The 52,096-nt window shown below is 67.6% G+C and carries 48 protein-coding genes (1 of these 48 running past the window's edge); 23 read left to right on the top strand and 25 right to left on the bottom strand.

The features are described 5' to 3' along the window. Positions 1–337 precede the first annotated feature (337 nt). Positions 338–3,364, top strand: coding sequence for an autotransporter family protein (locus AC5P9I_RS17165; protein ID WP_049466431.1), 3,027 nt, complete (start codon positions 338–340; stop codon positions 3,362–3,364). Between the two features lie 88 nt (positions 3,365–3,452). On the opposite strand, the gene AC5P9I_RS17160 is transcribed toward AC5P9I_RS17165, so the two are convergent. After that, on the bottom strand, positions 3,453–3,887 hold the full coding sequence (locus AC5P9I_RS17160) for a hypothetical protein (protein WP_049466433.1): 435 nt from the start codon (positions 3,885–3,887) through the stop codon (positions 3,453–3,455). Positions 3,888–4,260: 373 nt separating this feature from the next. Between AC5P9I_RS17160 and AC5P9I_RS17155 the strand changes: the two genes are divergently transcribed. The 5 genes from AC5P9I_RS17155 to AC5P9I_RS17135 all read left to right on the top strand — a co-directional run bounded on the left by AC5P9I_RS17155 (position 4,261) and on the right by AC5P9I_RS17135 (position 6,863). Then, on the top strand, positions 4,261–5,301 hold the full coding sequence (locus tag AC5P9I_RS17155) for a S41 family peptidase (RefSeq protein ID WP_049466436.1): 1,041 nt from the start codon (positions 4,261–4,263) through the stop codon (positions 5,299–5,301). After that, positions 5,298–5,636 carry a hypothetical protein gene (locus AC5P9I_RS17150; protein ID WP_049466438.1) on the top strand — a complete coding sequence of 113 codons (339 nt, stop codon included), beginning with the start codon at positions 5,298–5,300 and terminating at the stop codon, positions 5,634–5,636. The genes AC5P9I_RS17155 and AC5P9I_RS17150 overlap by 4 nt, the downstream gene beginning before the upstream one ends. 49 nt (positions 5,637–5,685) lie before the next feature. Then, the gene (locus tag AC5P9I_RS17145; RefSeq protein ID WP_049466440.1) at positions 5,686–5,988 is read left to right on the top strand and encodes a type II toxin-antitoxin system HigB family toxin; all 303 of its coding nucleotides are present in this window, start codon (positions 5,686–5,688) and stop codon (positions 5,986–5,988) included. Next, entirely contained in the window at positions 5,985–6,344 is a 360-nt protein-coding gene (locus AC5P9I_RS17140; protein WP_235645368.1) for a helix-turn-helix domain-containing protein, read from the top strand. Before AC5P9I_RS17145 ends, AC5P9I_RS17140 begins: the two co-directional genes overlap by 4 nt. 84 nt (positions 6,345–6,428) lie before the next feature. Further along, complete coding sequence (locus tag AC5P9I_RS17135) at positions 6,429–6,863, top strand: SseB family protein (RefSeq protein WP_005419309.1); 435 nt, start codon at positions 6,429–6,431, stop codon at positions 6,861–6,863. Between the two features lie 79 nt (positions 6,864–6,942). Here AC5P9I_RS17135 and AC5P9I_RS17130 read toward each other — a convergent pair whose 3' ends face one another. Next, positions 6,943–8,163, bottom strand: a complete 1,221-nt coding sequence (locus AC5P9I_RS17130) for a multifunctional CCA addition/repair protein (protein WP_049466442.1) — start codon at positions 8,161–8,163, stop codon at positions 6,943–6,945. A 206-nt stretch (positions 8,164–8,369) separates the two neighbouring features. After that, a complete protein-coding gene (locus tag AC5P9I_RS17125) occupies positions 8,370–10,355 on the bottom strand; it encodes a transglycosylase SLT domain-containing protein (RefSeq protein WP_074726591.1) in 1,986 nt (661 codons plus the stop codon). A 151-nt stretch (positions 10,356–10,506) separates the two neighbouring features. On the opposite strand from AC5P9I_RS17125, the gene AC5P9I_RS17120 reads away from it, so the two are divergent. Continuing rightward, positions 10,507–10,914: an ExbD/TolR family protein gene (locus AC5P9I_RS17120; RefSeq protein WP_049466446.1), complete on the top strand. Its 408-nt coding sequence runs from the start codon at positions 10,507–10,509 to the stop codon at positions 10,912–10,914. A 54-nt stretch (positions 10,915–10,968) separates the two neighbouring features. Here AC5P9I_RS17120 and AC5P9I_RS17115 read toward each other — a convergent pair whose 3' ends face one another. Further along, positions 10,969–11,856 (bottom strand): hypothetical protein, encoded by an 888-nt coding sequence (locus AC5P9I_RS17115; protein ID WP_130768659.1) that lies wholly within the window; start codon positions 11,854–11,856, stop codon positions 10,969–10,971. 311 nt (positions 11,857–12,167) lie between these two features. On the opposite strand from AC5P9I_RS17115, the gene AC5P9I_RS17110 reads away from it, so the two are divergent. Next, on the top strand, positions 12,168–14,978 hold the full coding sequence (locus AC5P9I_RS17110) for a TonB-dependent receptor (RefSeq protein WP_401738489.1): 2,811 nt from the start codon (positions 12,168–12,170) through the stop codon (positions 14,976–14,978). A gap of 103 nt (positions 14,979–15,081) precedes the next feature. Here the strand turns inward: AC5P9I_RS17110 and fhuE are convergent, their stop codons facing one another. The 3 genes from fhuE to AC5P9I_RS17095 all read right to left on the bottom strand — a co-directional run bounded on the left by fhuE (position 15,082) and on the right by AC5P9I_RS17095 (position 18,453). Next, positions 15,082–17,241 carry a ferric-rhodotorulic acid/ferric-coprogen receptor FhuE gene (gene fhuE, locus AC5P9I_RS17105; protein ID WP_495217375.1) on the bottom strand — a complete coding sequence of 720 codons (2,160 nt, stop codon included), beginning with the start codon at positions 17,239–17,241 and terminating at the stop codon, positions 15,082–15,084. Positions 17,242–17,425: 184 nt separating this feature from the next. Beyond that, positions 17,426–17,983 carry a M23 family metallopeptidase gene (locus AC5P9I_RS17100; RefSeq protein WP_057495001.1) on the bottom strand — a complete coding sequence of 186 codons (558 nt, stop codon included), beginning with the start codon at positions 17,981–17,983 and terminating at the stop codon, positions 17,426–17,428. Next, positions 17,980–18,453 (bottom strand): Lrp/AsnC family transcriptional regulator, encoded by a 474-nt coding sequence (locus AC5P9I_RS17095; RefSeq protein ID WP_053461375.1) that lies wholly within the window; start codon positions 18,451–18,453, stop codon positions 17,980–17,982. Before AC5P9I_RS17095 ends, AC5P9I_RS17100 begins: the two co-directional genes overlap by 4 nt. 72 nt (positions 18,454–18,525) lie before the next feature. Between AC5P9I_RS17095 and AC5P9I_RS17090 the strand changes: the two genes are divergently transcribed. After that, a complete protein-coding gene (locus tag AC5P9I_RS17090) occupies positions 18,526–19,395 on the top strand; it encodes an EamA family transporter (protein WP_235645355.1) in 870 nt (289 codons plus the stop codon). 110 nt (positions 19,396–19,505) lie between these two features. Here the strand turns inward: AC5P9I_RS17090 and AC5P9I_RS17085 are convergent, their stop codons facing one another. The 4 genes from AC5P9I_RS17085 to AC5P9I_RS17070 form a co-directional block, all read right to left on the bottom strand. After that, on the bottom strand, positions 19,506–20,243 hold the full coding sequence (locus AC5P9I_RS17085; protein ID WP_180995892.1) for an endonuclease/exonuclease/phosphatase family protein: 738 nt from the start codon (positions 20,241–20,243) through the stop codon (positions 19,506–19,508). 53 nt (positions 20,244–20,296) lie between these two features. Next, positions 20,297–21,130, bottom strand: coding sequence for a thiol:disulfide interchange protein DsbA/DsbL (locus tag AC5P9I_RS17080; protein WP_057495004.1), 834 nt, complete (start codon positions 21,128–21,130; stop codon positions 20,297–20,299). 106 nt (positions 21,131–21,236) lie between these two features. Beyond that, complete coding sequence (locus tag AC5P9I_RS17075) at positions 21,237–21,887, bottom strand: thiol:disulfide interchange protein DsbA/DsbL (RefSeq protein ID WP_049466462.1); 651 nt, start codon at positions 21,885–21,887, stop codon at positions 21,237–21,239. 106 nt (positions 21,888–21,993) lie between these two features. Further along, positions 21,994–22,794, bottom strand: a complete 801-nt coding sequence (locus AC5P9I_RS17070) for a c-type cytochrome (RefSeq protein WP_057495005.1) — start codon at positions 22,792–22,794, stop codon at positions 21,994–21,996. Positions 22,795–22,951: 157 nt separating this feature from the next. On the opposite strand from AC5P9I_RS17070, the gene yihA reads away from it, so the two are divergent. After that, positions 22,952–23,554 carry a ribosome biogenesis GTP-binding protein YihA/YsxC gene (gene yihA, locus AC5P9I_RS17065; protein WP_049466467.1) on the top strand — a complete coding sequence of 201 codons (603 nt, stop codon included), beginning with the start codon at positions 22,952–22,954 and terminating at the stop codon, positions 23,552–23,554. 72 nt (positions 23,555–23,626) lie between these two features. Here yihA and AC5P9I_RS17060 read toward each other — a convergent pair whose 3' ends face one another. From AC5P9I_RS17060 to AC5P9I_RS17050, 3 genes are all read right to left on the bottom strand, one after another. Then, a complete protein-coding gene (locus AC5P9I_RS17060) occupies positions 23,627–24,598 on the bottom strand; it encodes an MBL fold metallo-hydrolase (protein WP_057495006.1) in 972 nt (323 codons plus the stop codon). Positions 24,599–24,985: 387 nt separating this feature from the next. Further along, the gene (locus AC5P9I_RS17055) at positions 24,986–25,810 is read right to left on the bottom strand and encodes a helix-turn-helix transcriptional regulator (RefSeq protein WP_130768661.1); all 825 of its coding nucleotides are present in this window, start codon (positions 25,808–25,810) and stop codon (positions 24,986–24,988) included. Continuing rightward, positions 25,807–26,511: a VIT1/CCC1 transporter family protein gene (locus AC5P9I_RS17050; protein WP_130768662.1), complete on the bottom strand. Its 705-nt coding sequence runs from the start codon at positions 26,509–26,511 to the stop codon at positions 25,807–25,809. Before AC5P9I_RS17050 ends, AC5P9I_RS17055 begins: the two co-directional genes overlap by 4 nt. Positions 26,512–26,662: 151 nt before the next feature. Here AC5P9I_RS17050 and AC5P9I_RS17045 point away from each other — a divergent pair, with 151 nt between their 5' ends. Continuing rightward, on the top strand, positions 26,663–28,027 hold the full coding sequence (locus tag AC5P9I_RS17045) for a glutamate--cysteine ligase (protein WP_049470395.1): 1,365 nt from the start codon (positions 26,663–26,665) through the stop codon (positions 28,025–28,027). Between the two features lie 91 nt (positions 28,028–28,118). Here the strand turns inward: AC5P9I_RS17045 and AC5P9I_RS17040 are convergent, their stop codons facing one another. Next, on the bottom strand, positions 28,119–29,177 hold the full coding sequence (locus AC5P9I_RS17040) for an NAD(P)-dependent alcohol dehydrogenase (RefSeq protein WP_049470398.1): 1,059 nt from the start codon (positions 29,175–29,177) through the stop codon (positions 28,119–28,121). 104 nt (positions 29,178–29,281) lie between these two features. Between AC5P9I_RS17040 and AC5P9I_RS17035 the strand changes: the two genes are divergently transcribed. Beyond that, complete coding sequence (locus AC5P9I_RS17035; RefSeq protein ID WP_049470402.1) at positions 29,282–30,166, top strand: LysR family transcriptional regulator; 885 nt, start codon at positions 29,282–29,284, stop codon at positions 30,164–30,166. Positions 30,167–30,217: 51 nt separating this feature from the next. On the opposite strand, the gene AC5P9I_RS17030 is transcribed toward AC5P9I_RS17035, so the two are convergent. Then, a complete protein-coding gene (locus tag AC5P9I_RS17030) occupies positions 30,218–30,634 on the bottom strand; it encodes a VOC family protein (RefSeq protein WP_130768663.1) in 417 nt (138 codons plus the stop codon). Between the two features lie 114 nt (positions 30,635–30,748). Here AC5P9I_RS17030 and AC5P9I_RS17025 point away from each other — a divergent pair, with 114 nt between their 5' ends. Beyond that, positions 30,749–31,426 (top strand): SMI1/KNR4 family protein, encoded by a 678-nt coding sequence (locus tag AC5P9I_RS17025; protein ID WP_130768664.1) that lies wholly within the window; start codon positions 30,749–30,751, stop codon positions 31,424–31,426. 49 nt (positions 31,427–31,475) lie between these two features. On the opposite strand, the gene AC5P9I_RS17020 is transcribed toward AC5P9I_RS17025, so the two are convergent. Continuing rightward, positions 31,476–32,579 carry an alkene reductase gene (locus AC5P9I_RS17020; RefSeq protein WP_130768665.1) on the bottom strand — a complete coding sequence of 368 codons (1,104 nt, stop codon included), beginning with the start codon at positions 32,577–32,579 and terminating at the stop codon, positions 31,476–31,478. Positions 32,580–32,709: 130 nt separating this feature from the next. On the opposite strand from AC5P9I_RS17020, the gene AC5P9I_RS17015 reads away from it, so the two are divergent. Continuing rightward, positions 32,710–33,615 carry a LysR family transcriptional regulator gene (locus AC5P9I_RS17015; protein ID WP_130768666.1) on the top strand — a complete coding sequence of 302 codons (906 nt, stop codon included), beginning with the start codon at positions 32,710–32,712 and terminating at the stop codon, positions 33,613–33,615. On the opposite strand, the gene AC5P9I_RS17010 is transcribed toward AC5P9I_RS17015, so the two are convergent. Continuing rightward, positions 33,597–34,637: a hypothetical protein gene (locus AC5P9I_RS17010; RefSeq protein WP_130768667.1), complete on the bottom strand. Its 1,041-nt coding sequence runs from the start codon at positions 34,635–34,637 to the stop codon at positions 33,597–33,599. The genes AC5P9I_RS17015 and AC5P9I_RS17010 overlap by 19 nt on opposite strands. Before the next feature lie 177 nt (positions 34,638–34,814). Between AC5P9I_RS17010 and frmR the strand changes: the two genes are divergently transcribed. The 5 genes from frmR to AC5P9I_RS16985 all read left to right on the top strand — a co-directional run bounded on the left by frmR (position 34,815) and on the right by AC5P9I_RS16985 (position 39,607). Then, on the top strand, positions 34,815–35,090 hold the full coding sequence (gene frmR / locus AC5P9I_RS17005; RefSeq protein ID WP_005411009.1) for a formaldehyde-responsive transcriptional repressor FrmR: 276 nt from the start codon (positions 34,815–34,817) through the stop codon (positions 35,088–35,090). A 58-nt stretch (positions 35,091–35,148) separates the two neighbouring features. Beyond that, the gene (locus AC5P9I_RS17000; RefSeq protein ID WP_053461366.1) at positions 35,149–36,258 is read left to right on the top strand and encodes an S-(hydroxymethyl)glutathione dehydrogenase/class III alcohol dehydrogenase; all 1,110 of its coding nucleotides are present in this window, start codon (positions 35,149–35,151) and stop codon (positions 36,256–36,258) included. Positions 36,259–36,266: 8 nt separating this feature from the next. Continuing rightward, a complete protein-coding gene (locus tag AC5P9I_RS16995; RefSeq protein WP_103282412.1) occupies positions 36,267–36,647 on the top strand; it encodes a YqcC family protein in 381 nt (126 codons plus the stop codon). After that, positions 36,634–37,464 carry an S-formylglutathione hydrolase gene (gene fghA / locus AC5P9I_RS16990; RefSeq protein ID WP_130768668.1) on the top strand — a complete coding sequence of 277 codons (831 nt, stop codon included), beginning with the start codon at positions 36,634–36,636 and terminating at the stop codon, positions 37,462–37,464. The genes AC5P9I_RS16995 and fghA overlap by 14 nt, the downstream gene beginning before the upstream one ends. Positions 37,465–38,161: 697 nt before the next feature. Then, on the top strand, positions 38,162–39,607 hold the full coding sequence (locus AC5P9I_RS16985) for a GGDEF domain-containing protein (RefSeq protein ID WP_235645352.1): 1,446 nt from the start codon (positions 38,162–38,164) through the stop codon (positions 39,605–39,607). Positions 39,608–39,696: 89 nt separating this feature from the next. Here the strand turns inward: AC5P9I_RS16985 and AC5P9I_RS16980 are convergent, their stop codons facing one another. The 5 genes from AC5P9I_RS16980 to AC5P9I_RS16960 all read right to left on the bottom strand — a co-directional run bounded on the left by AC5P9I_RS16980 (position 39,697) and on the right by AC5P9I_RS16960 (position 44,495). Beyond that, on the bottom strand, positions 39,697–40,035 hold the full coding sequence (locus AC5P9I_RS16980; RefSeq protein WP_049469108.1) for a hypothetical protein: 339 nt from the start codon (positions 40,033–40,035) through the stop codon (positions 39,697–39,699). 77 nt (positions 40,036–40,112) lie between these two features. Further along, the gene (locus tag AC5P9I_RS16975; RefSeq protein WP_049469102.1) at positions 40,113–41,054 is read right to left on the bottom strand and encodes a DegV family protein; all 942 of its coding nucleotides are present in this window, start codon (positions 41,052–41,054) and stop codon (positions 40,113–40,115) included. Between the two features lie 95 nt (positions 41,055–41,149). Beyond that, entirely contained in the window at positions 41,150–41,782 is a 633-nt protein-coding gene (locus AC5P9I_RS16970; protein ID WP_049469098.1) for a 2-hydroxychromene-2-carboxylate isomerase, read from the bottom strand. A gap of 20 nt (positions 41,783–41,802) precedes the next feature. After that, positions 41,803–43,086, bottom strand: a complete 1,284-nt coding sequence (locus AC5P9I_RS16965) for an amidohydrolase family protein (protein WP_049469095.1) — start codon at positions 43,084–43,086, stop codon at positions 41,803–41,805. Next, the gene (locus AC5P9I_RS16960; RefSeq protein ID WP_049469092.1) at positions 43,086–44,495 is read right to left on the bottom strand and encodes an amidohydrolase; all 1,410 of its coding nucleotides are present in this window, start codon (positions 44,493–44,495) and stop codon (positions 43,086–43,088) included. The genes AC5P9I_RS16965 and AC5P9I_RS16960 overlap by 1 nt, the downstream gene beginning before the upstream one ends. A 253-nt stretch (positions 44,496–44,748) precedes the next feature. Between AC5P9I_RS16960 and AC5P9I_RS16955 the strand changes: the two genes are divergently transcribed. From AC5P9I_RS16955 to AC5P9I_RS16945, 3 genes are all read left to right on the top strand, one after another. Then, positions 44,749–48,135, top strand: coding sequence for an autotransporter domain-containing protein (locus tag AC5P9I_RS16955; RefSeq protein WP_088476227.1), 3,387 nt, complete (start codon positions 44,749–44,751; stop codon positions 48,133–48,135). Between the two features lie 117 nt (positions 48,136–48,252). Further along, complete coding sequence (locus AC5P9I_RS16950; protein WP_005419211.1) at positions 48,253–49,029, top strand: AMP nucleosidase; 777 nt, start codon at positions 48,253–48,255, stop codon at positions 49,027–49,029. 43 nt (positions 49,030–49,072) lie between these two features. Beyond that, positions 49,073–49,612 carry a DUF924 family protein gene (locus tag AC5P9I_RS16945; RefSeq protein WP_049469087.1) on the top strand — a complete coding sequence of 180 codons (540 nt, stop codon included), beginning with the start codon at positions 49,073–49,075 and terminating at the stop codon, positions 49,610–49,612. Positions 49,613–49,730: 118 nt separating this feature from the next. Here the strand turns inward: AC5P9I_RS16945 and grxD are convergent, their stop codons facing one another. Beyond that, on the bottom strand, positions 49,731–50,657 hold the full coding sequence (gene grxD, locus AC5P9I_RS16940) for a Grx4 family monothiol glutaredoxin (protein WP_049469085.1): 927 nt from the start codon (positions 50,655–50,657) through the stop codon (positions 49,731–49,733). A gap of 59 nt (positions 50,658–50,716) precedes the next feature. Between grxD and AC5P9I_RS16935 the strand changes: the two genes are divergently transcribed. Next, a complete protein-coding gene (locus AC5P9I_RS16935; RefSeq protein ID WP_049469082.1) occupies positions 50,717–51,496 on the top strand; it encodes a polysaccharide deacetylase family protein in 780 nt (259 codons plus the stop codon). A gap of 106 nt (positions 51,497–51,602) precedes the next feature. On the opposite strand, the gene AC5P9I_RS16930 is transcribed toward AC5P9I_RS16935, so the two are convergent. Next, positions 51,603–52,096, bottom strand: partial view of a class I SAM-dependent methyltransferase gene (locus AC5P9I_RS16930; RefSeq protein WP_049469081.1) — the 3' portion only. The gene runs 226 nt beyond the window's last position; only the last 494 of its 720 coding nucleotides appear in the window; the start codon falls outside the window, past its right edge — the gene reads right to left on this strand; it ends in the stop codon at positions 51,603–51,605.

Genomic DNA, 52,096 nt, shown 5'->3' with positions numbered 1-52,096 from the left:
GGCGGTTCAGGGAGAATCCGGCGTGGGGACCCAAGCTACTTCTCGGTCGCAAGACCTGGATCCACACGGTCGCCCACGCCGGGCTCTCGGCACACAAGGTGCCAGATCGGCAAGAGATAAGATCCACGCCATGCGTGGATGCTCTCCGCGTGGCGTGTGATTGCCGCAAAAATGAACGATTTCAGGCACGTAGAGGCCAGGTGATGCCCGATCAAGTTCGCATCTGAACTGTGATGAGCGGCACGCAAATTCACCTGACGAAACCATTCACCACGGCGCAGACTGCGCTCGCAGTGCCGCATATCCGCAGTTCCTGATCCCTTGCCAGGAGTGCTGTATGTCCCATGCCGTGCCGCGCGCAGTGCGTATGCGCCGCCTCGCTGCTTCCGTATTGCAGGCCTTGGCTGTTCCGTCCGTCATGTTGCTGACCGCCAGCGCCGCCTGGGCCGGCTGTGACAGCGTCGCCCCCGTCGCCGGCCAGGCGGTCACCTGCGATGCCAACGCGCCGAACCCGCAGACCGTGCCCGTCACCGCCAATGGCGCCGCCGGCATCACCGTCACTGTCGCCAACACGGCACAACTGCAGCAGAGCGGTGGCAGCAGCGCGATTTCGCTTGTCGGGGCCGGTGGGCACCTGCTGTCCAACCTGGGCACGATCAGTTCGGTGGGCGGCGTGGCGGTCCAGCTCGGTGGTGGCAGCCGCGTCGAAAATGCGGGCAGCATCAGTACCGGTAACAACACCGCGCTGCAGTTCGTCGGCGCGGGCGACAGCGCGCTGGTCAACCGCGGAACGATCAGCGGGCGCACCGGCGTGCAGTTCGGTGCCGGCAATGACCGCCTGGACATGCAGGCCGGCAGCATCAGCGGCGGCGTCCTGCAGGGCGATGGCAACGACGTGCTGGTGCTGGGCAACGGTACGATCGACAGCGTCGACCAGGGCAGTGGCGATGACCAGATGACCGTCACCGGTGGCACCGTCACCGGCGTGGTGGCGCAGGGCAGTGGCCGCGATGATTTCGTCATGAGTGGCGGCACGATCGGTGCGCTGCAGCAGGGCGACAACATCGATACCTTCCGCATGAGCGGTGGCCGCATCATCGGTGCGTTCGAGGATGGCGACCAGGCCTGGATGACCGCAGGCCGCATCGGCCGCGTCAACATGAAGCTGGACAAGAACCTGTGGGATCAGTCCGGCGGTACCGTGGATGGCAACGTGGTGACCGGCTTCGACACCGACACCATCATCATTTCTGGCACGGCCTATATCGGCGGCAACATCAGCGTCAGCGGCGGCAACGACAGCGTGACCATCACCGACGGCACCGTGCGCGGGCAGGTGCTGCTCAGTACCGGCGATGACACCTTCAACTGGAATGGCGGTGGCATCGTCTACGGTGCGATCGACATGGGGCCGGACAACGACGTCGCCACCCTCGGCAACCTCAACCAGGGCAACCTGGGGGCGGTGCCGCTGTTCGACGGTGGCAGCGGCATCGACCAGCTCAACCTCAGCAACGTCAAGACCGCCGGCGTGGGCCGTTTCCAGAACTGGGAGACGGTGCGCCTGGCCAACAGCACCGAGCTGACCTTCGATGGCGATCTGGTGCTGGGCGACAGCAGTACCGGCACCGGCACGCTCACGGTGGATGACACGAGCACTGTCTATGCAGGCAGTGGCGGCCATGCCATCCGTCCGTTCAACAGTGGTGCACTGGTGGAGATGGTCAATGCCGGGCGCATCGACCTGACCGGCACCGGCGCAGGCGACGTGTTCACCGTGCGCGGCAATTATCGCGGCGACGGCGGTGGCCTGTACCTGCGCACCGTGCTGGGCGCAGACAATTCCACCAGCGACCGCCTGGTGATCGATGGCGGTTCCGCCACCGGCACCACCGGCATCGGCGTGCTCAATGCGGGCGGCAGCGGTGCCGCCACGCTGGCCGATGGCATCCTGGTGGTGCAGGCCTTGAATGGTGGCCGCACCGCGCCGGGCGCGTTCTCGCTGTTTGCGCCGGTCGCGGCCGGTGCCTACGAGTACTTCCTGTTCAAGGGCGGTGTCAGCGCCGGCACCAGCGAGAACTGGTACCTGCGATCGACGCTGGTGACCGGGCCAACGCCGGCACCCAACGGTGATGGCAGCGCAGCGCCACCGCCGCTGACGCCGCCGGTCGCACCGCCGCCGGCGATCACCCCGGCACCGCCGCCGCCACCGGAAGGCGCCACCGATCCTGACCTGACCGCCGGCGAGACCGCGCCGCCACCGCCGCCACCGGAACCGGCGCCGGTGGCACCGCCCAGCGATCCGGCGGTGCCGGATGTGCCCGTGGCCGGCGGTGCGCTGCCCGGTACCGGCGCCCCGCCAACGCCGGGTGCACGCCCGGCCGAAGGCGCGGTGGTGCCGCTGTACCGCGTGGAGGCCGCCGCCTACGCGGTGGTGCCACCGCTGCTGCGCGAGACCTCGCTGGCCAGTCTCGGCACGTTCCACGAGCGGCAGGGCGAGCAGCGCCTGCTGTACAACCAGGGCGCATTCCGCACCGCCTGGGGCCGGTTGGTGGGGCAGAGCAGCGAGATCCACTGGAAGGGGGATGCGCAGCCGGGCTTCGATGGCGATGTGATGGGCCTGCAGGCCGGCCTCGACGTGTGGGCTGCGGCGTCTGACAACCACCGCAACCAGATCGGCGTATTCGTTGGCCGCACCCGCGCGCAGGGCAAGACCACCGGCCTGGCCCTGGGCTGGGAGAACGTGCAGGTAGGCCAGAACCGCCTGGATGACAAGCACGTGGGCCTGTACTGGACGTTCACCGACAGCAGTGGCGGCTACATCGACGCCGTGGCGATGCAGAGCCGCTACGACGGCCGCGTGCGTTCCTCGCGTGGGCTCGGCTTCGGCCTGAGCGGCGACGGTACCAGCGTGTCGGTGGAGGCGGGCAAGCCGCTGCTGCACTTCGGGCAGTCCGCATGGTGGCTGGAACCGCAGGTGCAGGTGATCTGGCAGCGCACTTCGCTGGATGACCGTCGCGATGAAGTATCGAGTGTGCGCTTCGACAACGACAACGCCTGGACCGGCCGCATCGGCCTGCGCCTGGTCGGCGACTACCAGCTGGCAGACAACGGCTGGCAGCCGTACTTCAAGCTCAACTACTGGCACGGTGGTTCCGGTGAAGACCGTATCCGCTTCGACGACGACGTGATCGTCAATTCGCAGCGCTCACGCGCGCTGGAAGCTGGTGTGGGTGTGGTCGGGCGCTTCAACCGCACCATCAGTGCGTACGCCGTCGCCGACTACACGCGCGAGCTGGGCGGCGACCGCAACGAGAAGCGCCGCATCATCGAAGGCAACATCGGCCTGCGCGCGGACTGGTGACAACCGCAACCTTGGGTAGGTGCCGACCTTGGTCGGCACGAATCCCACCCACGCCATGACCTCTGCGCAGCCGGGCATAGGCGCAGCTCTATAGCAGCGGTGCGCACGCATCCGGTTCCACCAACGCTCCGGCATGATCGGCCAATACCACCACTGCGTGCAGCAAGCCTTCCTCCACCTGCGGCGGACACTGCGCCTGCGCATCATCCATCTCGCGTGCCGACTGCGCCGCCAGCAACACGCCCCCACACGCAGACACTGCCGCCAGGCAGCGCGTTGCCTCCGCCAGGTCCCGGCCGCGCGCCTCGCTGAGTTGCCGCTCGCGCCACGCCTGGCCGTCGGCTGCGTGGCTGTGCGCGATGCCGCGCAACCGGGCGAAGAACGCCGACGGCGGCGCCTGTTCGTTGGCTTCGGCGAGAGCATCTTCCAACGCTTCGGCGACGGCAGTGGACAGCTGCAGGCCGGGCAGTGCAGCGCCGAGCAATGCCTGCAGGCGTGGATAGGTGGGGTGGGGCGTGTTCATGGCGGCAACCTCACGAGGCAAAGCCACCTGCAAAGCGCAAGGTGGCGGGCGGTGCGGGTTGGCGTGCCGGTCAAAATCAAAGCGAAAAAGCCGACGGATCACGAGGATCCCCACGCACCGCCCACCATGGGCAAGCCGGTGCATTGTCGCGATTGCCGCTGATGCGGCAAATCGATCGCTTCGATGTTTGATTCGGGACGCCAATCCCGGCCAGCGCAACGTACGTTGGCACAGCCAACTTCGCGCTTTCACTCGAACAACGACATGAGCAAAGTTGTAAATCAGGCCCCGTATGGGGAGTGCCAAAGCCGACACGCAACGGCGGCGGCAAGCGCGTATGCTGCGGTACTTGCTCACGACGAAGGAACGTCGAATGTCTATTGATCTCCGCGTGATGGCCACTGCACTGGGCGCCCTGTTCTGCACCACCGCACAGGCCGTGGCACCAGACGCCATCGACCTGCCGACAGCACAGGCACAGGTCCAGTTGCTGGACATGCTGGAGAAGGAATCGCTGTACCGCGACCGGGTGGACTGGCGGACCATCCGCACGCGCCTGAAGGCGGCGCAGAACGACCCGGCTGAGGTCCGCGCAGTGCTCCGGCAGGCCATCGGTCGCAGTTCCGGCGGGCACGGCGCTTGGATCAGCGCAAAGCAGCTGCAGGCGAAGGCAGAACGCCTGGAGCGCGCCAATGGCGCAGCGGCAGCGGCTCCGAAAGCAACGACGTCCCTGGCCGGAGCACCGGACCCGCGCATCGGCTGGGTGGAGATCGAGGGCTACGGTGTCATGCAGGGCCCGACGGCGCACCAGCAGATGAAGGAGCGTGCCAAGCGCTGGCAGGCGATCATCGATGACCAGGACAACGGCAGCCGCTGCGGCTGGATTGTCGATCTGCGCGACAACACCGGTGGCAACATGTGGTCGATGCTGCTAGGCGTGGCGCCGCTGTTGCGCGTCACGCCCAGCGCCGACGAGAACGTGGGTTCCTTCGCTGCCGCAGATGGTCCGTCGCTCTGGCAGCTGACCTCATCCAGTGTGCGTCTTGGCGATCGCGTGCGGATCGATCTTGGTGGGCCCGGCTATCTGCTCAAGCATCCGGGCGCGCCGGTCGCCGTGCTGACCGGCCCGCGCACTGCCAGCTCCGGAGAGGCCACCGTACTTTCCTTCCGCGGCCGGCCGCAGACGCGCAGTTTCGGCCAGCCCACCTCGGGGCTGTCCACCGCTAACGTGATGCGGCCGCTGGCTGATGGCAGCGCGCTGCTGCTGACCACCAGCGTGATGCGGGACCGCAATGATCGTGGCGATGGCTTGAAGATCGAGCCCGACCAGCGCGTGGAGGGTGACGCGGCCACCGTCGCCGCCGCCCAGGCTTGGCTGCTGGCCCAGCCCACCTGCCGGGGCAACCGGACATGATCCTGATCGGCCAACAGGAACGGGTGCTGATCGTCGGCCCCACCGAAGCGCACCACTGCCTGCGCTGCCAGACGGAAACCGAGTTCGCTCCGCAGCTGCGCTACAAGATGGCGCGCATCGACCTGCTGTTCGGGTTCACCTACCAGCGCCGCTACGAGCTGGCCTGTACCCGGTGCGAGCACGGCTGGGTGCTGGATACCGAGACCATGGACCAGCAGCTGGGCGGGGTGCCGATCCCGTGGCAGCACCGCTTCGGCCTGCCGTTGATGCTGGTGGGCGTGGCCGGGTTGGCCGCGCTGGGCTGGCTATGGCGGCACGGCTATATCGGCCGCTGATGAAGATGAAACGGTTGCTTATGTCCCATATTGGGACTAGGATGTGCGGATGAAGGTGGTTGCTTTGGCGACGCCGAAACGATTATGGGAACGTCACCCTGATTCGGAGGCAGTGCTCAGGTCCTGGTACGACGAAGTCAGGCACGCCGTATGGGACACGCCGCACGACGTACGCCAACGTTATGCAAGCGCAAGTTTCGTGGCGAACAGTCGTGTGGTGTTCAACATGAAGGGCAACAGCTACCGGCTCATCGTCGCTGTGAGTTACAGGTTTCAGGTGGTCTACATCAAGTTCATTGGCACCCACGCCGAGTACGACCGGATCGACGCCGACACTGTGGAGCTTCTATGAACATCCAGCCCATCCGTACGGAAAACGACTACGAAAATGCGCTGCGCGAGATTTCGGCCTACGTGGACAACGAGCCGGAGCCGGGCAGCGAGGAGCGCGATCGATTCGAAATTCTCGTAACGCTGGTTGAAGCCTACGAAGCGAAGCACTTCCCGATCGAACCGCCAGATCCCATCGACGCAATCCGCTTCCGCATGGAGCAGGGCGGTCTGACCGTGAAGGATCTGGTGCCGTCCATCGGCCAGCTCAACCGTGTCTATGAGGTGTTGAATCGCAAGCGCGGTCTGACTCTGGAAATGATCCGGAAGCTTCACCGCAACCTGGGCATTCCCGCGGAAAGCCTCATCGGCCGCTGAAGCCGGTGTCCCTGCCGAGGCGCTGCCGTGCCTCGTGCCCGGCCTGCTAAAGTTGCAGCCTGCAACCACGTACCGGAACCGACCATGGACCACGACACCCCGTTCGAACCCCTCAACGACCTCGAGGTGCGCCTGCTGCAGGCCCAGGACGGCACGCTGACCGCAGCGCAGTTCCTCGATGGCCTGCTGACCTCGACGGCGTTCGTGCTGCTGGACAAGGCCATTGGTGAGGATGGCGCCTGGGACGAAAGCATCTCGCCGCTGGTGCTGACCAGCGAGAGCGGCGAGCCGATGTTCGCGGTGTTCACCGCGCCCGAGCGTGCCGGCCTGTGGCACGAGCAGCTGCCGCAGTTTGCGCATGCCATGCCGATCGCAGTGCATGCGCTGCTGGCCGGTATCGGCGACGGCGTCGGCCTGGTGCTGAACCCGGGCCTGGACGTGGGCATGGAGATGATTCCCGATGCCGTGGCCCAGCTGAAGCAGCGTGCGGCGGCGATCACCCGTGGGATGGCGCACTGAAGCCAGTGATATAGGGGTGCCGGCCAGCGGCCGGCACTACCCGTGGGAGTCGGTGCGCGGCCGCCACGGCGGTTGCGGATCAGCGGGCGGCGGCGATGGCTTTTACGCGCGCCTTGGCCAGCGCTTCGCCGATGGCCGGGCCCTTCAGGTGCGTGGTATCCAGATCCCGCGCCTGCACTGACAGCGCCGCCTGGTGCAGTCGCTTGAGCGTTTCGCCCTGGGGGTAGTCGGCATCCTCGAAGCCGAGCCGGCCGCGCTTGTCGGCCTCGCAGCACAGTGCGATGCGGGCCACGCGTTCCGGCCGGCGCAGCGCATCGCAGCGGCCCAGCAGTTCCAGCACGGTGGCATCGCGCAGTTCGTCGATGCGGTGCACGTTCAAGTGCTCGCGACACACCGCTTCAGCCAGCTGCTGGTGTTCGGCGGGAATCTTCAACCGCGCGCATAGTGCCTTCAGCGGCTTGATGCCGCGCTGCTCGTGCATGATGTGGCGCGGCCATTCCTCCGGCGGGGTCAGGCCCTTGCCGAGGTCGTGGGTGAGGGCCGCGAAGCCGACCAGGTCATCGCCCGGCGCCAGCCTGGCAGCCATGTCGCTGACCATTTCCTGGTGGATGCCGGTATCGACCTCGGGGTGGAATTCGGCACGTTGTGGCACGCCATACAGCGCTTCCAGCTCGGGCAGGATCGGGCCCAGTGCATGCGCATCGTGCAATGTGCGCAGGAACGCGGAGGGCCGCTCACTGACCAGCGCCTTGCGCAGCTCCTGCCAGACGCGCTCGGACACCAGCGCGTCCAGCTCGCCACTGGCGGCGACCTCGCGCATCAGTGCCATGGTCTCTTCGGCGACGGTGAAGCCCAGTGGCGCGAAGCGCGCCATGAAGCGCGCCGCGCGCAGCACGCGCAGCGGATCTTCCACGAACGCAGGGCCGACATGGCGCAGCACGCGTTGCTCGATATCGCGCACACCGCCGTAGGGATCGACCAGCGTGCCGGTGTCTTCGTCGCAGGCAATCGCGTTGATGGTGAAGTCGCGGCGCTGCAGGTCCTCTTCCAGCGTCACTGCTGGGTCGGCATCGACCACGAAGCCGCGGTAGCCACGGCCGGACTTGCGCTCGGTGCGCGCCAGCGCGTATTCCTCGCCGGTCTTCGGGTGCAGGAACACCGGGAAATCGCGGCCGACGGCGGTGTAGCCCTGCGCTTCCATCTGCGCGGGCGTGGCACCGACCACCACCCAGTCATGGTCGCCGGCAGGTCGCTGCAGCAGGCGGTCACGCACGGCGCCGCCGACAAGATAGATCTTCATGGCGGGAATCATCGCATGCCCGGTGCAGATGCACCGGTAGTGCCGGCCGCTGGCCGGCAACCGCAGTCACCCCGAAGCTGCCGGCCAGCGGCCGGCACTACGGATACAGCGGCCAGCCTGACCCAGGCCAGCAGGCTCATCGTTTCACTCTCCAGGGCGTGGACACGGGGGAATGCCGGCCAGCGGTCGGCAGTACCGTGTTGCGATCAATCGCCGCCCTGCTCGGCGTCGGCCGCGCAGCTGAAGCGCTTGCGCTTGTCCACCAGGCGGCCCATCAGGCGGTCGCTCAGCGGCAGTGCATCACCGTTGAGGCGCCAGTCGTAGATCACGCTGAAGGCCAGCACGCGGGCGACGTACTCGCGGGTTTCCTTGTAGCTGATGGTCTCGATCCACAGATCCGGATCGAAGCCCGGGCGTTGGCCCTGCCAGCGTGCCGTCGGCGTCGGCCCCGCGTTGTACGCGGCGATGGTCACGTACGGCAGGCCGTCGTACTTGTTCATCAGCTGGCGCAGGTAGGCGGTGCCGATCGCGATGTTGGTGTCCGGGTCGTACAGGCTGTCGGCGCCGCCGTAGCCGGTCAGGCCGATCGACTTGGCCACGCTGGCACCGGTGGCCGGCAGCACCTGCATCAGGCCCATGGCGTTGGCAGGCGAGCGCGCGCGCGGGGTGAACGTGCTCTCGGCGCGGATCTCCGCCGCCACCCAGGCCGGATCGATCGCGTTGCGTGCCGACTCGCGGCGGATGGTGGCGTCGTGGTGCAGCGGGAAGCGCAGGTCGTACAGGCGCTGTTCCTGCGGCTGCTTGCCGAGCGCGAACACGGCACGGTCGAACCAGCCGTTGTCCTGCGCCACGCGCACGGCGAGGCGGCGCTGGGTGTCATCGAAGCGCGACAGCGCGCTGTTCCATTCGGCCACGGCCCAACCGGCGCGGTCGATCTGGTACAGCGCCATCGCCCGCTGGATGGCCGGGTCGCGCGCGATCACGGCCTGTGCCTGCGCGCTGTCGTTGGGCTTCCACGGGCACAGGGTATAGCCCTGCTGCAGCTTGTCGGCGGCGAGGAAACCGTGGAAGGTCGGTGCGCGTGCGGCTTCGCGGAACAGCGGCTGCGCCTGCTGGGCCTGGCCGGTCTTCTCCAGCATGCGGCCTTCGAAGTAGCGCCAGCGCGGGTCGCTGCGCTGCTTGCTGCCCATCTTGCGGATGGCGGTCAGCGCCGCCGGCCAGTCGCCGCGCGACATCGCTTCGCGCACGCGCCACTCGTGCAGGCGTTCGTCATAGGCCGACTCCGGCACCGCGTTGAGGCGGCGTGCCGAATCGGGCAGGTAGGACGCCACCGTCCACAGCGCGATCTGGTACAGCACCTGGCCCTGCTGGTCGGCACTCAGCCCCAGTGCCTGCGCGTACTGCGGCAGCTGCTGTTCGGTGGCGGCCGGGTCGGCCTTGGCCAGCTTGGCCAGGCCATCGGTGGCGATGCGCCGGCTGCGCTCGTTGCGCGGCCAGTTCAGGGCGCTGGCGTTGGGCTTGTCGACGAACGCGGCGTAAGTGTTGGCCAGTGCCAGATCGGTGGCAGGCAGGCCGCGGGCCGCGCTGCGCATCACGGCGGGCTGCTGCGCGTCGGCGGCGGCATCGATCCGTTCCCAGCGCAGGGCGTCGCTCAGGCCGCCTTGGGCCTGCAGCACGGTGAACACCGCATCGCAGCTGTCCGGCAGCGGCTTGCCGTTCTTGCGCCACAGCTCCTGCGCTTCGCTGATCCACTGCGGATCGACTTTGCCGGTCACCTGGCGCGCGGTCAGTTGCGCACAGCGCAGGCCGGCGTTATCGGTGGGCGCCCAGTTGGCCAGCAGGGTCGGCCAGTCCTGGCGGCGGGCGAGCGAGGGCAGCCACACGCTGCGGAACGTGCTGGCCACGGCCTGGCCCTCATAGCGCTTGAGGAAGGCCTGTGCCTGCGCGGTATCGACGGTGTCGATGTTGCGGCGCAGGTTGGCGTACTCCAGCCAACCGTATGCCGGGTGGCGGCTGAGCGCAGCGGCCTGGCCAGGATCGAACTGGCCGCGTTCGGCGGCCGCGATCGCGGCTTTCAACTGCGCGTTCTGGGCGTCGAGGGACTGGGCATTGGCGCAGCCGATCAGCAGCGTGGTGGCCAAGGGCAGCAGGGACAGGGCGGTCGGAGATCGTCGGGTCATGGCATGCAGCATAGCGGGCGGTGGCTGAATTCAGTTTCGCATTGCGTGCACGCCGGGCGTCGGCAACGACAGCTGAATGAATCCGTAGAAGCCCCTGCCGCAGCGGGTGACAGTCGTCGTAACGTCGGCCTTGGGCGAACGGCCCGGCTGCAGGGAGCGGCACATGGCGTTCAGTAGCGCAGGAAGAAGCGGCCCGCTGGCGGACATCAATGTCACGCCACTGGTGGATGTAATGCTGGTGCTGTTGATCATCTTCATCGTGACCGCGCCGATCGTGGCCCGGCCAATCGCCGTGCAGTTGCCACAGGCCACCGATCGCGTGGTTGACCGTCCCGAACCGCCCCCGCCGATCGAGCTGCGCCTGGACGCTGGCAACCAGCTCAGCTGGAATGGCCAGCCGATGGCGATCAGTGAGCTGCAGGCGCGCCTGCAGGCACAGGTGGGCGAACATGCCGGCAACCTGCCGGAGCTGCGCATCGCCACCGATCCGGCGGCCGAGTACGAAGGCATGGCGCGGATATTGGCTGCGGCCGAGGCGACCGGCATGGAGCGGATTGCCTTCGTGCGGTGAGATGGATGGGGCGCTGTTGGGGGGGCGGTGTGCCTCAACAGCGTCCACCTTTAGTCAGTATTGCTGGCAATAGACTGTGCGGCCGTCCCAGCTGCAGGAAATCCGACTGCTGGACCCGCGTTGGACCGGCACACCATACATCTGAGCAGTGCGGACCCATTTGTCGACGTCGCCGTCGTGGCGGAAGTAGTACTGTCCAGCGTAAGAAGGAGCCGTGACAGGGTCTGCAATGGTCTCATCTGGGACCTTGTTTCCAGTGCCGTCCCGGCTCTCACCTTTCTGGTATTTGGCCTCTGCTACGTTATCAGGGGTGATTCGATAGAGGGTTTTTGATCCGTCTCTCCAAGTAATTACTATATTGACTGATCCGCCCCCTTTTATGCTTGCCCAGTTGAGCGAAAATTGCTGTATGGAAAGCGCGAAGCTGTTCCACGCTGGGTTGCTTGTATTGGCCCCTGCGATTTCTAGGGCCAAATACTGGCCTAGTCGCGTCCTCATGGTCGCCGAGCTGACGATCTCGAACGCGTCGGACGATTTGTATGACTCTGGAAATCGCATCCCATTGGAATTCCCCGGATTGTCGGGGTGGAGGGGAACCATTGCGCCTCCCCCCGCATCTGGAAAAGCGTGGCTCGGCTGATCACTAACGCCAGATACGCTTTCCACAATCCGGAGAAATGCCATTTGGATCTGGCTGGGTACGGGGGTTGGAAGGGCTCTCCATTTTCTCATTTCCCGATCATATTCAACATCGAATGCAGTCAGTTGTGCTTTTTCGAAGTCAATTATCACTGTGAGTCCAGATCCAGACTGTAGAGCGACGGATTTGGGCGATACGCAATTGTTGCATTCGATGAGGCCGCCTGCTTCGGATTCACCTGCAAATGAAAAGAAGACAAGTGCGATGATCGCTGCTTGCAGTCTGGCAGTAGTTGCTTTCACGATTGGACCTCGCTTTGAGCGTCGGAGGTCCCAGTCTCTGCCCGATTCGTGGTTCAAGCTGGCAAAAGTCTGGAATTTAAAATAATTCCTAGATATTGAACCAATTGCGGATGCCGATGGTTCATTCGTCAGGGTTGCGTGAAAAGGTGTCGCCGGTCACGTCGCGATTTTTACCACTTGTTTACAAAGGAGACGCTGCCGCCATGCAGGGGGGAGCGCGGCAGTCCATGTCCCGACATTCCTTTGGAGAGAGAGAGCGAATGAATCACCTGCACCACCGCCCGTTGGCGGTTGCCGTCGCGCTGTGCGTGATGGCCCTGGCCCCGTTGGGTGCCGCTGCACAATCCACCACCAACCTGGATGCGGTGGAAGTCACCGGTACCCGCATCAAGCGCGCTGAAGTCGAGGGCCAGGTCCCGATCCAGACCCTGACCCGCGGTGACATCGAACGCACCGGCCTGAACTCGATCAGCGAGGTGCTGCAGCAACTGACCGGCTCGGGTTCGGCGCTCAATGCCAAGTTCAATTCGTCCGGCAACTTCGGCTTCCCGCCGGATGGCAGCGGCGTGGGTGCCGGCTCGGCGCAGGTCGACCTGCGCCACCTGGGTGCCAAGCGCGTGCTGGTGCTGGTCGACGGCATCCGCTGGGTCAACGAGTCGTCCGCATCGGGTGTGGGTGCCGCCACCGACCTCAACACCATCCCGCTGGCCATCGTCGAACGCATCGAGGTGCTGGAAGACGGCGCATCGTCGCTGTACGGCTCCGATGCCATCGCCGGCGTGGTCAACATCATCACCCGCCGCGACTTCGACGGCGGCCAGGTGACCCTGAACTATGGTGAGTACAGCAAGGGCGACGGCACGCAGAAGGGCGTGGATCTGGCCTGGGGCAAGAGCGGCGACCGCTTCAGCCTGTTCCTGGGCGCCAGCTGGACCAAGCAGGATCCGGTGTTCGCCAAGGACCGCGAACAGTCGCGCTTCCCGATTCCCGGCACCGGCCTGGCTTTCGGCAGCGGTGGCATCCCGCAGGGCCGCTTCATGTTCACCGATCCGAATACCGGCGCGGTGCAGAACATCGTGCCCAACAGCGGTGTCAGCAATCCACGGTACGACGGCAGCGCCGGCTGCAACCGCAGCGATGACTACCATTGCTTCACCACCGCCGACCGCTTCAACTTCGCCGAATACAACATGGTACTCACGCCGTCGGAGCGCAAAGGCCTGTTCGGCCAGTTCCGTTTCGACATCACCGACAACGTGCAGTGGTACATCAAGGCGCTGGGCAACCGCCGCGAGTCGACCAACCAGGCCGGACCGGAGCCGTTGTTCTTCGGTCCTGACGGCGCCACCGGCAACCCGCTGGCCGACAACATCGTGGTCTCGCGCCTGAACCCGTACAACCCGTTCGGTTTCGATCTGGTGTCCGGCGACAACATGAGCCTGATCGGCCGCCGTCCGGTGGAGGGCGGGGCACGCGTGTTCAAGCAGGAGGTCAACACCACCTACGTGGCCACCGGCCTGGTCGGCAACTTCCATGCCGCCGACCGCAGCTGGTACTGGGACGTCAACGGCATGTACAGCAAGAACAAGGCCGAACAGACCAACTACGGCAGCTACAACATCTACAACGTCAACCTGGCATTGGGCGATCCAGCGGTGTGTGCGGCCACGCCGGGCTGCGTGCCGCTGAACATCTTCGGCGGCGCCGGCTCGATCACCCCGGACATGCTGAAGTGGATCCAGCCGGTGGTGCGCGACCGCAGCCAGAACGAGCTGAGCCTGTTCACCGCCAACCTGTCCAGCGACCTGTTCACCCTGCCGGCGGGTCCGGTATCGTTCGCCAGCGGTTACGAGTACCGCAAGTACAAGGGCTGGTACCAGCCCGACCCGCTGACGGTGATCGGCCACTACAACGGTGTGCCGTCGCAGCCGACGTCCGGTTCGTATGACGTCAACGAAGCGTACCTGGAGTTGAGCGTTCCGATCTTCGCCGACTCGCCGCTGGGCAAGAAGCTGGACCTGAGCCTGGCCGGCCGCTACTCGGACTACTCCACCTTCGGTGGCGAGTTCACCCCGAAGTACGGCCTGCGCTGGCAGGTGACCGACGACTTCGTGCTGCGCACCACCTACGCTGAGGGCTTCCGGGCGCCATCGATCGGCGAGCTGTACGGCTCGGCCGCACGCGCCGACCTGCAGCTGTTCGATCCGTGCTCGGTGGGCCTGGGCGGTACCGCGCCGCGCGGCAGCGCCGCCAATTGTGCTGCGCTGGGCGTCCCGGCCGGCTTCCAGCAGGCCAACTCGCAGATCTCTGTGACCACCGGCGGTAACCGCGAGCTGGAACCGGAGCGCTCGCGCAGCTTCAGCGCCGGCTTCGTGTGGAGTCCGTGGTTCGGCAACAACGCGTCCTGGTCGGAGCGCTTCGATGTGGAAGTGACCTTCTACCGCCATGCCATCGATGGTGCGATCCAGGCCATCAACGCCCAGACCCAGCTGGACCTGTGCGTGGACACGCTTGACCCGCTGTATTGCGGTGGCATCACCCGCGCCAGCACCGGCGCGGTCAGCAGCTTCAACAACCGCCTGACCAACCTGGGCTCGATCAAGACCGATGGCTGGGACGTGGACCTGTTCTGGACCTTGCCGCAGACCTCGGTCGGCCAGTTCAAGCTGGCCTGGAAGAACACCTTCGTCGGTCGTTACGAAGCCACCGGCGCGGCCGGGCAGAAGCAGCCGCAGAAGCCGGGCGTGGAAGTGGCCGACAGCTCCATTCCAGAGTGGACCAGCAACGCCAGCATCGGCTGGACGCTGGACCGCTGGAGTGCGAACTGGACGGTGCGGCACATCTCCGAGCTGACCGAGAACTGTGGCGATGCGGTGGCATTCCCGGTCTGCAGCAACCAGGCCGCCGGTACCAACACGCTCTCGGCCACCACCTTCCACGACGTGCAGGTGGGCTACAAGATCGACTGGATGAAGGGGCTGCAGCTGACCGCGGGCCTGAACAATGTGTTCGACAAGGATCCGCCGATCTGCCTGTCGTGTTCGTTGAACGGGTATGACGCCTCGACCTACGACATCCCGCGTGGCCGCTACTGGTACCTGCGCGCGGACCTGCGGTTCTGATGTGACGGTGGCAGCGCCGGTCAGTTCCGGCGCTGCCTTGCGGGCGTAGAGCCGAGCCCGCGCTCGGCTCAACAGGCGCGGGGTGGTCGTACCCCGCGTCTGATCAGAACGCCCAGGTGAACGTCAGCGAGCCATTGCGGCCATCGCCGTAGGCACCGTAGCCGTTGACCTGCGACAGGTACTTCTTGTCCAGCAGGTTGTTGAGGTTGGCCTGCACGCTGAACTCCGGCGAGATGCGGTAGCGCAGGAAGGCACTGACCAGCGCGTAGCCGCTTTGTTCGATGCGGCCGTAGGCTGGCACCGGGTAGTAGATGCGGTTCTGCCAGTTGGCGCCGCCGCCGACGGTCAGTGCCTGCAGCGACTGCGGGGTGTAGCTGGTGAACAGTTTCAGCGCGGTCTGCGGCAGGTTGGTGTTGATGTCGGCGCCGTTGATGTCCTTGGCCACATAGCGCGACGCACCGAAGGTCGCGTTCCAGCCCGGGGCGAGTTCGCCGTTCACCTCGAACTCGAAGCCGCGGCTGACGGTGCCGCGTGCAGCGCGATAGGCGAACTCGTTCTGGCTGCCCTGCACCGGCTCGCCGGTGGCCTGGCCGACGTTGTCCTGTTCGATGCGGAACACGGCCAGCGAGGCGTTCAGGCGGTTGTCGAACCACGCGCCCTTGACGCCCACCTCGTAGCTCTTGCCATCGACCGGATCGAGGTAGCTGCCATTGCGGTCCTTCAGCGTCTGCGGCTGGAAAATCTCGGTGTAGCTGGCATAGGTCGAGTACGTCCCGTTGATGTCGAAGACCAGGCCAGCGTACGGCGTGGTCACCTTGTGCGCGCGGTCGGCGCCTTCACCCTCGCTCTTCCAGTCGGTGTAGCGTGCGCCGATGATCAGCTTCAGCGGATCGGCCAGCGACAGGCGCGCGGCCGCGTAACCGGCCTTCTGCGTGATGGTGCCCTCGCTGGCCAGGGCCAGCGGGTTCCAGTTCGGCTCACCGATCTTGCCCGTCCAGTTCAGATAGCTGGCGAACGGATCCCAGGTCTGGCCCGGGCCACCGACCTGGTAGTCGCCGTAGTTGGCGTACTCGCGCTTGTTGTAGCTGAGGCCGGCCATCAGCTGGTGCTCGCGGCCGAACAGCTGGAACGGGCCATCCACGTAGCCGTCGACGCCAGTGACCTTGCGCTCGGTGTTGTACAGGCCTGCGGACGGCGAGATGCCCGCGCCAGTGGCCCGGTCGAAGTTCGAGGCGCCCGTGGTCCAGTCGTTGTAGGCGGGGTAGAACAGCTTGTCGTCGGCCCTGGTCTCATCGTGCGTGGCGCCCACCTTGAATTTCCAGCCGCTGCTGAAGGCGTATTGCAGGGTGGCGAAGGCCCGCTTGCTGGTGGTGTCCCAATAGGTCCACTCCGGGCTGGCGTTGAACGATTCGTCGTAGCCGGTGCGCGAGCCATCCGAATACAGCATCGGGAAACCGCCCCAGGTCGCACCATTGGCGCGCTTCTGCTGGTAGTCGTAGCCCACGCTCAGCTGGGTGTCCGGAGTCAGGTCGGCATCAATGACGGCGTAGCCCAGCGTCTTGCGCTGGTTGTAGCGGTCCATCTGGCCATCGGTATCCAGATAGCTGCCGATCACGCGCCCACGCACGCTGCCGCTGGCATTGAGCGCGCTGCCCACATCCACGGTGGTGCGGGTGCGGCCCCAGCTGCCCACGTTCACCGACACGCTGCCGGCCAGCTCGGCGCTGTCGGCGTGCTTGCGGATCAGGTTCACCGACGCGGACGGGTTGCCGGCGCCGCTGAGCAGGCCGGTGGCACCTCGCACCACTTCCACACGGTCATACAGCGCCAGGTCCAGCCCGGAGTCACCGTAGCTCCAGTTCTGCACCATCTGCGTGGGCAGGCCATCGAACTGGTAGGCATCGATGTAGAAGCCACGCGCGTAGAACTCGGTGCGCTCGCTGTCGGACTGGGTGCTGGTCACGCCGGTGGTGTTGGCCAGCACGTCGATGATGTCGTCCAGCTTCTGATCTTCGATGCGCTGGTGGCTGATGATGCTGAGCGACTGCGGGATCTCGCGCGGCGCCAGGTCGAAGCGGGTACCGGCCGAGGTGCGGCGCACCGAATAGCCTTCGGCGCGTTCGCCCTTGACCACGACCTTGTCCAGCGTGGTCGGGTCGGCGGCGGTGTCGGCGAAGGCGGCCGGGGCCACGCTGCAGAGCACGGCGAGCACGGCAACGGACAGCCGCTGCGGCTGCGGGATACGGAGGGCGGAACGGGTCATGGGGGTCCTGGGCGAGCACGCGCGCTCGGCCGGCATCCAGGAGGCGAGGCGCTACGGGTAGGGGAAGGGCGGGCAGGCCGTCCTGGCACCACCGGAAACGAAAGAAATGTTAATACGAACTATTCCTATTTACAAATCCTGAGCGAGGAAGGCGCTTGGGCAGGGCCCGACGCAACAGTTGGGGTCAGCGCAGCAGTGGCAGCGGATCGCGGGCACCGTCGGTGCCGTAGATGCCCCAGTGCAGGTGCGGGGGCGTGCCCTTGGCATTGCCGCTGTCGCCGACGTGGCCGAGCAGGTCGCCGGCCTGGACCACCTGGCCGCGCGCCAGGCCCTCCGCCCAGTCTTCGAGATGCGCGTAGTAGTAGCGTTCGCGACCGGGCCCGATCACCCACACCTGGCGCCCGCCGAGGCCACCCTCACGGACGTCGGCGATGACGCCAGGCGTGGCGCTGCGCACCGGGGTGCCACGCCTGGCGAAGATGTCGATGCCGGCGTGGGAGCGGTCGCGACCGCGCGGTGCGCCGAACGTATCGGCGATCTGCCCGGGTCTGACGCCGTCCACGGGCACCGGCAGTCCGGTGGCCGGCGGCATCCGCGAGAGTGTCCACAGCATCTTCGGTGCGGCCGCCCACGGGCTGTTCCACACCGCCATCACCGCAACAAGGGCCACGGCCAGCCACAGGCCGCGCAGCAGCCAGCGGCGCAGGCGGCGGGCCGCGGAAGGGGAATCAGCGGATGTCATGCCAGCGGCACCTCGAAACTGCGCTTCAACGTGCCCAGCGCCACCGATGTGCGGAAGCGCTCGATGTTGTCATCTGCGCTGAACAGCCGCTCGGTGATCGCCTCGTACTCTTCCATCGACGCGGCCGACACCAGCAGCAGGAAATCGCCATCGCCGGTGATCGAGTAGCACTGCTGCACCGCCGGGTCGTCCTGCACGCGGCGCTTGAACGGTGCCACGCGGTCGCGCTGCTCGCTGACCACGCGCACCTCGACGATGATGGTCAGCGGTCGCCCGACCCTGGCCGCGTCGACCACCGCCACGTTGGCGGCGATCACGCCGCCGTCCTGCAGGCGCTTGATGCGGCGCTGCACGGCCGGCGCGGACAGGTGCACAGCCTCGGCGATTTCGCGTTGCGGCAGGGTGTTGTCCCGCTGCAGCAGGTCGAGGATGGCGCGGTCGAAGCTGTCGAGCACGGGGGCGGTGGCCATGGCGAGCAGAAGTTGCACGAACGGGCCGTCAATTGAGCCAAGTGCTCGGCGCCGGCGCAATAGACTTTGCCCATGCAGACCCCACGACTCGCGCCGATGTTGCCGGCGCTGGCGGTGCTTGGCTCGGTCACCTCGCTGGCCATCGGCACCTCCTATGCAAAAAACCTGTTCCCGCTGATCGGCGCGCAGGGCACCAGCGCGCTGCGCGTGGGCTTCTCGGCCCTGTTGCTGCTGCTGTTCTGGCGGCCGTGGCGCTGGAAGACCGGCCGCGCGGATGCGATCACCATCCTGCGCTACGGGCTCACCCTGGGCCTGATGAACCTGCTGTTCTACATAGCCCTGCGTACGATTCCCTTCGGCATCGCGGTGGCCATCGAGTTCACCGGGCCGCTGACGGTGGCGATGCTGTCGTCACGACGACCGATCGATTTCCTCTGGGTGGGCTGTGCGGCGGTGGGGTTGCTGTTGCTGCTGCCGATCGGCGGCGGCCCGGCGCTGGATCCGGCCGGCGTGCTGTATGCGATGGGTGCTGCGGCGTGCTGGGGCCTGTACATCGTGTTCGGCAAGCGTGCCGGCCACCTGCACGCCGGGCATTCGGTGTCGCTGGGGCTGCTGGCGGCGTCGCTGGTGGTGGTGCCGGTGGGGGTGGTGCACGCCGGCGCGGCGCTGCTGGACCCGAGGATCCTGGCCGCCGGCCTGCTGGTGGCGCTGGTCTCCAGCGCGATCCCGATGTCGCTGGAAATGATGGCGCTCAAGCGCCTGCCGAAGGAGACGTTCGGCATCCTGATCAGCATGGAGCCGGCGGTGGCCGCACTGTGGGCCATGCTGCTGCTGCACGAGCACCTGCATGGGCTGCAGTGGCTGGCGATCGGCTGCACGGTGCTGGCCTCGGTGGGCAGCACGATGACCGCGCGGCGCCTGAAGGCACCCGTCACCGCCTGAAAAAAGGGGACGGAGGGGATTAAGTCGTTTATGCCCTGATTTAGGGGGCGCCCGGCGGCGGCCGGCGCGAAGCGTGCGGACCAACGGTCCGCACCTACCAGGGCGGCGGTTCAGCGCAGGGCGTCGGTCGGGACGTCGATCTGCATCGCCAGGGCGAGGTGATCGGAGAACGCGGCCGGTACGGCTTCCACGGTGCGGGTCAGCAGTCCGCTGCTGACCAGGATGTGGTCGATGGCGCGATCGGGGCGCCAGCTGGGGAAGGTCGGCACGATGCAGTCGGGCGGCTGCAGCCGGGTCTTCTGGTACAGCACCTGCATTTCCGGGCGTTCGGCCAGGCAGTTGAAGTCGCCCATCAGCACCGCGTTGGGGTGGTCGGACAGCAGTTCGGCGATGAAGCCCAGCTGCGACATCCGCGAGCCCGCACCCAATGACAGATGCGCCACCGCCACCGCCAGGCCATCGGTACCGTCGCCGAACTTGGCCAGCAGCACGCCACGCCCGCCGATGCGGCCGGGCAGGGCATGGTCCTGCACTTCCACCGGTTCCAGCTTGCTCAGCAGGCCATTGGCACTGGACGCCACGCCGCCCATGCGCCGGTTCGGCTGGTGGCTCCAGTAGTTGAAGCCGGCGCGCTGGGCCAGGTAGTGGGTCTGATTGGTGAAGCCCGAGCGCAGGCTGCCCGGGTCGGCCTCCTGCAGGCCGACGATGTCATGGTCGCGCGCCAGGGTGGCGATCGCGTCCAGGCTGCTGCGCTTGCGACCCGCCGGCAGCGCATGTGACCAGCTGCGGGTCACATAGTCGCTGTAGCGGCGGGTACTTGAGCCGGCCTGGATGTTGGCCGTCAGCAAGCGCAGGGTCCGTGTACGGGGGGAATTCACGGCCGGGAAATGCGTCTCTTGGATCAGTGAGCCTGGGCCGCACCGCGTTCGCGGGCGATCAGGTGGTCGGCGATGCGCAGCATGTCCGGGAAGCTCTTGCCCTTCACCAGGTACTTGCCGTTGACGATGATCGACGGGGTGCCGCTGATCTGGCTGCGCTGGGCGAACTGCTTGGCCGAGTTGGTCTTGGCGTTCACTGCGAAGCTGCCCATGGTGGCGGCGAACTGCTTCGGATCCACGCCATAGGCGGCGTAGAACTTGGCGATGTCTTCCACCGAATCACGGCCGCGCTCACCCTTCAGGGTCTTCTGCGAGTGGATGGCGGCATACAGCGCTTCGTGGGTCTTTTCCTGCACGCCCAGGGTCTGCGCGGCGTAGAACGCACGGGCATAGTCATCCCAGGTGCCGCCGAACATGGCCGGCACGTAGACGAAGTTGACGTCGCTCGGCAGGCCGGCCTTCCACGGGCCGACCAGCGGCTGGAACGCGGCGCAGGCCGGGCAGACGTAGCCGAAGATCTCGGTCACTTCGATCTTGCCGGCGGCCGGCTGGAACGGCTGGCCGTTCGGGATCACCTGGTAATCGGCGCCTTCCACCGGGGCCGGGCCGGTCAGCGCGGCGGTGGTCGGGGCCGGCGCGGCGGCCGGAGTCGCTTCGGCCGGGGCCTTGTCGCCTTCGGCGGCAGCCGGCGCGGCGCCTTCGCTGCCCGCCGCCGGCGCAGCGGCCGGTTCGGGGGTGGCCGGGGCGGCGGCCGGTGCGGCCGGGGCCGCGGTGGTGTTGGTGCTGCCGTCATCAGCCTTGCAGGCAGCCAGGATCGGCAGCAGCGCTGCGAGGGCGAGGGCGTAACGGATCTTCATGGAAACGTCTCCAGCATCTGGAAAGGTGGGGCCGGCGCCAGGCGCCAGCCAGGGGGAAATGATGACATGCGGCGGCGACAGCGCCGTGTCGAGGGTGGGCGTTGGTTCAGCGGCCGCGGGCGGCGCGGGCCTGGGCGATCAGCGCCGAGGCGATGCGCAGCTGGTCGTCGAAGCTGTTGCCGCGCACCAGGTACTGGCCGTTGATGATGATGGCCGGGGTGCCCGGCACCTTGGTGCGCTGGGCGAACGCGCGCGCGGCCTCGACCTTCTTCTGCACGGCATCGCCGCGCAGCGCCTGGAGGTAGCGGTCCGGGGTCACGCCGTAGGCCTTGTAGAACGTGGCGAGCTCATCGGCCGAGACGTTCTGCATCGGCAGCGATCCCTGCTCGTGAAGGGCCTTGAACACGGCAGCGTGGCTGCGCTTGGCCACGCCGACTTCGTCGGCGGCGTAGTAGGCCAGTGCCCAGGCATCCCAGGCGCCACCGAAGGCTGCCGGGACCGGCGTGAAGCGCACGTCGGCCGGCAGCTTGGCCGCCCAGGCTTCCAGCTGCGGTTCGAAATGGGCGCAGTGCGGGCAGGTGTAGCCGAAGACTTCGACCACCTCGATCTTGCCGGCCAGCGGCTGGAACGGGCCCGGCTGGGCGATGCGCTCGTAGTCTTTGCCCTCGACCAGCGGGGCATTGGCGGGGGTGGCGGCGCAGGCTGCCAGCGGCAGCAACACCAGCACGGACAACAGCAGGCGGGAAATCAACCTCATCGACACGCATCTCCGTTGAAAAAAGCAACGCCGGCGCAGCCGCCGGCGTGAAGGAAACATACCGCAGCCGTGGGCCGACGTCGCGGCCCCGGCCGACCAGTGGTGCTCAGGGGGCGGCAGCCGGTTGCGTCGGCGTGGCCGCCGCGGCCACATCGTCGGCCTTGTTGTGCAGGCCCTGCAGGTAGCTCGACAGGGCCTGCACCTCCTGCTCGCTGAGCTTCTGCGCGACCGTGGCCATGATCTGGAAGTGCGCCTTGTCGGTCTCGTTGGTCTGGCCGGCCTGGTACTCCTGCAGGCGGCGCGCGACATAGCTGGCGTGCTGCCCACCCAGGTGCGGATAGGCCGGGCCGGGATTGCCGGCACCGCTGGGGCCGTGGCAGGCCATGCAGGCCGGCAGGCCACGCTTGGCATCGCCGCCACGGTAGAGCTGCTGGCCGATCTCGTAGAACTTCATGCCCTTGTAGGGGCCGTCGGTGACCGCCGTGTCGTCGGCGATGCCCGCGTTGGCCTTCTGCGTGGCGAAGTAGGCGCCGATATCGCGCATGTCCTGCGGGGTGAGGTTCTGCACGAACGGCACCATCGCCACTGCTGCGCCGGAACTGCGCTGGCCATTGGCGATCAGGGCCATCTGCTGGGCCACGTAGCGTTCGCTCTGGCCAGCGATGGACGGATACATCTCCACCGTGGAATTGCCGTCGGCGCCATGGCAGGCCGCACAGGCCGTCGCCTTGGTCTGGCCGGCCTTGGCATCACCCCAGTGGGTCTTGCTGAAGTCCACCTCCAGCGACGCGGTGCGGATCGGCCCGTTGTCGGGCAGCGGAGTCAACGTGGTCTGCGCGAACGCAGCGGCGGCAACGACTACGGCAGTGGCAAGGGCGGATACGGCAAGAACGCGAGCGTGGCGCATGCTGAAGCTCCGTATGGACCGGGCCGGGCGATGGCGGCCGGCATCGCCCGGATTATCAACGCCGTTTCCGCGCACGGTCAACGCAGCAGTGCAGCAAAAATGCCGGCACGGACCGCCGGGACGGGCGCGCGGCGCCGCAACATGCGATCCTAGGCATATGTCATTGCTCATCGAACGCGCCCGTTACCACCTCTCGGCCCACAACGTGCGGCAGCTGCCGCCCGATGAAGGGGCCGAAGTGGCCTTCGCCGGCCGCTCCAACGCCGGCAAGTCCAGTGCGCTCAACGCGCTGACCCGCCAGAACGCCCTGGCCCGTGTCTCCAAGACTCCCGGCCGCACCCAGCAGCTGGTGTTCTTCCAGATCACTCCGGACGCGCACCTGGTCGATCTGCCCGGTTATGGCTACGCCAAGGTGCCGCTGGACCTGCAGGCGCACTGGCAGGCCTTTATCGACAGGTATTTCCGCACCCGGGAGGCCCTGAAGGGGCTGGTGGTGGTGATGGACATCCGCCATCCGCTGAAGGACTACGACCGGCAGATGCTGGCTTATGCCGTGCAGCGCGGCCTGCCGGCGCACGCGCTGCTGACCAAGGCCGACAAGCTCAGCCGCAGCCAGCAGATGCAGACGCTGCAGAAGGTGCGCAAGGAGCTGCACTCGGCCTATGGCGACAGCGTCAGCGTGCAGGTGTTCTCCGGCGAAGACCGCACCGGCGTGGACGAAGCCCGCGGCGTGATCGGCGGCTGGCTGGGGCTGGAATAAGGCTCTCCGGTCGCCCGGCTGGCAGCCGGGCGCTACCCGATCGGGTGGGTGCCGACCTTGGTCGGCACACCCTCACAACGGCGAATACTCCGCCGGCACCCACGCATACGCCTGGCCTTCGCTGCGCACGTGGCCCAGGCCCGGGAACGGCAGGTGTGCACCGGCCACCCACCAACCGCGGGCGGTGGCCTGCTGCAGCAGGCTCCGGCGGCTGGCGGTGGCCGCCTTGCGGTCCGAGTCGGCCTCGAACGCCGCCTCCGGATGCGCGAACTGCACCGCGTGGAAGTGCAGCACATCGCCCCACACCAGCAGTGACTGGCCCTGGCTGTCGAACCGGTAGGAGACATGGCCGGGGGTATGGCCATGGGTATCCATCGCTACCGCGCCACCGGGCAGGGCATCGCCGGGGCTGAAGGTGCGCAGGTGGCCGCTGGCCTGATACGGCGCCACCGCGTTGCGTGCCAGCGGGAAGGCGAAGCGCACGCCCTTCGGCGCGGTGGCCTCGCTGGCCGGGTTGAGCCAGTAATCGGCATCCGCCTTGGACAGCCACACCGTGGCATTCGGGTAGGCCGGCTTGCCCTGTGCGTCGAGTACGCCGCACAGGTGGTCCGGATGGGCGTGGGTCAGCAGCACCTCATCCACCTCGGACGGGTCCACGCCGGAGGCACGCAGATTGCCCAGCACCTGGCCCAGGCCGGGGCCGAAGCACTGCGCGGTACCGGTGTCGACCAGGGTCAGGTGGTTACCCTGGCGCACCAGGAAAGCGTTGATCGCGGTCTGCAGGCCTTTCTTGTCTTCCGGTACGTAGTGGCCTTCCAGCAGGCGGCTGACCAGCGTCGCTGGCACATCCACCACTTCCTGACGGCCCAGCGCGACCACGCCATCGAACAGCGCGGTGACCTGCAAGGTGCCGACGCGCTGGTGGTAGACGCCGGGTACCTGCTGGGTGGGCGCGGGCGAGGTGGCTTCGGCCAGCGCAGCCAGCGGCAGGGAGGACAGGGCCAGCAGCAGGGCGCCGCGCAGCGGCAGGGGGTGCAGGGTCATGGCGGTTCTCGGTGAACGGGTGATTCCGTGGTGCCAGCGTGCCGTGACGGGCGTGTGCGCGGCGCTCAATCCGCTGCGCGGAATGCTCAGGGAGGGGGGGGTGTCTGCAGGGCTGCGCCCTGCACCCGCGGTAGTGCCGGCCGCTGGCCGGCAACAACAGCAACAGCGGGCTATCCGTGGGATGGCGGGGTGGGTCCGGTTGTGGGGGACGCCGCAAGTCCCACTCCGGGGCCCAGCCGCCAGCGGCTGGGCCGGACCGCGGAGCGGGGTTTACGGCGTGTCCTGCCCACCCACACCGCCCCGCCATCTCACGGAATGCACGCTGTTGCTGTTGCCGGCCAGCGGCCGGCACTACCGAAGCAGGGCTGCAAGCCCTGCCGAACCCCCTCAAATGTCGGTCGGAGCCAGTCCGTACTGCTCGGCGAAGCGCTTGCTGAAACTCGCCGCAGACCGGTAACCCGCGCGTGCGGCGACGGTCTTCAGTGGCAGGTCGGTGGTGTAGAGCAGCTGCATGCCATGCGCCAACCGCGCCTCGGTGAGCAGCTGGCGCAGGCTGGTGGCTTCGGCGGCGAGGCGGCGGCGCAGGGTGGCGCCGCTCAGCGCGAACTGCGCTTCCACATCACGTGATTGCCAGTCGCGTGCCGGTTCGGCGGCGATGCGGTCGCGGATCTGTTCGCTCAGGCTCGGCGCCTGCGGCAGCAGCAGGTTGCCATGACCCTGGCGGCACAGGGTCAGCACCAGCGAGGCCAGGGCCAGTCGCGCTTCGCTGTAACGCCCGTCCTGCAGTGATTGCCGCCACTGGCGCAGCACCACGGCATGTTCGATCAACGGCAGCCGCGCCATCGCCGGACCCTGCGCGGGAAGCTCTTCGTTCCAGAGCGTACGCGCCGCCGCCAGCACTTCGGCGCAGAGTGGCACGATGGCACTGAGGTAGCGGCCGCTGCAGGGATCAGGGGTGTTGACCACGTCGATGCGGCACCGCTGGGTCAGCAGCAGGATGTCGCCGGGAACGAACGTCAGCGACTGGTGTGCAGTGCGCACCTGCTTGCGGCCTTCCAGCAGGATCGCGAACTGCGGCTGCGGAATCTCTACCGAACTGGCGCCATGCTCGCGGCGCGCGGTGATGCAGGCGTAGCCCTCGGCGCGCCCGCAGCCGGCCAGACTGGCCATCTCGGCCAGCACTGCGGTGGCCGGTGGCAGCATGCCGGTCATGACACCTGGGCACCGAACAGGCGACCGACGCCGGCCGCCGCAGCCATCGCCAACGCGCCCCAGAACATCACCCGGATCGCGCCGCGCGCAGGCGGTGCGCCCCCGGCCCGGGCCGCCACCGCGCCGGTCAGGCACAGGCCGAGCAGGGTGCTGGCAGTGGTCATCAATGCGACCTTGTCGACCGGCGCGAGCAGGGCGGTCAGCACCGGCAGCGCTGCTCCGCAGGTGAACGCACCGGCCGAGGCCAGCGCCGCCTGCAGCGGGCGCGCGCGCAGGGTGTCGGTGATGCCCAGCTCATCGCGGGCGTGGGCACCCAGTGCATCGTGGGCGGTCAGCTGTTCGGCCACCTGCCGGGCCAATGCAGGCTCCAGGCCGCGGTGGCGGTAGATCGCAGCCAGTTCCTCCAGCTCGCTGTGCGGGTCTTCGCGCAGTTCGCGTGTTTCCATGGCCAGGTCGGCCGCTTCGGTGTCGGCCTGGGTCTGCACCGAGACATACTCGCCGGCGGCCATCGACATCGCGCCGGCCACGGTGCCGGCCACGCCGGTGGCGAGGAGGGTGGCAGCGGAGGCGCCGCTGGCCGCCACGCCGACCACCAGGCCGGCCACCGAGACGATGCCATCGTTGGCGCCCAGCACGGCGGCACGCAGCCAGCCGACGCGCTCGGAGCGGTGCAGTTCGGGGTGTCGCGAATGGCGGCTCATGCGCTGAGTGTACGAGGGTCAAGAGGGCGTCGGTAGGATGCTGAAACCCGTCACCGTCGCATGACGCAACGGGGTGCCACGCTATAGTGCGCCCTTGCGATGGAAGGCCGCGAGCCCCACATCCCCCGCCACCGTCCAGCGAGCCTTCCCCTTGTCGAGCCCCAGCCACGTCGCCGATACCCCCATTACCGACCGCTCGCAGCTGGTGGAGGTGATCGCCTCCGGCGAGAAGCCCCGCGCGCAGTGGCGCATCGGCACCGAGCACGAGAAGTTCGGGTTCCGCCTGGATGACCTGCGCCCGCCGACGTTCGAGGGCGAGCGCGGCATCGAAGCGTTGCTCAACGGGTTGGTCCGCTTCGGCTGGGAGCCGGTGCAGGAAAACGGCAACACGATCGCGCTGCTGCGCGACGGCGCCTCGGTGACGCTGGAACCGGCCGGACAGCTGGAACTGTCCGGCGCGGCGCTGGAGACCATCCACCAGACCTGCGTGGAGACCGGCACCCACCTCAACGAAGTGGCACAGGTGGCCGGCGAACTGCAGCTGGGTTTCCTCGGCATGGGCTTCCAGCCGAAGTGGAAGCGCGATGAAATGCCGTGGATGCCGAAGGGCCGCTACAAGATCATGCGCTCGTACATGCCCAAGGTCGGCTCGCTGGGCCTGGACATGATGACCCGCACCTGCACCGTGCAGGTGAACCTGGACTACGCCACCGAAGCGGACATGGTGAAGAAGTTCCGCGTGTCGCTGGCGCTGCAGCCGATCGCCACCGCGCTGTTCGCCGACTCGCCGTTCACCGAAGGCAAGCCGAACGGCTACCTGAGCTACCGCTCGCACATCTGGACCGACACCGACGCCGACCGCACCGGCATGCTCGACTTCGTGTTCGAGGATGGCTTCGGTTACGAGCGCTATGTCGACTACCTGCTCGACGTGCCGATGTATTTCTCCTACCGCGATGGCATCTACCACGACGCCAGCGGGCAGAGCTTCCGCGATTTCATGCAGGGCAGGCTGCCGGTGTTGCCGGGTGCGCTGCCGACCCTGCGCGACTGGTCGGACCACATGACCACCGCGTTCCCCGAAGTGCGCCTGAAGAAGTACCTGGAAATGCGTGGCGCCGATGGCGGCCCGTGGAGCCGCCTGTGTGCGCTGCCCGCGTTCTGGGTCGGCCTGCTGTACGACGACACCGCACTGGATGCTGCCTGGGACCTGGTGCATGACTTCACCTTGGCCGAGCGCCATGCGCTGCGCGATGGCGTGCCCAAGCATGCGATGAACCTGCCGTTCCGCAATGGCACGGTTCGCGACCTGGCCCGGGAAGCGGTGAAGATTTCGGTGGAAGGCCTCAGGCGCCGCGCAGCGCGCAATGCCGACGGACAGGACGAGAGCAAGTTCCTGGACGTGCTGCAGGAGATCGTCGAATCCGGCCTGACCCCGGCCGAGCGCAAGCTGGCGCTGTTCCATGGCCGCTGGCACGGCGACGTCGATCCGGTGTTCCGCGAATTCGCGTACTGATCGTCATGCGGGGTTGCCGGCCAGCGGCCGGCACTACCAGAAGAAAAACCCCGGCATTGCCGGGGTTTTTCTTTTCCACATCTGCGTTGGATCAGGCGGCGTCCTTCATCGTCGCCATGTCGATCACGAAGCGGTAGCGCACATCGTTCTTCGCCATGCGTTCCCAGGCTTCGTTGACGTTCTTGATGTCGATGATCTCGACATCGCTGACGATGCCGTGCTCGGCGCAGAAGTCCATCATTTCCTGGGTTTCGGCCATGCCGCCGATCGCCGAGCCGGTCAGGTGCTTGCGGCCGAAGATCACGCTGCCACCGGTCAGCGGCGGGTCCAGTTCGGTCAGTACGCCGACCAGGCACATGGTGGCCTCGCGCTTGAGCAGGCCCATGTAAGGGTTGGTGTCATGGCCGACCGGGATGGTGTTGAGCAGGAAGTCGAAGCTGCCGGCGTGCGCCTTCATCTGCGCGGCATCGCGCGAGACCAGTACCTCATCGGCGCCCAGGCGCTTGGCGTCGGCACCCTTTTCCGGCGTGGTGGTGATCATCACCACGTGCGCGCCCAGTGCCTTGGCGAACTTCACGCCCATGTGGCCGAGGCCACCGAGACCGATCACGCCCACCTTCTGCCCCGGACCGACCTTCCAGTGGCGCAGCGGCGACCAGGTGGTGATGCCGGCGCACAGCAGCGGTGCGGCCGCCTTCAGGTCGAGGGTGTCGGACACCTTCACCACGAAGCGCTGCTCGACCACCACGTGGTCGGAATAGCCGCCGTAGGTCGGCGCGCCGGTTTCGCGTTCACGGCCGTTGTAGGTCCAGGTCGCACCCTCGGCGCAGTACTGCTCCAGGTCGTGCTGGCAGGCGTCGCAGTGGCGGCAGGAATCGACCATGCAGCCGACGCCGGCGTGGTCGCCGACCTTGAAGCGGGTGACGTTGCTGCCGACTTCGGTCACCCGGCCGATGATCTCGTGGCCCGGCACCATCGGGTAGATCGAGCCACCCCAGTCATCGCGGGCCTGGTGCAGGTCGGAATGGCAGATGCCGCTGTAGAGGATCTCGATGCGCACGTCGTCCGGGCCGACCGCGCGGCGTTCGAACGCGTAGGGCACCAGCGGGGCGGTATGTGAATGGGCGGCGTAACCACGGGCGAGGGACATGGGGAATCCTTGGCAGGGTTTATCGAAAGGCGCTTTACAATACGCCCCATGCCCAGTGGCAAGAAGCGCGGATATCGGCATGATTCATCAAGTGAAACTGCACAATGGCCACTGACAACCTGACCCATCTGGCCGCGTTCGCCGCAGTTGCCCGCCATCGCAGCTTCCGCCGCGCCGGTGCCGAACTGGCATTGTCGACCTCGGCGGTGAGCTATGCGATCCGCGCGCTGGAGGAGCGGCTGGGCGTGGGCCTGTTCCATCGCACCACCCGCAGCGTGGCCCTGACCGAAGCCGGGCAGCGCCTGCTGGAGCGCCTGCAGCCGGCGTTGGGGCAAGTGCACGACGCACTGGAAGAAATGAACCACTTCCGCGCCGCCCCGGCCGGCCTGCTGCGCATCAACGCCACCCGCGCGGCGGTGCCGACCCAGTTGGGGCCGCGGCTGGCGCGCTTCCTGCACGCCCATCCCGACGTGCGCGTGGAGCTGACCGAGAACGATGGCCTGGTCGATATCGTCGCCGAAGGCTACGACGCCGGCGTGCGCCTGCACGAGTTCGTACCCGAGGACATGGTGGCGGTGCCGATGGGCCCACCGCTGCGTGGCTTGATTGTCGGCTCGCCGGACTACCTGCGGCGGCGCCCGGCGCCACAGCATCCGCGCGACCTGGCCGCGCACGAATGCATCCGCTTCCGCTTCGCCAGCGGGCACCTGTACAAGTGGCAGTTCGAGCGCGGTGGGCAGGCGCTGGAGATCGATGTACCGGGGCGGCTGACCCTGTGCGAGCAGGGCACGATCGTGCGCGCCGTTCTGGATGGCATCGGCCTGGCGTACGTGCTGGAAGACACGGCAAGGCCGTACATCGACTCGGGGCAGATGGTGGCAGTGCTGGAAGACTGGAGCGAACCGTTCGCCGGATTCGCGCTGTACTACCCGAAGCAGCGGCAGATGCCGGGCGCGCTTCGGGCGTTCGTGGATATGCTGCGGGCGTAGTGGCGGTAAGGGATGCAGTGCCGACCCACGGCCGGCACCCACCCCAATCGCTCATGTCACCAGCGCGTCGTAGCCTTCGCCACTGAACTGGATCAGGCAGAAGCCGTGGCCGAATGGATCGGCCAGCACGGCGATGCGTCCCCAGCGACGCTCGCGCACGGATTGCTCGAGTGTCGCCCCGGCTGCGACTGCACGTGCCAGCGCGGCGTCGATGTCATCCACCACCCAGTCCAGGTGCACCGGGGTCCAGTGGCGCTGGTAGTCGCGCACGTCGCCGTCTTCGGTGGCGGCGCTGCCAGCCTCGTTCTGCAGCAGGTAGAGCGGTGTTGGCCCACCGAGCAATTCCACGGCCTCCGGGCCGAGACGGCGGCCGATGCGCAATCCAAACGCGGCCACATAGAAGGTTTCGGCGGCGGCCAGGTCGGGCACGTCGAGGTTGACGATGAAGCTGTGGGCAGGGGCGTTCATGGCAGCGATGGGCGGCATCCGGTGGTCGCAGTCTAGTCCTGCCGCGTGCTGCCACCGGTTCATCTGCTGCGCGCATTCGGGCAAGCTGGGCGGTCTCTATCGACAAGGACATCCATGAGCACGCTATCTGACATCGAACGGGCCACCGGCCAGTCCTTCCCGCCCCTGTTCAAGCAGTTGCATGCAGCGGGTCGGTTGAGCTGGGGTGCCCCACATCCGGAATGGTCCAAGGTGGTGTTCCCGACGCTGCAGGCGGATCCGCCGGTGCTGCTGTACGCCCAGGAATACGAACCGCTGGAACACGATGAACTGCTCGAGGCGTGGCAGGAACTGACCGCCGAGGATCATTACAACCCCCTGCGCACGGACCTGCAGCTGCTGCCGTTTGCGCGGACGGGTGGCGGCGACAGCTACTGCTTCTGGAGCAACGCGCCCGGTGTTGCTGAACCGCCGGTCGTGCTGGTGTGGCATGACGATGATCGTGCCGATGTGCTGGCCGCCAGCTACCAGGACTTCCTGTTCCGCAAGATGGTCGAAGCAGTTGCCGACTACCAAGCGACGTACACGCTGCTTTCGCATGGCGAGCTGGCCAGCAACCTGCAGCGCTGGCTGCACAGCCATCAACCGTTCCTGCGCGATGACCAGTACGCGGCGTTGCAGCGGCTGTTCGCCCGTGTTGACGCTATTGCCGAGGGACGTATCAGCGACGAGGATGCGCAGGCCATCGTCGCTGAAGTGATCGACTTCGAGCGGTTGGACCATTCGTTCGCCTACGTGCGCGAGGACGCCTGATCCAAGGGTCGGAGCCCCCCCTGTGGCGGGGATCCGACCCCGTGCGGGATCAGCCGGCGGCCGGGTAGTCGAGGTAACCGGCTTCGCCGCCGCCGTAGTAGCTGCTGCGGTCCGGAGTGGCCAACGCAATGTCGCGCTGCAGGCGCTCGACCAGGTCCGGGTTGGCGATGAACGGTTGGCCGAACGCGGCCAGGTCGATGGTGCCCGCCTCGACCAGCTGCAGCGCGCGTTCGCGGGTCATGCCACCGGCCAGGATCAGGGTGCCGCCGTAGGCCTGCTTGAACTGCTGCAGGAAGGCCTCGCCCAGCACCGACTGGCCCGCCTGCAGGTTGTCGTTGAGATGCACGTAGGCCAGGCCGCGTTTGCCCAGTTCCCCGGCCAGGTACAGATAGGTGGCTTCGTTGTCGGGGTAGAACGGCATGTCGAAGGTGAGGTTGTTCGGTGCCAGGCGCACGCCGATACGGTGGGCACCGATGCGTTGCGCCATCGCATCGACGGTGTCCAGGATCAGGCGCGCACGATTGGGCAGCGAGCCGCCATACCGGTCCTCACGCTGGTTGATGAGCGGGTTGAGGAACTGTTCGAACAGGTAGCCGTTGGCAGCATGCAGCTCGATGCCGTCGAAGCCGGCCGCGATGGCGTTCTCCGCGCCGCGCACGAAGTCGTCGACGATGCCGGGGGTCTCTTCGGTGGCCAGCGCACGCGCCGGAGTGGGATCGGCATGGCCGCGGCTGCCGTCGTCCAGGTAGACGAACGAGGTGTTCTTCGGTGCGCTGGCGACCGGGCGAGTGCCAGCGCTGACCGGTTGTCCGCCATCGGGCTGCAGCGAGGAGTGCGACATGCGGCCCACATGCCAGAGCTGGGCGAAGATCGTGCCCTGTTCGGCATGCACGGCCTCGGTCACCTGCTTCCAGCCCGCCACCTGCTCGGCCGACCAGATGCCCGGCACGTCGATGTACCCCTGGCCCTGCGGCGAGACCGGGGTGCCTTCACTGATGATCAGCCCAGCGCTGGCGCGTTGCCGGTAGTACTGCGCGGTGAGCGCATTGGCGACCGAGCCGGGGTTGCGGGCACGGGTCATCGGGGCCATCACGATGCGGTTGCGCAGGAGGGTGCCTGACAGGTCGAAGGGGCGGAACAGGGTGGCGGTCATGTCGGTCATCTCGGTGCGGGGGAGGAGCGCCAGCGGCGCGATGCACACAGGATGGAGTTGACATGCGGGCGCATAAAGCGCTTCGATCTCCCTGAGTGTGGGACAATTTGTCCCCAATGTGGGGGGGAGAATGCTGCCGCTGGAATCATTGAATGGCCTGGTGACCTTCGTTACTGCGGCCCGCTCGGGCAGCTTCACCGAAGCGGCCGATGCACTGGGCGTCTCACGCTCAGCGGTGGGCAAGGCCATCGCCCGGCTGGAAACGCGGCTGGGGGTGCGCCTGTTCCACCGCACCACGCGGCGCATCGCGCTGACCACCGACGGCGAGGCGTACTACGCGTCGTGTGCGGCGGCGCTGGAAGAAATCTCCGCCGCCGAGGCCTGCCTGGGTTCGGCCGGCCTGCCCAGCGGGCGGCTGCGCATCGACATGCCGTCCTCGTTCGGGCGGCTGGTGGTGTTGCCGGTGCTGCTGCGGTTGTGCCGGCAGTACCCGGACCTGCAGCTGACGATGACCTTCACCGATCACTTCGTTGATCCGGTCGAAGAGGGCATCGACCTGCTGATCCGTTTCGGTGGGCTGCACCACGCAGAGCACCTGGTCGCGCGCCGGCTGGGTCGCCAGCGCCTGGTCACCTGTGCATCGCCGGAGTACCTGCAGGCGCATGGCGTGCCTGCGACCGTGGAGGAACTGGCACAGCACCGCAGCATCGTCGGCTTCCGCCACGGGCAACCGGTGGCGTGGCGGATTGGCAGTGATGATGCCGAAGGAACGTTCATCCCGAATGCGGCCTACCAACTCAACGACGGCGATGCAGTGATCGACGCCGCCATTGCTGGGCTGGGCATCTGCCAGATGCCGGAGTCACTGGTGCGCCGGCACCTGGAATCCGGCGCGCTGCAATCGGTGCTGGATGCGCACATGCAGCGGCATATCGACATCCATGCGCTGTGGCCGCCAACCCGCCACCTGCGGCCGAAGGTGCGTTATGTGGTGGATGAGCTGGCGCGGCTGGCGGCTCAGGGATTGTTTGACTGAGCCGGGGCTGCCACGTCGGGTGCGCCATCGAGCGTGTTGCGGGGCGGGAACGCCATCATCCCTGCCAACTGGCAGTACGCGGCAGCATCCAGGAAGGTGGTGGGCACATGGTCCTCAAGCTGGCGGACTTTGCGCAGTCCTTCGATCGGTTCGAGGATGGCCGGAAAATTCTTGTCCTGCTCGTCCAGGACGCGGTCAAGCCGGTCTTTCAGCGGGCTCTTGTAGAAGAAGTCCGGCAGCAAGATGCACATCTGGGTGCCGGGCCGCGAGGCGATCTCGCGCATCGCCGTTTCGAATGCGTCGGCATGTTCGGCATCGTCGATGCGCAGCTGCAGGTCCTCCGCCTCGCCGACCGGGCGGTAGTACACGCTGCCCGGGCGGAACAGGAAGGTATACAGATGCGTTCCTTCCACCTTGTACGTCTTTGCTGAGCGTTGCCGCTGCAACTCGGTGGGGAGTGGCACTGAGCGCCCGTCGGCCAGCAGCAGCCTGGCGTTCATGCCGCAACTGCTGCCGTCGGTACCGAACGATACTTCGTAGTCCAGGCCCGGTTCCGGCGTCAGCAGGAGCGAGGGCGGCAGCGTGAAGCGCAGGTCGCGAACCCTTTCGCCCGCGGGAACGCAGCGACGATTGCCCTCGAAGTTGGCCATCACATTGACCAGCTGGCCCGGCACCAGTGCGAATTCGCGATAGAAGGGCTTGCGGATACCGCCCAGCGTACCGGTGGCGAATGACTCGGGCATGCCGATCGAGGTGCTTTCATTGCCGGTGGCCAACGAGGCGAGCGTGCTGAACACACCCTTGGACGCCTTGCTCTCCACCCTGACCACCTCGGCTTCGGCGCCGCTGCGCGTGTGGTTCTTGCGCATCGCCAGATACTGGCCATTGGCACTGAACAGGCGGATGCGCGCCGGTTGCTGCAGATCCACCTGGGCCGTCGCGGTAGTGGGGGCCTGCTCGGCCAGTGCGGGGAATGCCAGGGCCATGGCCAGGCAGGCGGGCAGCAGGGGACGCACCATCATCAGAACTCCGTGTCATTGCCGGCGACTCATTCGCCATCAGGCACCGGGTAGCGGCTGCGTGGCGGCGTTCTTTAGCCCGGCTCTGCCGGCGGATCGCGATGGCGGCGGGGAGCGTCGGTGGCACTGGCAGGGTGGCCGTGTATACTATCCCCCAGTATAGTTTCGAGGTGGCCCGCCATGCCGCACTCACCCGAAGAGAAGAAGAAGGTCCTGGCTCGCGTGCGCCGCATCCGCGGCCAGTGCGATGCGCTGGATCGCGCGCTCGAAGCTGGCGCCGACTGCGGGCCGGTGCTGCAGCAGATCGCCGCCATCCGTGGCGCGGTCAACGGCCTGATGTCCGAGGTGATGGAAGCCCATCTGCGCGAGGAGTTCGGCCAGCCCGCCGCCTCCGACGAACAACGCGCCGAACGCGTGCGCGACATGAGCGCGTTGATCCGCTCGTACCTGAAATAAACGACGGCGCAACAGTGCGCCGCCCATCCTGTTACTGCCTGTCCTTGGAGAAGCCACCATGAAGTCCCGTGCCGCCGTCGCCTTTGGTCCCGGCCAGCCGCTGCAGATCGTCGAGATCGACGTCGCCCCGCCGAAGAAGGGCGAAGTGCTGGTGAAGATCACCCATACCGGTGTCTGCCACACCGATGCGTTCACCCTGTCCGGCGATGATCCGGAAGGCCTGTTCCCGGTGGTGCTGGGCCATGAAGGCGCCGGCATCGTGGTGGAGGTGGGCGAGGGCGTGACCAGCGTCAAGCCGGGCGACCACGTGATTCCGCTGTACACCGCCGAGTGCGGCGAGTGCCTGTTCTGCAAGAGCGGCAAGACCAACCTGTGCGTGTCGGTGCGCGCCACCCAGGGCAAGGGCGTGATGCCCGATGGCACCAGCCGCTTCAGCTACAACGGCGAGCCGCTGTACCACTACATGGGCTGCTCGACCTTCAGCGAGTACACCGTGGTGGCCGAAGTCTCGCTGGCCAAGATCAACCCGGACGCCAACCCGGAGCACGTCTGCCTGCTCGGCTGCGGCGTCACCACCGGAATCGGCGCGGTGCACAACACCGCCAAGGTGCAGGAAGGCGACAGCGTAGCGGTGTTCGGCCTGGGGGGCATCGGCCTGGCGGTGATCCAGGGTGCGCGCCAGGCCAAGGCCGGCCGCATCATCGCAGTGGACACCAATCCGTCCAAGTTCGAACTGGCGCGCGAATTCGGCGCCACCGACTGCATCAACCCGAAGGACTTCGACACGCCGATCCAGCAGGTCATCGTTGAAATGACCACCTGGGGCGTAGACCACAGCTTCGAGTGCATCGGCAACGTCAACGTGATGCGCGCGGCGCTGGAATGCGCGCACCGTGGCTGGGGCCAGAGCGTGGTGATCGGCGTGGCCGGTGCCGGGCAGGAGATCTCCACCCGCCCGTTCCAGCTGGTGACCGGCCGCAAGTGGATGGGCACTGCCTTCGGCGGCGTGAAGGGCCGCAGCCAGCTGCCGGGCATGGTCGAAGACGCGATGAAGGGTGATATCGAACTGGCCCCGTTCGTCACCCACACCATGGAACTGGACAAGATCAACGACGCCTTCGACCTGATGCATGAAGGCAAGTCGATCCGTTCGGTGGTCCATTACTGAGCCGCGTCATGGGCTGGCTGGATGCCCTGCGCCGGCCGCGTGCGGAAGACCCGCGCGCGGCCCTGGTGGCGCCGATCGAGCAGGCGCTGCGCGCGCTGGGCTGGGTAGAGGGCGACGTGGGTCCGCCGCGCGCGGTGGATTCACCTTTCGGTATCGACGAGATGCCGTTCGAGCACTGGCTGGCACAGGTGTTCCTGCCGCGCCTGCACGAAGCCCGCGCCGACGGCCAGTGGCCACCGCGCAGCGACGTGGCGGTGGCGGCGTACCGCAACCTCGACGGCCAGCCCGGTGTCGAGCCGCTTCTGCACCTGCTTTCGCAGCTGGATGAACTGATCAATAGACGTGCCGGCCGAGGCCGGTGCGCAGGAGAGCCTGATGGAACGCATTGAACACCGCGCCTGTTTCGGTGGCTGGCAGGACGTCTACCGCCATCATTCGACCACGCTGGGCTGCGACATGCAGTTCGCCGTGTACCTGCCGCCGCAGGCGGAAACGCAGACGCTGCCGGTGCTGTACTGGCTGAGTGGGCTGACCTGCACCGAGCAGAATTTCATCACCAAGGCGGGCGCGCAGCGTTATGCGGCCGAACACGGCGTGATCATCGTCGCGCCAGATACCAGCCCGCGCGGTGATGACGTGGCCGATGCCGAAGGCTACGACCTCGGCAAGGGCGCGGGGTTCTACCTCAACGCCACCCGCGCGCCCTGGGCGGAGCACTACCGCATGCATGACTACGTAGTGCACGAGCTGCCGGCGCTGATCGAAGCGGAGTTCCCGGCGACCGGCGCACGCGCCATCAGCGGTCATTCGATGGGCGGCCACGGCGCGTTGGTGATCGCGCTGCGCAACCCGGGGCGCTACCGCAGCGTGTCGGCGTTCTCGCCGATCGTCGCGCCCAGCCATGTCCCGTGGGGGCAGAAGGCGTTCACTGCCTATCTGGGTGACAACCCGGCCGACTGGGCGCAATGGGATGCCTGCGAGCTGATCGCTATGGCTGACGAGCGCCTGCCGCTGCTGGTCGACCAGGGCGAGGCGGACGAGTTCCTGCAGACCCAGCTGCAGCCGCAGCGCCTGCAGGAGGCCTGCGCGTCGGCCGGCCATCCGCTGACCCTGCGCCTGCAGCCGGGCTACGACCACAGCTACTACTTCATCGCCAGCTTCATCGGCGAGCACATCGCCCACCACGCCCGCGCCCTGCACGGCTGACGCCTTGCCGGTAGTGCCGGCCGCTGGCCGGCAACCTGCCGGCCCGTGATTCCCTCGGATGCCGGCCAGCGGCCGGCACGACCGTGGCGGTGCACGCGGAGCGTCGTTTCGCCGCAGTGGATCACGCCGCTGTGGCGTACCGGCCCACCACGCCCACGCGCTGTACGCCTGAGGCCTTTCCGGTAGTGCCGGCCGCTGGCCGGCAACCTGCCGCCCCGTGATTCCCTCGGATGCCAGCCAGCGGCCGGCACGACCCTGGCGGTGCATGCGGCGTGTTGTTTTGCCGCAGTGAATCACGCCGCTGTGGCGTGCCGGTCCATCACCCCCACGCGCTCCACGCCTGGGGGCCTTCCGGTAGTGCCGGCCGCTGGCCGGCAACCTGCCGCCGCGTGATTTCCTCGGATGCCGGCCAGCGGCCGGCACTACCGTGGCGGTGCACGCGGAGCGTCGTTTCGCCGCAGTGGATCACGCCGCTGTGGCGTGCCGGCCCATCACCCCTACACGCTGTACGCCTGAGGCCTTGCCGGTAGTGCCGGCCGCTGGCCGGCAACCTGCCGGCCCGTGATTCCCTCGGATGCCGGCCAGCGGCCGGCACTACCGTGGCCCGCGGCGTGTTGTTTTGCCGCAGTGGATCACGCCGCTGTGGCGTGCCGGCGCGCTATCGTGCGCCCATACGGCCTTGCGGATGGGGGAAGGCATGCCGGTAGTGCTGGCGCTGCTGTATGTGCTGTGCCATGGGCTGGTGCTGGCCCTGTGGCCCGGTCCCGCCGGGGCGGGTTCCTTCGTTTTCCTGACCGGCGCCCCGCTGCTGGCTGCGATCGCCTGCCTGTGGCGGGCCCGCCGCGACCGCGCGGCACTGGGGTGGCGCGCCACGGCGCTGGCCCTGCTGCTGTGGGCCGGCGGCATGGCGTTCAACATGATTGACGCCCTGGGCGCCGGGCGTGCCGATTTCACCCCGCGCGCAAGCCTGTTCCTTTACGTGCTTTACGGTGTGCCCCTGGTGTTTATCCTGGCCCGGGCGCGCCGGGAACGGGTCAGCATCAGCCTGATCGATGCGGCGATGGCGGCGCTGTTGGGCGTGCTGTTCTTCGTGCACGCGCAGTCGTTTGCCGCCCGCGTTGACATCGACGACCACGCGCTGGCCAACATGCAACGCATGTTCGATATCCAGAACCTGTGCATCGCTGTGTTCGCGGTGGTGCGCTGGCTGGCCGGCGACGTTCCCGAGCGGCGCACCTTTTTCCGCGCGCTGGCGATGTATGCGGTGACCTACCTGTTGGTGGCGTACTACATCAACCACTACACCTCCGGCGATGCGTTCGGTGCCTATGCCGACCTGCTGATCGATCTGCCGTTCCTGCTGCTGGCGCTGCTCGCACTCAGCCAGGCACCGGCGCGGGTCCTGGCGTCGCATCCGCGGATGGCGCGCACGGTGCAGGCGGCGGGCCCGATGATCCTGCCGCTGCTGCTGCTGGTGGTAGGCACGCTGGTGGTCGACCACGCCCGGCCCCTGGCCGTGAGCGGGTTCGTGGTGGCGACGCTGGGGTTCGGCCTGCGCAGCATCCTGCTGCAGGTGGACCTGATGGAACGGCAGGCCTCGCTGGACCAGTTGGCGCGCCAGGATGGCCTGACCGGCGTGGCCAACCGGCGCGAGTTCGACGCGCTGCTGCTGGCCGAGTGGAACCGCGCACGGCGCAGTGGCACCGAGCTGGGCCTGCTGCTGTTGGATATCGATCATTTCAAGGCCTTCAACGACCGCCACGGCCATCCCGCCGGCGACCGCTGCCTGCAGGCCGTGGCAGCGGTCCTGAAGGCGAGCGCCGGCCGCGCCGGTGACCGTGTCGCTCGCTACGGCGGCGATGAATTCGCGGTGATCGTGCCCGGAAGTGCGCTGTCGGGCGTGCTGGCACTGGCCGAGCGCCTGCGCGAGGCGGTGGCGGCGCTGCCGCTGCCGGAAGGGTCGGTCAGCATCAGCATCGGCGTGGGCTATTTGCATCCGCCAGCGATGGCCAGCGCCGATCAGCTTCTGGCCGACGCCGATGCCGGCCTGTATGCCGCCAAGCGTGCCGGCCGCAACCAGGTGGTCCTGCATGCGCACGTGCTGGATGACGAGGGCAACGCGCACGGAACCATGGACTGTTGAGCGGACCAGCCCTTAGTGCCGGCCGCTGGCCGGCACCTCCCCGGACGCCGCGGTTGCCGGCCAGCGGCCGGCACTACCACGGCATGGCCTCAACGCACGTCGCGCAGTTCCCAGTGGCTGCCGGCCAGCAGGCGCAGGCGCTGCTTGAACACATCGCTGTCGATGCGGGTGGTGGCCACCAGGTTGATGCGCAGGTCCTTCTGCTCACCGGTCACGGTGGCCTCGGGATCGGTTGCGCCCCACTGCGGCTCCACTGCATCCGGGTCGGGCTGCTTGGCCTTCCAGCGTTCGAACAACGTGCCGCTGCGCAGGGCATCCTGCAGCTCCTCGGCGAAGCCGGCGGCGCCCTGCGAATGGAAGGACAGGTCAGGGTCGTTGCCGCGTGCCTTGGACGGGTCGGGCAGGCTGATGTGGTACTGCGCAGGCATGGTGTTCTCCTTGAAGTGCGGCAAGGCTGGCACAACCGCGGTGGAATCGATGTGCAGAGTTCCGCCGCGGTTGGCCTTCATTCAAACCGATGCGGTCCATCGGCAAAGCCCACGGTGACCGCGCCCTTGCCGACGTTGACCATGCCGGTCAGGCTCATCACCGTTTCGTACACGGTTACGCCGTGGCCGGCGCAGACGTCCTTCATCTGGGCGTAGCCGGGCAGGGCGCGCAGTTCGTCCAGTTCACCGCCGTAGCTGATGCACACCGTCGGCGTCATCAGCCCAGCGCGCACGCGCTGGCCGACCACCGCAAACAGCTTCTGCACGGCGTTGTCAAAACCCTTGATCTTGGCCACCGGCCCGGTCTCGCCGCGGTAACCGTGCAGCACCGGCTTGATGTCCAGCGCGCTGCCCAGCGCCGCGCTGAGCAGGCCGACACTGCGGTCACCCTTGTGCCGCGCACGTGCGCGCATGTAGTACAGGTCGCGGGTGACCATGTAGCCGTGCACGTTGCCGGCCAGTTCTTCCAGGCGTTCGCGGATCTGCTGCACGCTGGCGCCACTGGCGCGCAGGCGTACCGCTTCCACCGCAGTCACCGCCTGCGCGGCGAACAGGTTCTGGGTGTCGAGCACGCGCAGCGCGAACGGCGAGTTGTGGCCGGCCGCCTGCCGCACCGGCTTGTAGTCGTTGAGGATGGCGAAGCTGGCCTGCAGCGCGTTGTCGTGGATCGGGCTGCGGGTCTTGGTGATGGTCATGCAGAACACGTGGTCGTAGTCGATCACCAGTTGCTGCAGGAACAGGTCGCGGATCTGGTTGACGCTGAAGGGAATGGTCTCCGCCTCGGCGCCGTGCTCGGCCACGTGCGCGTGCAGGAAGCTCAGGGTGGCCTGCTCATCGCGATGATCGGCCAGCACGGCTTCGCCGATCCGCACGGTGATCGGCAGCAGCACGATGTTGTGCTCGGCAATGAAGTCCTGCGGCAGGTCGCAGGCCGAGTCGACGACGATTCCGATGCGCATCCGCGGCTCCCCCTCCAGGGCGGTTGTAGGTTCGGAAACGTGAAATCTATCTCAAAATCTGGCGTGGCGCGCGCGGCAAATGCGCCACGCCCTGTTCAGCGACTGCGCTGCACCGCCACCGGAAGCTCGGCCAGGCGCTGCCATTCGGGCTGCTGCAGCAGGTCCGGGTCGGCCAGCACCGCCGCCATCAGCGGGTGGGCATCGTTGCCCCAGAACAACTCGCCATCGATGGCCAGGGTGGGGACGCCGAACACGCCGGCGGCAATGGCGGCCTCGGTGTTGCGGCGCAGCTGCTCCTTGACCGCCGGCGCGGCGATGGCATTGGCGACATCCTCGATCCCCAGCCGCGCAGCCGGTTCGCGCAGGGCCTCGGCACTGTCGCCCGCGTGCCCCTCGCGCCAGATCCAGTCGAACAGTACGTCCACCGCTTGCGTGCCGGCGCCAGCAGCCAGGCACAGCCGCAGGGCGGACAGCGGGTTGAACGGATGGCCCGGCGGGAAGTGCAGCGGCGTGCCCTCGGCCTGCGCGGTCCACAGCAGCTGGCGGTACATGAAGCGGCGCTTGGCCGGAATCTCGGCCGGCCCGAGATTGCCCAGGTGGTGCAGCACGGCGCCAAAGGCAATCGGCACCGGCTGGATCCGCGCGAACTGGGGCAGCTGCTTCAGCTTCTGCCAATGCAGGTAGGAGTACGGCGAAACGAAGTCGAAATACCAGCGCAGGGTGGCCATGGTGGTGTCCTTCAATGCGGTCAGGGCTGCGCGTTGCGCTGCAGGTAGCGGTCACGCAGTTCGGTCTGGCGCGAGCGCATCGGCATCGCCCGGCCGCCCAGCCAGACCTGTTCGGCATAGTGCGCCACGTCCAGCGGGTCGCCCTCCCACAGCACCAGGTCGGCACGCTTGCCCGGCTCGATGCTGCCGATCTGGTCGGCCACGCCGAACGCCTGCGCCGGCACCCGGGTCAGCCCGGCCAGGCCGTCGGCCCAGGGCAAGCCGTTGGCCACGGCATTTCCGGCCAGCTGGCGCATCTTGCGCGCGTTGTGCGAAGCATCACCACGCTGCACGAACGACACGGCCACGCCGGCCCGTTGCAGGCGTGCCGCGTTTTCCAGCGTGGCGCCGATCTGGTCGAAGCTGGCCGGCAGGTTGGACAGCACGTCGACGAATACCGGCACCTGCGCGGCTGCCAGCTCCGGTGCCAGCTGCCAGGCTTCGCTGCCACCGGCAATGGCGATCTTCACCTTTTCGCGGGACGCCCAACGCAGCAGCTGGCGGATGTCCGCGGCGCGGTCCACCTCCACCACGATGCGGCCCTGGCCGGCCAGGTAACGGCCCAGCGTGCGGCGCCCGGCCGGCGTCAGCAGGGCGTGCGGCGAGTCGGCGGCAACCTGGCCGCGCGCCTCGTCCACCATCTGCTGCAGCAGCATCCACTGCGCAGCGCGCGAGTGTCCGGTCAACTCCACCGCAGCCGACCCCAGCCGCAGGAACAGCGCGCGCGGGCCGAGCGGGTCGGCGCTGCCGTCCAGCCGCATCACACCGCCCTGGCCAGCAACGAAGCCGCCACCGGTGGCGGCCCCCAGCGCAGTGAAGCCGATGCCATCCAGGCGCGCCACCGGGATCAGCACCGAGGCCGGGTTGTAGGCCAGGGTGACATCGAATTCGGGGCGCAACGGTTGTTCGCCGATCTTCAGCGTGCTGTCGACCGTGCTCGCTTCGCCGGAGACTTCTTCGATGCCGATCTCGGTGATGCCCCCGAACAGCGCCGGCGTCAGCGGGCGCCCATCGGCGTCGACCACGGTTGTGCCGGCCGGGGCGGACAGGCCGCGGCCGACCGCGCGGATGATGCCGCCCTGCACCAGTACGTCCGCGCCCTGCAGGCTGCCGCGCGCGCTGGCCGTATGCACGGTCGCGTTGCGCACCAGCAGGTCCTGCGCCTGTGCGGATGCGGAGAGGCAGGCCAGCACCATGACCGTCGCGCCGAGCCATGCCCGGCGGCCCTTCGCCGCAGACCGCGCCAACTGCTTGAGCGCCACCATCAGTGCACCTCCTGGCCAAGCTGGAAATCGGAACGTGGCGTGGCCGCAGGTGCACCGCGGTCGTACAGCCGGCGGCCGTCGATGAAGACCTGCTCGGCCAGCGCGTAGGAGCTGAAGGGGTTGCCGTTCCACACCACCACGTCGGCCATCTTGCCGGCCTCCAGGGTGCCGGTCTGGCCTTCGATGCCCAGCGCCTTGGCGGCGTTGGCGGTCATCCAGGTGATGGCGTGTTCGGGGGCGATCTCCGGCATGTGCGCACGGCGCGCGGCCGCGATCACCTTGGCCGCTTCCTGGTTCAGCCGCTGGATGCCTTCGGGCGAATCGGAATGGACGATGGCGCAGCTGTTCCTCGGCCGGTCGACCAGTGCGATGTTCTCCGGGATGCCATCGAAGGCTTCCATCTTGAAGCCCCACCAGTCGGCCCACAGCGCACCGCAGACGCCGTCGGCGGCCAGCCGGTCGGCCAGCTTGTAGGCCTCCACGCCGTGGTGGAAGGCCGCCACCTTGAAGCCGAATTCCTTGGCCAGGTCGAGCATGGTGGCCATCTCGTCGGCGCGGTAGCAGTGGATGTGCACGCGGATGTCGCCTTCGATCGCGCCGGCCAGCGTGTCCAGCTTGAGATCGCGCTTGCCGCCGGCATCACCGGCGCTGTCGCCCTTGTCGCTGCCGAACCAGCCCTTGCGCTTGGCCGGCTTCGGTTTGTTCTTGGCGATGTAGTCGGCGGCATCGATGAAGGCGGCACGATAGCCGGCGACGTTGCCCATCCGCGTGGCCGGGGTCACGCCCTTGCCTTCGCCGTAGACCCGCTTGGGGTTCTCGCCACAGGCCATCTTCAGTCCCCACGGTGCGCCGGGAAACTTCATCGCCTGGTAGGTGATGGCGGGGACGTTCTTCAGGGTCACGCCGCGGCCACCGACCAGGTTGGCCGAGCCCGGCAGCACCTGCATGCTGGTCACGCCGCCGGCCAGCGCGGTGGCAAAACCCGGGTCCTGCGGCCAGACCGAGTGCTCGGCCCAGACGTTGGCGGTGACCGGCGCGGTCATCTCGTTGCCGTCGCTGTGCGCGCCGACGCCCGGGCTGGGGTACACGCCCAGGTGCGAGTGCACGTCGATCAGGCCGGGGGTGACCCACTTGCCCTGCGCATCGATGCGGGTGACACCGGCGTCGGCCTGCAGCTGGCGGCCCACGGCGGCGATCCGGCCCTCGCGCAGCAGCACGTCGGCGTTGTCCAGGCGCTGGCCGGTGCCGGTCAGCACGGTGGCGTTCTGGATCAGCACCGGCGCATCGGGATGCGCCTGGTAGGTGCTGGGGTAGGGATCGGCGACGAAGCGCGAGGCGCCCACCGCCGGTGCCGTGCTCAACGAAACCAGCGCCAGCCCAAGAGCGGCGCGCAACACCATCGATGCCATGCAGATCCCCAACCGACGCGTGAATCCGCTGACGCTATCCGTCGTCGATACCACTTGCCAAGTGACCTTGGGCAGGGGCAGGGGTGGGGATTTCCCTATACAAAAATTCTGAACGAAGCATTAATTTTTTGTGACACCTGCCGCTACCAACGGGTGGGACAGCGAGCGCTGACCCGCCGTGAGGTGTGCTTTCCATTGCTCCATGACGGAGCTGCACCTGAAATATTTCAAGGAATCAAGGACGTAACTGCAGATGAATGTCTTCCCGTCGTATCGCTCCACCGCTTCCCGCCGCTCGATCCTCCCCTCACCCCTGGCCTCGGCCATTGTTGGCTCGCTGCTGATGGCCGCCGTTCTGCCGGCCCTGGCCCAGGACAGCAATGCAGACGCCTTGTCGCGTTACCAGTTCCAGCGCAGCCTGCAGGCCGCGTTTGCCGCACCGGTCCTCACCGCTTCGCCGTCGCTGGCCGTCGCCGCCGCCGATGTGGAAGTCGATCCGGAACCCATCATGGGCAAGCCGGGTGATGCCGCCAGCTGGCGCACCACCGAATTCAACAGCGACTGGGGCCTGCAGGCGATCAACGCCGATGTGGCCTACGCACGCGGACTGACCGGCACCGGCATCCGCCTGGGCGTGTTCGACAGCGGCACCGGCCTGGACCACGACGAGTTCGCCAGCAAGGACCACCGCAGCATCCATCTGGCCGACGTGCTGGGCGATGGCAGCCTGTGTGCGCGCGAAGTGCTGAGTGGCCCGGACGCCTGCTTTGCCAGCGACGGTGACCAGGTGGCCGTGTCCTATCAGGTGCTCGACCCGGACTATGCCGATCTGCTGGAGCGCAATGGCTTCTACGAAGGCCTGAGCTACAACGTGCACGGTACCCACGTGTCAGGCACCATCGCCGCCAACCGTGATGGCCACGGCACCCACGGTGTTGCCTTCGGCGCCGACCTGAGCGTGGCCCGCCTGTTCTCCAACAGCGCCACCTACCTGTCGGTGGTGAATATCGGCGGTTCCCTGTATCTGGACGAACAGACCATCGCCGCCATCCAGGCCGACGATTCGATCTACCCGCAGCTGTATACGCAGATGAACGAGCAGGGTGTGCGCGCCATCAATCACAGCTGGGGCCTGGCCAACGAGCCGGCCACAGCGGAAGACCTGGACATGTACCAGTCGCACCCGGTGTTCGCCGCCAGTCTGGCTGCGATGGCCGAAGGTTCGCGCAGCAGCGGCCTGATCCAGGTATGGGCCGCTGGCAACACCGATTCGCCCAACACTTCGCCGGAAGAAGCGCCGATTGCCGGCATGTATGCCTCGCTGCCGCGCGCCGTCGCCGACGTCGAGCCGTACTGGCTGGCCGTGGTCAACGTCAATCAGGACCTGGAGCTGAGCAACCGCTCGATGCGCTGTGGCCTGGCGGCGAACTGGTGCCTCGCTGCGCCCGGCTCGAACATCAACTCGACCGTGTACGGTCCCGATTCGGTGATCGAAGGTGATTTCTACGATGACAACGGCAACCTGGTGGTGGACATCATCAGCCAGACCCCGTCGTCCGATTACGAGGAACTGAGCGGCACGTCCATGGCCGCCCCGCACGTCACCGGCGCGCTGGGCCTGCTGTTCGAGCGCTTCCCGTACCTGGACAGCGCGCAGGTGCGCGACGTGCTGCTGACCACCGCCACCGACCTGGGCGCTGCAGGCGTGGACGATGTCTACGGCTGGGGCCTGATGAACCTGGCTGCGGCCGTCGAAGGCTACGGTTCGCTGCGCGTGGACACCGATGTGGTGATGAACCAGAAGGCCGGCGGCCTGAAGATGTGGGAAGGTGATGCATGGGACGACTGGACCAATGACATCGGCGGCCCGGGCAAACTGACCAAGAGCGGCATCGGCTGGCTGCGCCTGAGCGGCGACAACAGCTTCAACGGCGCGGTGGTGCGCGAAGGCGTGCTGGAACTGGACGGCGTGAACACGCTGACCAGCGCCGTGGACGTGACCGGCGGAACCTTCCTGCTAAACGGCACCCTGCAGAACACAGCGCTGAACAGCCTGGGCGGCAGCAGCCGCATCACCGCCACCGGTGTGCTGGACGGCTCGGACCTGACCGTCACCGGCGGCGTGGTGTCCTTCAACGGCGTGCAGACCGGCGGCAGCACCTTCGTGGGTGAAAAGGGCACGCTGAAGGGCGTGGGCCAGCTGGGAAACACCACCGTGGCCGGCATCATCGCTCCGGGCAACTCCATCGGCACGCTCACCATCAACGGTGACTATGTGCAGACCGCCACTGGCGTGTACCAGGCCGAGGTGGCCCCGGGCAGCCGCAGCGACCAGCTGCACGTGACCGGCACCGCCACCCTGGGCGGCACCCTGGTGGCGCTGCCGGAACCGGGCACCTACTACCTGGGCGAGCAGTTCAACTTCATCCAGGCCGACGGCGGCGTGAACGGTCAGTTCGCCAGCACCGATTTCAGCGCCTTCTCGCCCTTCCTGCAGTTCAGCCTGGCCTACTCGGCCGCCGGCGCGCGCATTGAAGTGGCCCGCGGCAACGCGCTGGCTACCGCGGCCACCACCGCCAACCAGTTGGCCGTGGCCACCATCGTCGACGGTCTGGCGGTCAACCAGGGCCTGCCGCGTCCGCTGACCATGCTGTTCCCGGAACAGGTGGGCAGCGCACTGGACAGCCTCAGCGGCGAACTGCATGCCGCCACCAGCGCGGCCCTGCTGGAAGGCAGCCGCTACGTGCGTGACGCCGCGCTGGCCCGCCGTGCCGGTGCCGCTGCACCGGGTGCCGAAGGCGGCGACGCCACCGGTGTGTGGGTGCAGGCCCTGGCCGGCAGCACCACTCTGGACGGCAACACCAACACCGCCCGCACCGAAGCCAACAGCAACGGCCTGCTGGTCGGTGCCGACCGCGAGTTCGGCGGCTGGCAGGTGGGCGTGCTGGCCGGTACCGGCCGCACCGACGTGAAGCAGGGCGAAGGCCGCCGTGCGAGGTCGAAGGTGGACAACACCCATTTCGGCGCCTACGCCAGCCACAACTGGGGCGGTTTCGGCCTGCGTGGCGGCTTGGCATGGAGCGAACACGACGTGGACAGCACCCGTGAGCTGGCGTTCGCCGGTTACAGCGACACCCTGCGCGCCCGCTACGACGCGCGTACCCGCCAGGCCTTCATCGAAGCGGCCTACCGCTTCGGTGGCCGCGAGGCCGGCCTGGAGCCGTACGTGCAGGTGGCCCGCGTGGACGTGGACACCAAGCACGTGAACGAGCGTGGCGGTGCTGCGGCCCTGCAGGGTTCGGTGGACGATGTGCGCACCACCCTGGCCACGGCCGGCGTGCGCTTCGACAAGGGTCTGAAGGCCTCGTTCCAGCAGGACAGCTGGTTGCACGTGCGCGGCGCGGTGGCTTACCGCCACGCCAGCGGCGACCGCAACCCGTCGGCCCGCCTGGGCTTTGCCACCGGCGGCGACAGCTTCGTGGTCAACGGTGCACCCATCGCCGACAGCGCGGTGGTGGCCGAACTGGGCCTCTCGGCCTGGCTGACCGCCAAGCAGCAGCTGGAACTGGGCTACAGCGGCCAGTTCGGCGACGAAAGCCGCGACCACGGTGCCAATCTGCGCTGGTCGGTGCGCTTCTAAGCCACCGGCTCCCGCAGGGAAACCAGGAGGGGCGGCCGTTGGGCCGCCCCTTCTCTTTGTGTGGCAGGGCAGGCGCAGCGTTGCCTACAATGGCGCCCCTGCAGAACCGGACCGGGCATGAAGAGCAAACAGGAAATCGTCGACAACTGGCTGCCGCGTTACACCGGCGTGCCGCTGGACCAGTTCGGCCAGCACATCCTGCTGACCAATTTCGGCGGCTACCTGCACACCTTCTCCGCGCTGACCGGGGCCCCGGTCATCGGGCTGGACCGGCCGATGGCCAGCGCCACCATCGATGGCATCACCATGATCAACTTCGGCATGGGCAGCCCCAATGCCGCGATCATCATGGACCTGCTGTCGGCGGTGATGCCCAAGGCGGTGCTGTTCCTGGGCAAGTGCGGTGGCCTGAAGCGCAAGAACCAGCTGGGTGACCTGGTGCTGCCGATCGCGGCGATCCGCGGCGAGGGTACTTCAGGTGACTACCTGCCGCCGGAAGTGCCGGCGCTGCCGGCCTTCGCGCTGCAGCGTGCGGTCTCGACCATGATCCGCGACCTCGGCCACGACTACTGGACCGGTACCGTCTACACCACCAACCGCCGGGTCTGGGAGCACGACGAGGCCTTCAAGGAGCGGCTGCGGGCGATGCGCTGCATGGCCATCGACATGGAAACCGCCACCGTGTTCGCCGCTGGCTTCGCCAACCACATTCCCAGCGGCGCACTGCTGCTGGTGTCGGACCAGCCGATGATCCCCGACGGGGTCAAGACCGAGGCCTCCGACGCCAAGGTCAGCTCCCAGTTCGTGGAAAACCATATCCAGATCGGTATCGAGGCGCTTAAGCTTATCCGGCGCAACGGCAAGTCGGTCCGCCACCTGCGCTTCGACGAATGATGATGATGGCCTGGCGCGGCGCGCCGGCCCTGGGGAGTAGGTAATGGACGTTGCCGCGCACGTGGTGGAATTCTGGAAAGAGGCGGGCCCTGCGAAGTGGTTCGCCCGCGACGACGCGTTCGACGCGCAGTTCCGCCAGTTGTTCCTGGATGAGCATTACGCTGCGGCATCGCGCGCACGCGAGCATTGGCTGGGCAGTGCCGAGGGCGCGCTGGCGCTGATGCTGCTGCTGGACCAGTTCCCGCGCAACTGCTTCCGCGGTACCGCCCACTCCTACGCCACCGATGGCCTGGCCCGGCACTACGCCATGCGCGCCATCGAGGAAGGCCTGGACCTGCAGCTGGTGCCGAAGCTGCGCGCCTTCATCTACCTGCCGTTCGAGCATTCCGAGGACCCGCTGGACCAGGACCGCTCGGTGGCGATGTTCGACGTGCTGGGCGACAAGGAATACCTGCAGTACGCCGAACTGCACCGCGACATCATCCGCCGCTTCGGTCGCTTCCCGCACCGCAACGCCGTGCTGGGGCGTATCCCCTCGCCGGAGGAACTGGACTACCTGGCCGAGGGCGGATTCGCCGGCTGAAAAAAGGGGACGGAGGGGATTAAGTCGTTTATGCCACAAACGACTTAATCCCCTCCGTCCCCTTTTTAGGGGTCAGATCGCCTTTCCGCAGGAAAGGGCTCTGACCCCGGGCCTTCAATCAGTACTTCGGCACGCCGTTGTCGACGTCTTCCGACCAGGCGTCGATGCCGCCGGTGACGTTGAACACCTTGGTGAAGCCCAGGGCGCGGAACTGCTCGGCGGCCTGCGCGCTACGGCCACCGTGGTGGCACAGGAAGGCCAGCGCGGTGTCCTTGGGCAGGGCCTCCAGCGCGGCGCGGCCGTTGCCGTCGAAGGTCTTGAACGGCACGCCCACGGCAGCGATCTCGCGCTCATCGGCCGGGCGCACGTCCACCAGGGTGATGGTGCCGGCGCGCACCAGGTCGTCGGCATCGCGCACGCTGATTTCCTGCACCGGCTTGGGCGCATTCGGGTTGTCGATGGCCAGACCCTTGCCGCGGATGTCGTCCACCCAGTCGATGGTGATGCCGTTGGCGCGACGGGCGCTGGCCAGGTCGAACTGCACGCGCAGGCCGTTGGACTCGGCGGCAATGGCGCCTTCGTCGTGCGGGGCCAGCTGGAAGTTCGGCTGGAAGCGCGCGTCGATGGTCAGCTGCAGCGCAGCGCCCGGGGCATCGGCGAGCGCGCCCTTGAGCATTTCCACGGCGGCCGGGGTGACGGTGATGCTCGGCGGGGTGCGATCCGGCGCGGCCAGGCCGAGCACGCTGCTCAGCTCGCCGCTGGCGGCCATCTGCAGCACGATGTCGCTGCCACCGACCAGTTCGCCGTCGATGTACAGCTGCGGGATGGTCGGCCAGTCGCCATAGGCCTTGATGCCTTCACGGATTTCCTGGTCGGCCAGCACGTTGACGTGGGCGAACTCGACGCCGAGGTCCTGCAGGGCGCCCACGGCCTTGGCCGAGAAACCACACTGCGGCATCGACGGCTGGCCCTTCATGAACAGCACGACGCGGTTGGCGTTGAGGATGGATTCGATGCGCGAACGCAGGGCGGGATCGAGGGACATGGACGTCGGGGTTCCGGGAATTCGAATCATCAATTCTACCCCTCATGGCATCATGGGGGATGAGCAACGCAGGAACATTGCATCGCATCCCGACCCGGCCCTGGCGCTGGCTGCCCTGGCTGGTGGCGTCGCAGCTGGCGGTGATCCTGGTCTGGGCCCTGGCCGGCTGGCGCTGGGGGCTGTCCGTGATGGTGGCCAGCCACGCACTGTTCCTGGTGCCGGTGTTCCTGCCCAACAGCCGCTTCTACGCGCCGGTGCTGAGCCGGTTGCCGGAGGCCGGCAACAGCGTCTGGTTGACCATCGATGACGGTCCCGGCCCGGAAACCCGCGCCGTGCTCGACCTGCTGGACCAGCACCAGGCCCGCGCCACCTTCTTCCTGGTGGGCGAGCGCGCGCTGGCGCAGCCGGAACTGGTGCAGGAGATCCTGCGCCGCGGCCACGACCTGGGCAACCACAGCCACAGTCATCCACAGGCGCGCTTCTGGCGGCTGGGCCCGGCAGCGATGCGTGCCGAGATCGAGGGCTGCCAGCATGCGCTGCAGGCGGTGGGCGGTCGTCCGGTGCGCTGGTACCGCTCGGTGGTCGGCATGACCAATCCATTCGTGGCGCCGGTGCTGAAGACGCTGGGACTGGTGCGCGTGGGCTGGAGCGCCCGTGGCTACGACGGTGTCGGCTGTACGCCGGAGGGCGTGCTGTCACGGCTGTTGCCGGACCTGCGCCCGGGCGCCATCGTACTGCTGCATGAGGGCGCCGCCCACGGCCACAACCTGGCGATCATCGCGCGCGTGCTGCAGGTGCTGGACGAGCGTGGGCTGAAGGCGCGGCTGCCGATCCCGTAACGCCAGCCTGGTGATATAGAGCAGCCGAGCATGGGCTCGGCGCTGCAAGGGTTGGCGATCATCCTGTAGTGCAGCGCCGCCACATGGCCACATGCTGCGCTCGGCGCTACGACGCGGGGCGTTCGGCCACCAGCAACCAGCTGTTGAACGGCGTGCGCCCGTGCAGGGCGCGCGGTGCCGTCACCGTCAATCCGGCCTCGGCCAGTGTCGCCTGCAGCATCTGCGGGTCGGGGTAATGGCGCGGTCGCGTGCCCATCCAGCCGACCAGCCAGGCCAGCCGGTCCGCCACCCGCGTGGTGCGGTCGCGGCCATCGCCGGTGGCCAGCGGCGTGCGCAGCAGCAGGCGACCACCGCGGGCGACCCGGGCACTGGCCGCGCGCAGCAGCGCCTGCTGTGGGCCCGCATCCAGGTACTGCAGCACATCCAGCAGCAGCACGTGCCCGGCCTGCGCAGGCAGCGGTGCCTGCACGTCCAGGCAGTCGAAACGCACAGCGGGCAGGCCGGCGGCGGCACGCTGCGCACGGGCAATCTTGCCGGCGTCCACGTCCACGCCCAGGTAGGGCTGGGAGCCGCCGCGCTGGCGCAGCACGTGGGCGAACA

The sequence above is a fragment of the Stenotrophomonas sp. YJH_SMC_29 genome, from assembly GCF_059371235.1.
The sequence above is the reverse complement of the archived record's forward strand: the minus strand, read 5'-3'. Positions and strand labels throughout refer to the sequence as shown.

Bases quoted from the DNA above. Each gene is read 5' to 3' on its own strand.
- AC5P9I_RS16945 (WP_049469087.1), top strand. From the start codon at position 49,073: ATGGACGTTGCCGCGCACGTGGTGGAATTCTGGAAAGAGGCGGGCCCT.
- AC5P9I_RS16955 (WP_088476227.1), top strand. From the start codon at position 44,749: ATGAATGTCTTCCCGTCGTATCGCTCCACCGCTTCCCGCCGCTCGATC.
- AC5P9I_RS16985 (WP_235645352.1), top strand. From the start codon at position 38,162: ATGCCGGTAGTGCTGGCGCTGCTGTATGTGCTGTGCCATGGGCTGGTG.
- AC5P9I_RS16995 (WP_103282412.1), top strand. From the start codon at position 36,267: ATGGGCTGGCTGGATGCCCTGCGCCGGCCGCGTGCGGAAGACCCGCGC.
- frmR (WP_005411009.1), top strand. From the start codon at position 34,815: ATGCCGCACTCACCCGAAGAGAAGAAGAAGGTCCTGGCTCGCGTGCGC.
- AC5P9I_RS17145 (WP_049466440.1), top strand. From the start codon at position 5,686: ATGAAGGTGGTTGCTTTGGCGACGCCGAAACGATTATGGGAACGTCAC.
- AC5P9I_RS17010 (WP_130768667.1), bottom strand. From the start codon at position 34,637: ATGATGGTGCGTCCCCTGCTGCCCGCCTGCCTGGCCATGGCCCTGGCA.
- AC5P9I_RS16980 (WP_049469108.1), bottom strand. From the start codon at position 40,035: ATGCCTGCGCAGTACCACATCAGCCTGCCCGACCCGTCCAAGGCACGC.
- AC5P9I_RS17140 (WP_235645368.1), top strand. From the start codon at position 5,985: ATGAACATCCAGCCCATCCGTACGGAAAACGACTACGAAAATGCGCTG.
- AC5P9I_RS16975 (WP_049469102.1), bottom strand. From the start codon at position 41,054: ATGCGCATCGGAATCGTCGTCGACTCGGCCTGCGACCTGCCGCAGGAC.
- AC5P9I_RS17040 (WP_049470398.1), bottom strand. From the start codon at position 29,177: ATGTCCCTCGCCCGTGGTTACGCCGCCCATTCACATACCGCCCCGCTG.
- AC5P9I_RS17050 (WP_130768662.1), bottom strand. From the start codon at position 26,511: ATGAGCCGCCATTCGCGACACCCCGAACTGCACCGCTCCGAGCGCGTC.
- AC5P9I_RS16960 (WP_049469092.1), bottom strand. From the start codon at position 44,495: ATGGCATCGATGGTGTTGCGCGCCGCTCTTGGGCTGGCGCTGGTTTCG.
- AC5P9I_RS17060 (WP_057495006.1), bottom strand. From the start codon at position 24,598: ATGACCCTGCACCCCCTGCCGCTGCGCGGCGCCCTGCTGCTGGCCCTG.
- AC5P9I_RS16965 (WP_049469095.1), bottom strand. From the start codon at position 43,086: ATGGTGGCGCTCAAGCAGTTGGCGCGGTCTGCGGCGAAGGGCCGCCGG.
- AC5P9I_RS17120 (WP_049466446.1), top strand. From the start codon at position 10,507: ATGGCGTTCAGTAGCGCAGGAAGAAGCGGCCCGCTGGCGGACATCAAT.
- AC5P9I_RS17155 (WP_049466436.1), top strand. From the start codon at position 4,261: ATGTCTATTGATCTCCGCGTGATGGCCACTGCACTGGGCGCCCTGTTC.
- AC5P9I_RS17020 (WP_130768665.1), bottom strand. From the start codon at position 32,579: ATGACCGCCACCCTGTTCCGCCCCTTCGACCTGTCAGGCACCCTCCTG.
- AC5P9I_RS17110 (WP_401738489.1), top strand. From the start codon at position 12,168: ATGGCCCTGGCCCCGTTGGGTGCCGCTGCACAATCCACCACCAACCTG.
- AC5P9I_RS17165 (WP_049466431.1), top strand. From the start codon at position 338: ATGTCCCATGCCGTGCCGCGCGCAGTGCGTATGCGCCGCCTCGCTGCT.
- AC5P9I_RS16935 (WP_049469082.1), top strand. From the start codon at position 50,717: ATGAGCAACGCAGGAACATTGCATCGCATCCCGACCCGGCCCTGGCGC.
- fhuE (WP_495217375.1), bottom strand. From the start codon at position 17,241: ATGACCCGTTCCGCCCTCCGTATCCCGCAGCCGCAGCGGCTGTCCGTT.
- AC5P9I_RS17160 (WP_049466433.1), bottom strand. From the start codon at position 3,887: ATGAACACGCCCCACCCCACCTATCCACGCCTGCAGGCATTGCTCGGC.
- AC5P9I_RS17070 (WP_057495005.1), bottom strand. From the start codon at position 22,794: ATGCGCCACGCTCGCGTTCTTGCCGTATCCGCCCTTGCCACTGCCGTA.
- AC5P9I_RS17095 (WP_053461375.1), bottom strand. From the start codon at position 18,453: ATGGCCACCGCCCCCGTGCTCGACAGCTTCGACCGCGCCATCCTCGAC.
- AC5P9I_RS17090 (WP_235645355.1), top strand. From the start codon at position 18,526: ATGCAGACCCCACGACTCGCGCCGATGTTGCCGGCGCTGGCGGTGCTT.
- AC5P9I_RS17000 (WP_053461366.1), top strand. From the start codon at position 35,149: ATGAAGTCCCGTGCCGCCGTCGCCTTTGGTCCCGGCCAGCCGCTGCAG.
- AC5P9I_RS17135 (WP_005419309.1), top strand. From the start codon at position 6,429: ATGGACCACGACACCCCGTTCGAACCCCTCAACGACCTCGAGGTGCGC.
- AC5P9I_RS17015 (WP_130768666.1), top strand. From the start codon at position 32,710: ATGCTGCCGCTGGAATCATTGAATGGCCTGGTGACCTTCGTTACTGCG.
- AC5P9I_RS17075 (WP_049466462.1), bottom strand. From the start codon at position 21,887: ATGAGGTTGATTTCCCGCCTGCTGTTGTCCGTGCTGGTGTTGCTGCCG.
- yihA (WP_049466467.1), top strand. From the start codon at position 22,952: ATGTCATTGCTCATCGAACGCGCCCGTTACCACCTCTCGGCCCACAAC.
- AC5P9I_RS17055 (WP_130768661.1), bottom strand. From the start codon at position 25,810: ATGACCGGCATGCTGCCACCGGCCACCGCAGTGCTGGCCGAGATGGCC.
- AC5P9I_RS16950 (WP_005419211.1), top strand. From the start codon at position 48,253: ATGAAGAGCAAACAGGAAATCGTCGACAACTGGCTGCCGCGTTACACC.
- AC5P9I_RS16970 (WP_049469098.1), bottom strand. From the start codon at position 41,782: ATGGCCACCCTGCGCTGGTATTTCGACTTCGTTTCGCCGTACTCCTAC.
- AC5P9I_RS17030 (WP_130768663.1), bottom strand. From the start codon at position 30,634: ATGAACGCCCCTGCCCACAGCTTCATCGTCAACCTCGACGTGCCCGAC.
- AC5P9I_RS17035 (WP_049470402.1), top strand. From the start codon at position 29,282: ATGGCCACTGACAACCTGACCCATCTGGCCGCGTTCGCCGCAGTTGCC.
- AC5P9I_RS17080 (WP_057495004.1), bottom strand. From the start codon at position 21,130: ATGAAGATCCGTTACGCCCTCGCCCTCGCAGCGCTGCTGCCGATCCTG.
- AC5P9I_RS17125 (WP_074726591.1), bottom strand. From the start codon at position 10,355: ATGCTGCATGCCATGACCCGACGATCTCCGACCGCCCTGTCCCTGCTG.
- AC5P9I_RS17100 (WP_057495001.1), bottom strand. From the start codon at position 17,983: ATGACATCCGCTGATTCCCCTTCCGCGGCCCGCCGCCTGCGCCGCTGG.
- AC5P9I_RS17025 (WP_130768664.1), top strand. From the start codon at position 30,749: ATGAGCACGCTATCTGACATCGAACGGGCCACCGGCCAGTCCTTCCCG.
- fghA (WP_130768668.1), top strand. From the start codon at position 36,634: ATGGAACGCATTGAACACCGCGCCTGTTTCGGTGGCTGGCAGGACGTC.
- AC5P9I_RS17150 (WP_049466438.1), top strand. From the start codon at position 5,298: ATGATCCTGATCGGCCAACAGGAACGGGTGCTGATCGTCGGCCCCACC.
- grxD (WP_049469085.1), bottom strand. From the start codon at position 50,657: ATGTCCCTCGATCCCGCCCTGCGTTCGCGCATCGAATCCATCCTCAAC.
- AC5P9I_RS17130 (WP_049466442.1), bottom strand. From the start codon at position 8,163: ATGAAGATCTATCTTGTCGGCGGCGCCGTGCGTGACCGCCTGCTGCAG.